Origin of the sequence: Polyangium sp. 6x1 (assembly GCF_029946515.1) — a bacterium.
In the GTDB taxonomy this organism is placed as follows: Bacteria; Myxococcota_A; Polyangia; order Polyangiales; family Polyangiaceae; genus Polyangium.
The window spans coordinates 1-57671 of record NZ_JARZHH010000051.1; the positions used below are offsets into that span (position 1 = coordinate 1).

Genomic DNA, 57671 nt, shown 5'->3' on the forward strand with positions numbered 1-57671 from the left:
GGCAAGTCTTCCGGAGGACCACCGGGCTCCGTCACCATCAGCCGCGGGCTCGAACGACTGGCACCCGCAGCAGAGATGCTACGGGTGCTCAGGGAGGATGGGCTCGCGAGATGAGACCAATGCTCAGGCCCTGGTTCGGGTCGAGGGGCGAACAGCCCCCGCGGGGTCCGGGGCAGCGCCCCGGCGCGACGCCTCCCTGATGCATCACGCGAGGAGATGCGCGAGGACGTACGCGGGGACGAGGACGAAATACGCGATGTCCAGAACGATCTCGGCGATGCGGCGCAGGCCCTTCGCGCGGCGTGGGATCAGGTACGTCGCGCCGAGCGCGAGCACCTCCGCGACGATACGCACGAGGCCTGCGTACACGACGAGCGCGCCGAGCACGCCCAGCCATCGCAGGAAAAAGGCTCCGAGATACGGGCCGAGGCCGAAGAGGTGATATTGCCCGAAGGGCCCGCCATACATGATGTACTGGTGCAGGCGGAAAAGGACGATCGCGAGGCCGAGCGGGATCAGCCCGTATTTCACCACGAAATAAGGCCACCGCCGCCCGAGCGCGCGCCGCGCCTCGGCGAAACGAATGGCGGGGTGATCGAGCGCGGATCGGGCCGCGGGGAGCTTTTCGCCGAGGGCAGAGAGCAGGGCTGCGGCATCCTCGGGCACGAGGCGGCGCTGGAATGAGCGGTTCGAGCCGAGGACGAGCCGGAGGCCCGGGCCGGGGAGCGGGACGCGCCACGGACGGATGGCCTTCATGGAATCGTTGGGAATCTCGAATCGCTCGCGGCGCAGCGTGAGCGTGAGCCTCTCGGGCCCGATTTCGGCTTTGCCGCGATGGTTCCGGTTGAGGAGGAGCGCGAGGACGAGGGGGCCGCCGGAGAAAAAGGCGATGCCGAGCGCGACGGCGAGCGGCGGCGCGGTCCTCGATCCGGTCACGATATCGGTGGCGATGTGCGCGGCCACGTAGAGGACGTTGAGCAGGGCGGCGAGGCGCAGCGCCACGGAGAGGACCCGCGTGGCCGGACCGTAGGCGTGGACGGTGAATTCAGCTGGCCCGGGGGGGCTCGCCTCCGCCGGGGATTCGGGCGCGTCGGCCATGCGTGCAAGATAGCACGTGATTCAGGCGATATCCTCCAGCTCGCGACCGCGCGTCTCCGGCAATGTGAGGAGGATCAGGGCGAGCGCGATCACCGGGAAGACCGCGGTGGAAGAGACGGCCTTGCCCCATCCCACGGATTCGGCGGCGTACCCGACGAGGATGGGCGTGACGACTTGCGCGGTGCGGCCGAAGAGGTGGTTCGACCACCCGAAAGCGTCGCTGCGGAGCTCCGTGGGAAACAGCTCGGCGTTGTAAGCGGCGAGCACGGAGCCCGTCGCGGTGATGCCGCCCATCGCCAGCACGAGCGAGATCAGGACGAGCGCCGGGGAGCCCGCGAGATAACAGCCCGCCGTTCCTGCCACGACTGACAGATAAATCACGACCGAGGCGCCGCGCCGCCCGAGGACGTCGAGCAGCTTCGCGGACAGGAATGCGAACGGCATTCCGGCGACGGCGGCGATCGAGATGTAAAGGCCCACGCGCCCCTCGGTGTACCCGCGTTCTCCCATCGCGTGCTCTTTCCAGAACATGATCGCGTTCGTGGTGCAGGCGTAGGTGAGCATCCAGATGACCGCGAGCAGGAGCATGCGGTCTCGATGCGGCGGGGAGAGGATCCGCGTGAACGACCTCTTTGCGAGGCTCGTGCCCTCGACCTGCTCGGTGAAGCGGCGCGTCTCGCGTAGCGATCGCCGGGCGACGGCGAGCAGGAAAAGCGGCGCCGTCCCGAGCACGTAGACGCCCCGCCAGCCGAGGGGCGATTGAATCACGGCGGGCGTGATCCCGGCGCAGACGATGGCGCCGACGCCGGTCAGCGCATTCAGGACGCCGATGTACAGGCCGCGGCGATCGGCGGGGAACTCCTCGGCGGCGACGACGAGGGAGAGGGCCCACTCGGCGATGAGGAAAAATCGCGCGGCGATCTGCGCGGCGCCGAACGTGAAGGGCCCGCGGGCGAGCGCGGTGAGCGCGGTGCAGACGGCGTAGCCGAGGATCGTGACGGCGAGGACGCCCCGCCTCCCGGCGCGGTCGGCGTACCGGACGAGGCCGTAGGAGAGGATCGAGCCGGCGCAGATGGCCCCGACGAGCCACCCGGCGTCGCTCGGCGAGAGCCCCATTTCGGCGCGGATCGCGGGAAGGAGCTGGGTGAGGGCGAACGTGTCGAACCCCTCGAAGAAGCTCGCCACGCCGAGGAACACGAAGAGGCGGCGGTGGTATCGGTCGTCGCTCATCCGGAGTCCGCTTTCGTGCGTATCAGGGAAACGAGCCTTTCACAACGGCCGAAAAACGGCGATGATGCGCTCCTCGGCATGGTGGACCTTTCGAAGCTCGGCGAGGGCCTCAACCTCCTCGAAGACATGGCGAATACGGGGCTCGTCCTCGTCACGCTCTCGCTCTGGGGCCTGTTCCTCTGGGGCCTCGGGTCGCCCGAGCGCGGGGAGCGATGGTTTCGTGTCGTCGTGTTCTTCCACCTCCTGCCCCTGCCGCTCGCGCTCTTCGAGAGCAACCACCGCGTGGCTCTGCAGTTTTTCCGCTTCACCCTGCTCGGCGGCGTGGCCTTGATCATCGGCTTGCCCCATTACCAGTTCGAGCCCGGCAAGCGGCTCCGGCCGCGCCTGCTCACGGCCCTCGTCGTCGTGGTCGTGTCCGCCGCGCTCTACGCGTGGATCGAGCGCTCCTTCCGGTAAAACCTCCGCCGCGTCCGGTTCCATGGGGCCAAACCTAGGGTTCTAGGTGGCCAAACCTCTTTTGTTTGTCCGCGGCTTGACGAGTCGCGAGATCTCGGCTACTTGCGGCGTAAGGGGTTCCCGAAAGACAAACATGCGATACCACGCGGACCTCCACGTCCATTCGAGGTACTCACGCGCCACGAGCTCGGACTGTGACCTGTTTCACCTCGCCTGGTGGGCGCGGCGGAAGGGGATCTCGGTCGTCGGCACCGGGGATTTCACGCATCCGGCGTGGATGGCGGAGCTCAAGCAGAGGCTCGTGCCGGCCGAGCCGGGGCTCTTTCGGCTGCAAAGCGATCTCGAGCAGGCCGTCGATGCGCGGCTCGAAGGGCCCTGCCGAGGGCCCGTGCGCTTCATGCTCTCGGTCGAGATCTCGACCATTTACAAGAAAGGCGAGCGCGTCCGGAAGGTGCACCACCTCGTGTACGTGCCCGATTTCGAGGCGGCCGAGCGGTTCGTCGCGGCGCTCGCGCGCGTGGGAAACCTGAGCGCCGACGGCCGGCCCATCCTCGGCCTCGACTCGCGGCACCTGCTCGAGATGGTGCTCGCGTCGAGCCCGGGGAGTTACCTCGTGCCCGCGCACATCTGGACGCCCTGGTTCTCCGTGCTCGGCTCGAAGGCCGGCTTCGACGCGGTGGAGGAGTGTTATGGGGATCTCGCGCCGCACGTGTTCGCCCTGGAGACGGGGTTGTCCTCGGATCCTGCGATGAACTGGCGGCTCTCCCGGCTCGACCGCTACCGCCTCGTGTCGAGCTCGGACGCGCACTCGCCGCCGAAGCTCGGGCGCGAGACCACCGTCTTCGACGGTCCGATCGATTATTTCTCGCTGCGCCGCGCCCTGGAGACGGGCGAAGGTTTCGTCGGGACCATGGAGTTTTTCCCCGAAGAAGGAAAATACCACCTCGACGGGCACCGGGCTTGCGGCGTGCGCCTCGAACCCTCGGAGACGCTCGCGCGCGGCGAGGTTTGTCCGACCTGCGGGCGCCCCGTCACGGTGGGCGTCCTGCATCGTGTCGAAAAGCTCGCCGACCGCGACGAGGGATACAGGCCGGAGAATGCCCCCGATTTTCGCAGCGTCGTGCCGCTGCCGGAGGTCCTCGCCGAGCTCTCGAGCGTGGGACCGTCGAGCCAGGTGGTGGAGCAGAGCTATCGGGGGCTGCTCTCGCGGCTCGGGCCGGAGCTCTTTATTTTGGAAGAGGCGCCGCTCGAAGACATCACGCGGGCGGGGTCGTCGCTCCTGTCGGAGGGGATCGCGCGAATGCGCGCGGGGCGTGTGATCCGCGACGCGGGATACGACGGGGAATACGGGACGATCCGGCTGTTCACGCCGGACGAGATCAGGCGTCGCCCCGTGGTCGCGCTCCTCTTCGAGGACGAGCCGAGCCCCACGCCTCCTTCGAAAAAGACCACGCGCGCCGCCGCGGACAAACCCGGCCGCAAGAAAAAAAGCACGGACGAGGAGCCTCCGGTATCGCTGTTCGCGCCGCGGTCCGAGCCGAGCGCGCCGGAGAGCCCGCCCGCGCTGCTCGACGGCCTCGATGCCGAGCAACGCGCGGCGGCCGAGGTCGTGCGGGGGCCGCTCCTCGTGGTCGCGGGGCCGGGCACGGGAAAGACGCGCACGCTCACGCATCGCATCGCGCATCTCGTCCACGAGCAGGGCGTCCCGCCCGAGCGGATCCTGGCGATCACGTTCACGCGGCGCGCGGCCGAGGAAATGCGCGAGCGGCTCGTCTTGCTGCTCGGCGAGGCGGGGGAGCGCGTGCCGGCGATGACGTTCCACGCGCTCGGGCTCCTGATTCTGCGTGAATACGGCGACCACGCGGAGATTGGCATTGCGGGGGAGCGCGAGCGGGTTCAGCTCGTGGCGGCGGCGCTCTCCGTGACGGAACGCAAAGCGACGCAGCTCTGCGCGGCGATCTCGCGGTGGAAGCGGCGCGTGTCGAGGCGCGCGGAGGCCTTGCTGCGTCCTTCCGAGGAATATCTCCCGGGCAGCGAGCTCGATCGTGCCTGGGCCGCCTACGAGGAGGGGCTCGCCGCGCGGAAGCTCGTCGATTTCGACGACCTCGTCACGCTCGCGGTCGAGCTCTTGGAATCGCGCTCCGACGTGCTCGCGGCCTTGCGCGAGCGCTTCGTGCACCTCTCGGTCGACGAGTTCCAGGACGTGGACGAACGGCAATACCGCCTCTTGCTCCTGCTCGCCGGCGAGGCGCAGAATGTCTGCGCGATCGGCGATCCGGACCAGGCCATTTACGGGTTTCGCGGCTCGGACGTCTCGTTCTTCTTTCGATTCCGCGAGGATTACCCCGCCGCGAGCGTGGTGCGCCTCGGCAAGAACTATCGTTCGACGCGCACGATCGTGGACGCGGCCCTCGGCGTCATTGCGCCCTCGCCGACGGTCGGCGAGCGTGTGCTCCGCCCGCTCATCGAGGATCGGAGCCGCATCGTGACGCACGAGGCGCGGACCGAGCGCGCCGAGGCCGAGTGGGTCGTGCACGTGATCGAGCGCCTCGTCGGCGGCACCTCGCTCTTTTCGATGGATACGGGCCGCGTCGGGCCCGAGGAAGGGGAGGGGAGCCACGCGTTCGGCGACGTGGCCATTCTGTATCGGACCGACGCGCAGGCCCACGCGCTCGTCGAGGCGCTGCGCCGCTCGGGCATGCCATTCCAGCGGCGCACGCACGATCGGGTGCTGGAGCGGGCGGCCGCGATGGCGATCGTGCGGTCGTTCGTCGCGACCTACGAGCCTGGCGCGCCGCTCGGCCCTTCGCTCCAGGCCGCCGCGGCGCGCGTGCGCGAGGAGATCGCGGCGCCGCAAGGGCCCGAGGACGCGACGCCGAGCGCGGCGGGGGAGGGGGAGGAGGCGCCGTCGTTCGGGGAAGCCGACGTCGACGCGGCGCTCGTGGTGCTGGTCGCGATTGCGGCGCGATCGGGCGAGGATGCGGAGCGGTTCCGCCTGGAGGTCGCGCTGGAGGTGGAGGTCGACACGTGGGATCCGCGGGCGGATCGGATCGCGCTGCTCACGCTGCACGCCTCGAAGGGCCTCGAATTTCGGGTGGTGTTGATCGTGGGCTGCGAGGACGGCCTCTTGCCATTACGATTCAAAGGCCGCGAGGACGAGGCCGACGTGGCCGAGGAGCGCAGGCTCTTCTACGTGGGAATGACGCGCGCGAGAGAGCGCCTGTTCCTCTCCTATGCGCGGGAACGGGTGCGTCACGGCAAACCGGTTGCGACGGAGGCCTCGCCGTTCCTGCGCGAGATCGAGGAGCGGCTCGTCACGGAGGAGACGGCCGATTTGCCGAAGAAGGGGCCGGATCCGCGGAGGAAGCAGCTCACGTTGTTTTGACGTGGCGCGCGGGAGAATTCAGGGCGAACCGTCGTTTGCTTTGGCTGATGCGCCTTTGGCCGCCTCCTCGTTCTTGCGGCGGGTGGCTGCGGCCTTCACGCCGACCTGCGCGACGTACTTGAGGAGTTTTTCGAATGCCGCCTCGACGGAAGGGTCCTTCCGGGCCGCGGTGCGCTTGATGGTTTCGGCGAGCTGCGAGAATTCGGCTTCGCGCTGATCCTCGTGGTAAGCAATGCTCTCTTCGAGGACCTCGACCAGCTTGCGTGCGTCCCCGAGCAGCTCCTCGAGCAGCTCGAGGTTCGCGGTGGAGGTCGCGATGCGTGTGACGATGTCGACCGAGATGCCGAGCGTCGCGGCGTGCTTGGGCAGGGCGCTGGGCAGCTCGGCGAGGACGTCCTTGAGCCCCTCCTGCGCGTGCTTGAGCATCCGGCCGGCCCCCGGCGCCAGGTCGAAGAGGATGTCCTTCGCCGCGGTGGCATCAATGAGAAGTTTCCCTGTAAAAAGTGATGCGGGAACGTGCGCCACGATTCCTCCTTGGGTGGTGGTACCTCGGGTGTGTACGTCGGCACTGTACGTATCCGTGCGGGCCATGGCAACAGGAAGTGGAGAGGCGGGGCCGATGGGGGAGCGGCGACCTGCTGCCGAGCGTTGGTGATCTTCGCGTGGAGGCGGGCGATGTCCGTTTGGGGATCCACGATCTCTTGCCGTAGGCAGGCGAGGACCTGGCGGAAGCGGGGGAGTTCCTCTCGGAGATGAAGGAACTTCCGGCGGAGGTGGGCGATTTCCTCCGGGGGTTGAATCATCCACAGGCGGAGGTGGACGACCTCGGGGCGGAAGCGGGCGATTTCCGGGCAGAGGTAAACGCGCTCCTGGCGGAGGTGGATGGCTCCCTGCCGGAGGTCGAGGGACCTCCTACCGAAGGTCGAACACGTCCTGTCGGAGGTCGAGGGACCTCCGGTAGGAGGTGATTCGTTCGACATCCTCGAAGGGTCGCCCCGGGGCGTGCTCGGTCCTGCTTTGCGTGTGCGCGGGGCGGGGTGGCCTCGGCTTTGGTTTGGTTCGCATTCCTTTGGGTCGCAATGGCGTTCGCCGTGGGTTGTACGCCGCCGCGATCCTCGTATCGGGAGATCCACGTCTGCGCGCGCCCGCCGGTCATGCCGCGGAGCGTCGCTACCTGGTCCATTTCAGGCTCCGGCACGCTCCTGTGGGAGCCGCGGGAGCTCGCCATGGGGAGGGCCCATGACAGCCCCCTGTATGTCTACGATCCGGATGCGCCCGCGGACAGCGTGAAGCTGTTGCCCATTCCCTACAACAACCTGAAGTGCGCCCGGAGGCTTTCGCCGCCCCGGCCTCCGGCGCCGAAGAAAATCGCGGCGGCGCGCGCGGTCGAGGCGAAGGAGGCCAAGAAGTCAACCGTGACGGTGAAGGCGCGGCCGGAGCCGATTCGAAGGGCGCCTGAATCGGAGGAGCCGCATCGGACGCGGACGCGGGTCGTGGTGCGACAAACGCGGACGGGGGAGGCTCCGGCGACGGTCTCTGTGGTGGCGCGCCGTGAGGCGAGGTGTCCAAACGATCCGGGGCAGGTCCGGCGGACGCGGAGCACAGGGGAGGCGTGTCGTGGTGCGGAGAAGTCGACGTCGGTTCGGCCGCGGCCGGCGGTGCGTGCGGCGCGCGTCGTGGGTGGCGAGGGGACGGACGAGCCAGCGCCGATCGAGCCGCCTCGCCCTGCCGGTGAGCAGCTCCAGGATTGGAACGTGCGGGAGCCGGAGGTCACGGGGCTGCCGGTGGAGCGGGCGAAGGAGTGTCTTGCCAATCTGTGTCACGCACGGCACCCTAACTTCGTCCCGAAGGAGAAGGAGGGAAGCGGAAAGGCGGCGGGGCCGCGGGAGGGGCAGGCGTGGTCGAAAGGGGGGAAGGCTGGGGCCGGAGGGAGCGAGCCGCCGAAGCCGAAGAGCCCGGGGGATGGAGGGGTTGGTCCGAAGCCGGAGCGCGCCTTGCCCAGCGCGGGCCCGACGACGCGGGCTGAAGCGCTCGCCCGAAAACTGAAGTTGAACGCGGACAGCCCGACGACCCAGCAGGTATTGAACAGTCTCGACGCCAAGGTCGGTGATTTCGTAGCGAAATATCGGCGCGGAAGTATTCAACGAGAGCTGCCTTGGGACGAGATCAAAGACATGACGCTCGAAAAGGCGTTGCAACACAGTCATAAGGTTCGGAAGCTATTGACGGACGGAAGGTTCGCCAAATGATGAGCAAAGACGCCTCGATTCTCGATCTCATCGCGCGGTTGGACCTTCCGCGACGCGGCTGGGTCGTGGTGGACCACTGGGATGCGGATTGCATGGCCATCGGAATCGCGATGCCGGCTAACCCTCGGCGGCTCGTATACGTGTCCACGTACGACGAGGAGCCCAATCGGTACTACTACGAGTGTGAGATCCCGGCGGGCGTGGCCAGAGATGAGTATGTTACGGCTGAACGTGGTCAATCCGTAGATTTTGAGGAACTGGAGCGGGTCATCGAGCGCCACCTGGAGCCTGCGGTCGTAGAATGATGGAGGGGACCTGGTTCCTTCCGAACACGTGCGACCGCCTCGGCTGAACATGCTCGATGCTATTGCGGCCCCTCGACAGGCCTCAGGATGGTCTGCGTGGAGCCGGCGGCGCTTGCGGCGCTCCCGCTTCCACCCCCTCGCCCTCCTGATCCAGGATGCGCGCCCCCCCTGACGACCGAAGGGTGATAGACTGCGGCGTGACCTGCCATTGTCCCTGGCGTATCGCCGTTCCCCTCGTCCTTGTGGCCGCTTGCGGGACGCCCCCTGCTCCGACGGCGCCCCTCCCGGTCGACGCTCCACGCACGGCGACCACGGCCGATGCGGCGCCACCCGATGCCTCGCAGGAGCGCGAGCCTGAGGACCGCCCGTTGCCCGAGCCCGCGCCGCCCGAGCCCGCGCCCATCCTCACCGAGGAGCGTGTGAAGGCATGCGAACAGGAATGCTCGCAGGAAAGCACGCGATGCGACGCCGGCTGTGGGCACGGAAAGGAAAGCCGGGGATGCCTGCGCCGATGTGGTTGCGCGAGGATCACTTGCCAGAGCGCATGCGCTTCCCGGGGCGAGGCGGATTTTCGCTGTCATTGACCCGTCGTGCCGTGCTCGCTGTTTGCCGGCGGCGTGCCCCCGATGCAATGACCGAAAAAGCACGCCGCCCCGGGCATCCGAAGCCCGTCGCCCGACGACGCGCGGCGCCGGTTACACGAGCGCGAGCGTTCCGAGGTGCCGTCGTGCGAGGTGCAGGCGGGCGTGGACGGTCTTCGTCTTGAGTCCGAGCGATTCGGCGATCTCCCGGATCGAACGGCCTTCCAGGTAAGGCATCACCACGGCCCGGATGCGCGGGCCGATCTTTCCCAAGAAGCGCTTGAGCCGGAACAGGCCGTACGTCGCGTGCACCAGCTCGTCCGGCGACGATGGGTCTTCCTGCTCGGCGAAGTCCTCCGCGAGTCCCGTGAAGACCTCTCGTGCGTGGCGCAAGAGCTTTCGATAATTGCAAGCACGGTTGAGCCCGATCACCAGGAGCCACGGGCGAGCCTGCTCCGGCGTGATGAGGCATTCGAGGCGCCGCCAGGCCGTGAGGAAGACCTCCTGCACGAGGTCGTCCACGTCGCGGGATGGGATGGCCTGACCGAGGAGGAGGCGGCGCAGGAAATCGCGGTGTTCGAGGTAAAGGCGCCCGAGGAGGGCGTGCGCCGCCGTAAAGTTTGCCGGCGGCGGATGGAGCGGTATCGTTGCCATACTCATGACTCCGGGTGTTGCACGGGGTTGTGGGGAGACGCCGGTCGGTGTTGCTAGCGCCGGCTGGCGTCGCTTGTTTTGTCTCATGAATTGCGGTCGAAGGCAATTGTAAAAGATCGGATTGGTTTGGCGCGGGAAAGCCCACGATCCGGCCTGAATGGTGCGAGGGTGTTGGAATGGGAGCCGTGATCCTGCGCGCGCTGAAACACCCTCACCCCCGACCCCTCTCCCGTCCCGGGAGAGGGGCCGGGAGGCTTGTCCCTACGATGCGCGGCGGTAGACGAGGCGTCCCAGGGTGGCGATGACGTGGTCCATGCGGTCCAGCGCCCGGGCATCGACCGTGCCGATGTAGCGCATGGCCTGGGCGACGTGGACGCAGGCCAGGACCTCCCGTGCCGAGCCGAGGGCGGAGGCGTAGCGCTGGCGTTTGTGTCCGGCGTGGTTGCCCATGCCCTCGGCCAGATTCAGCGCGACGCTATGCATTGCCCTGCGCAGTTGCCGAGCCAGGTCCGAGTCTCTCCGTTCGATTTGCTCCGCAATGCCTGCCGCGTCCCCAGCCATGGTCAAAACGACCTCATAGATCCTCAGCATGACGAAACCCTCCGCCCGACGACCCTTTCGCCGGGACCCTCGTCCCGGACCGTCGCGCGGAGTGCTCTTCAAGGCTGCGCAGCACCGCGCGGACCCGCGCGGAGCAGCACGCAGTGCTGCGAGCACGGGGAGCACGGCATGGCCTTGAAGAGCACGAGCACGACGGTACGATCGCCGTCCCCGAGCGGGATCTTCTGCACCCCCGTTCCGCACGCGCTTCCGCTTCCGCTTCCGCTCCCGCTCCCGCTTCCGCTCCCGCTTCCGCTCCCGCTTCCGCTTCCGCTTCCGTGTCTGGTCGCCTCAGTGATTCCGCGGGGTTGCGAGCGCTTCGGAACAGAACCCGGCGCAGAATCCTGGAAAAGTGAGGCGGGCAACGGCGGGAAGACGTCCCCCACGTGCGCGCCGAGGAGCTGCGCGTCGTCGACATAGCGATCCGTGGTCGCCTGATTGCCATGGCCGAGGACGCGGCGAAGGTGGTGCGGGTTATCCCCTCGCCGTGCTCTCCACGTCGCAAACGTCGCGCGGAGCCCGTGCGCCGTCAAAGCGATATGCGTCGGGGAATCGTTCCGAAGCTCGTATCGCGTGAGCCCTGCACGGTCGAGGTACTTCGAGAATTGACGCCGGAACGTGTAGGCGTCCACCTCGAAGACGAACCCCTTCCCGCCCGCCTTGTCGCGGAGGTACCGCAAAAGCGGCATGATGTTGTCCGCCTCGGCGAATACGAGCGCCCGCTGCGTCCCGTTCTTCGGCGCTTTCTCACGCTTCCGCGCAGCGTCCCACCCTCGCCGGATCGTCACGACGTTATGCTCGAGGTCGCAGTCTTCCCAGCGCAACCGATACGCCTCGCCGAGGCGCAGCCCCAGGTACACGAAAAGCGCGATCGTGCGGCGCGCGCGGGCGGGGATCCTCTCGCACGTAATGAGGGCGAGGAATTCGGACGGGTACAAACAAGCCCGGCTCTTTTTCTTGATCTTCGCAGGCGCCTTTACGACCTTCGCGGGATTGTCCGGCCGGACGTAGAGATCGGGGAGGTCCGGATCGCTCGCGTCCCTCAACATCGATTGCAGGACCCCCCAATATCGGACGGCCGTGGTCTCGGCGAGCGTTTTCGCGCGGACCTTCTCGCGGAGGTAGTGCGAGAACGCGCGGACATCCTCGACCGTCAGAGCAACGATCGGTTTCTCCCCAAGCTGGGGGATGATGTACCGGGTAACGGCCGTCGTGTACGCGTCGATCCCGCTGTATTCGCGCTTGTCGATGTCGTCGAGCCACCTCGCGGCGTAGTTCTCGACCGTCTCGACAAGGGAGCCGGGCGCGAGCGCCGCCGCTGGATTGGCTTGCGCGCCCTTCTGCAGGGCTTCACGGGGGACAAGCTCGATCGGCACCCACGGGGGGAGCTTCCCCAATTCGGCGAGCCGCTTGATCGCCTCGCCGGGGTTTTGCGTGTAATGCGTAGCGATCCGATCGAGCTCGGCCTCGGTCACTTTGCGCCCGCCGATCGTGGCGGGGACGGGGATCCCAGGGAGGCGCCGATCGGCGCGGCCTGGAACCATCGAGGCCGGGAGGGTGACGTATATTTGGAAACCTTGGCCCGAGGTTTTCCACGTACCAGTGCGAGCGCGTCCCATTACCGGACCTCCGCGCTGGCGTGGATGGAATCCGGCTTGGATCGCGAACAAAAAGGCGCTACAAGGCCCATAGGCTTAACCTCGTCGATAGCGGGGTTTTGCTCAGGGCCCCCGTGCATGTTGGCTTCATGCATGGAGGCCCGCTTTTTTGTGCTGCGCGGGAAGCGGATCACGGATCCCGCCCGCGGTCAAGGGACGTGCTCGGCCGCCCGGATCGCTCGTGGTGGCGCGCAGCGGGCCCGGGAAGCGATCGGCGAGGGGGGAGCGGTCCGGCGTCGCATCGCGCACGCTGCGCCCGTCCTCGCGCCCGTGGGGGTGCGTGGCAGAGCAGCGCCGGTCGGTCTCGGCGCGGAGGGACCTCGGCGAGCTCGCGGGGTCTCTCGAGGTCCGCCTCGTGCTCGCGTTCGGCCTCGGCCTCGGCGCGCCGGTCCGATCGGCTCGCGGCGGCGCGTAGGCGCCTCGTGCTCGCGCCCGCGTCGCGGTAGCGGCCGAAGCCTGCTTCTCCCCCCTCGCCGATCTTCTCGCGCCCGCTGCGCGCCCGCGTCGGGGTGCTCTCGAGGTTCGGCCGGTCGGGCGATCGTCTCCAGCGTGATCGCGGCGGCGCTCGTGCTCCTTGCGCGGGGTGTCCTGGGAGGGCGCATGTCCGGCCGGCGCAGCAACGGCGCGGCGGCGCGGCGGCACGCTCGAAAGCACGGCGAGCTCGGGGCCGTCCTCGGCCTCGATGGCTCGCCGGGCGAAGGGCGGATCGGTCCGTTCGGGCGGCGCGCATCGAGGTGCCGCTCGTGTGTGGTTCGTCATGGCGTATCAGCGGCGGCGCTCGCGTGCGCCTCGCCGCTCCGTTCGAGTGTTGAGCCCAGCGCCCGCCCCCCACGGGCGCACACAATGGCCGAGGACGCGCGAGCACGAGGCCGATCGATGTCTCGACCGTCCGGAACTCGCGCTAGGCGCCTCGGCGGTATCAGCGACGGCGCGGGCGCGGCGCGGGTTTCCCCTGCTCTGCTTCCTCGCGGCGCTCTATCTCGAGTAGTTCCTCGGCGCTCCGTTCCGTTGCGGGTGCGGCATCTTCACGGCCGGCCGGCGCACGTGTTGCCGTGGCATGCTGCGCGCGCCATTCATCGAAGCTCGCTCGCGGCACGTGCCAGGATCGTCCGATGATCTTGGCCCCCTTCAACGTTCCATCCCGGCAGAGACGTCGGAATGTCGTGGGAGGGATGCCGCACGTTTCCGCGGTGTAATATGCGGGCGCTCCGTTGTCGTTCGTCGCGACCTTCGCCGCCTCGTTCCGAACGATGCTCACGAAGTAGCCGAGCAGCGTCAACGCGGCGGCGCGTACGTCAGGCGGGATATCATCGGGACTCATGCTCCACGCCTCCCGTCTGCGCGCGCCGGGGGTGACACCTTCGGACCGGGGAATCTTTGAACGTTTCGCGTGCATGACCCTTCTCGTAGTCATGCAAGATGAATTTGTCTGTAGAGTCCAACTGTTAGCGTCCCGCTAACAGTTCGCGACCCGCTAACGCGCTCGGGGCGGCTTGTGTCGACCCGCAGACGTGTCGGGGTGCTCTGATGCCGCGGAGCTGAATCTGCGGGCCATCGTTTTTGCCTTTGCGGCCGGATCGCCCGCGACTTTTTCACTGCTAAACGCTCCCACGTGTACGGCCAGCCAAGCGGCAGCCATAGGTACGCCCTCCTTCGCTGTACCGCCTTTGCCGGTAAGGTCGACGTCGCGGAGCTGCCCGATCAGCATAGGCAGCGCGAGTCGGGCGAATGCGGCATCGTGCCACTGCATGAGAATCGCGCGCAGACTCGCCGCCCACTGCATGCGACCTGCTTCGGGCGTCTTTCGCAGACGTTCCGCACCGCGCCGAATTTGGTGGACATACCGCGCGTAGCGCTCCACGTCCCGCTTGGGACGGCCTGTAATGGCATCGAGGGCATCGCGAAGCCGGGCGCGATCCCAAAACGTGCCACCCTCTAATCTCATGCCGACGTGTAGGAGAAGCATGTACGCATTCGCTAAGTCCTCCTCGGCAATCGTCGGCCGAATGCGACTGCGGAGCTCGTCCCAGCGACGCTCAAGAACCATCGCGACGCGTTGCTTGGTCGCGGTGTGATGGATTTCGTAGGGGTCATCTAGGAACGGGTGGGTCTGCTTCGGCTGGCTCGTGGCTCGCGCCTGTTGGCTAGCGGCGTGAGGGACCGGAGGGCTACTGCGCGGTTTCTCGTTTGCGGCGATGCTCTCGATGTCCGTCTCGGCGGGCGCGGGCGGCGCGCTCGCTTGAGGCTCGACGCGCGCCTTGGCTGGCGCAGCGGGCGGCGTGCTCGCTTGGGGCTCGACGCGCGCCTTGGCTGGCGCAGCGGGCGGCGTGCTCGCTTGGGGCTCGACGCGCGCCTTGGCTGGCGCAGCGGGCGGCGTGCTCGCTTGGGGCTCGACGCGCGCCTTGGCTGGCGCAGCGGGCGGCGTGCTCGCTTGGGGCTCGACGCGCGCCTCGACGCGCTTGCGCTGCGCCTTGGAAGGCTTGCGAGGCGCCTCGGTCCGCGCAGCCGGCCGATGGCGCTTGCTCGCCTGCCTCTTGCTCGTCTTCGTGGCCGTGCGGTTCGCGGGGCTCTTCGTCGCGTGGTTCTTCTTCGCTGCGGCGCTCTTCTTCGCTGCCGTGCGGCTCGTGCTCGTCCTCGCGTTGCCCTTGCTCGCCTTCCTCGTGCTCGCCTTCCGCTGCGCCATGCGCGGGATCGTGCGATCCGTCCTCGAGATGCCCAAATTTCCGGCGACGGGGCCGAGGCCCGGCCGGGCGTAGCTTCCTCGCGGCCCCGGCGGGCGCATGCGTGCGGCTCGACGTGCACGAGCTCGCGCGGAGGGGATCGCGACGCACGCGGGCGCGGGCGAGCTGGCCAGCGGGCCGCGAGGACGAGCGCCGCCTCGGCGGGCGCATGCGTGCGGCTCGACGTGCACGAGCTCGCGCGGAGGGGATCGCGACGCACGCGGGCGCGGGCGAGCTGGCCAGCGGGCCGCGAGGACGAGCGCCGCCTCGGCGGGCGCATGCGTGCGGCTCGACGTGCACGAGCTCGCCGCGAGGCGCGCGGTAGCGGTCTGTTTTGAGGATCCGACCTGTACCAGGCGCGCCGATCGGCTCGCGCCGAGGCCGAGAAGCGCGAAGCGGGCTCGATGCTCTCACCCTCGATCGGCGGGCGGGCGGCCCGCTCGGGCAAGGCTCGACGTGCAAGGCCGGGCGGACCTTCCTCGGCGGGCGCGTCGAGCTCGCGGCCTCCTGCTTCCGACGGTACCCCGGGCGGCCGTGCTGCGCGGGGGTAGCTCGGTATCGACGGGAATCGAGCGGTATCCGTGCGGTCTGCCGTCACGAATACCGGGCCAAACCCGCCGATATTTCGATATGCAGCGCGTGCACGAAATGCCTTGCACGAGGCGCGTCCGTCGTGGATAGATTGCCGAGCTATGGCAGACCTCGATAGACTGAACGATAGACAGCGCGTTCTGCTCGTCGCGGGCGCGGCGGATCTTCACCCGATCACCGCAGGGCACGTGCTCGGCGGAAAACCCGTCTCGAGGAAAACGCGGATCGCTCTCGAGCGCGCACGGGCGAACCTGGACGCGATCCGGGAAGAGCTCGGCGCGGCGCTCGATCGGCTCGCGGCGAACGACACCGCGAACACGGCCGGCGCAGCGTCGTCGGCGGGCGCGGCGGCGCTCGCCTGAACGAACGCGAGGCGCGCGCGTCCTCGGCCTCGATGCCGGGCGATGCTCGCGGCCTCGCAACCACAATGCAGGGGGGCGCGTCGAAAGGAGGGCGGCGCGGCGAGACAGGTGCGCGCTGCGATGGCTCGCGCGAGCGGCGATCGTGCGCGCTGGGATTGTGTACCAAGAAAAACGGCCGCCCCGGGGGGGACACCCGGACGGCCGCGGATGGTCGAGAGAACATGAAGCTAGCAAAATCAGGGCTCGAATGCAATGGGCGGCGCGAGGACGAGCATTCCCTCGATGCTCTCGAGGTCCGGACGGCCGACGCTGGGGAGCTTTCGCGCGAGGCCGAGGCGGGCGCGCCGATCGGGACGGCCGAGGCTCGCGGCGAGCCGTGCGAGGCCGAGGCGCGCGAGGAGGGGGGCGCGCCGAGCGGGAAGGCCGAGGACAACCCGCACGAGCCGAACGAGGCGCACGTCGAGCCGGGCGGGATCCAGCCCCGCGAGGCCGAGGGGCACGCGGAACAATTCGCGCAGAACGAGCCGCGCGAGGCCGAGGCGGGCGCGCCGAGCGGGAAGGCCGAGGACACCACGCGCCACCCGAACGAGGCGCCCCCCAAGCCAAACGAGGCGCGCGGGCGCGGAGCGCGCAGACCGCAGCACAAGCCCGACCGGGGGCGGCGCGGGCGCGGCCGTCGGCACGACGTCCCCCCACCGTTGGAGCCTCACGAAGCCGAGGCCGAGGCCGTAGCGGCAGAAGGGCGCGGCGAGCTAGGCACGATGACCCCTGAATTGACGATCGGAAGCCACGCGGAGCTGGCAAAAGCGCTGCTCGCAATGCTCATGCCCGTGGGGCCCGTGCCGCTCTTCGATGAAGGCACGATCCACTGCTATGTGGACACGCGCGGCACATGGGAAAGTGTAACGCAGGAACGAGCGAGCCGTGAGCTACAGCGGCTCGACGGCACGGAATACGGGAAAAATGAAACGCTGCGCCTTCGGGCGTCCGACGTGACCGGGGCGATCAAGCTCGCGCAGGATCGCGTTGCCCGTCCGGGCTGGTTCGTCAATCGCGATCCGGACGGCCGACCGTATGGGCCCGATCCCCCTCGCGGCATTGCATTTTCTGATGGGTTCGTGGTTGTCGGTGTCAACGAATGCCGCCTCGTTCGTCACGATCCAGCGCACCGCGCCCGTCATGGCTACGCGTTCCCATACCAGGCCGAGGCGTGCGCGCCGAGATGGCTTGCCTTTCTGGCCGACATCTGGCGAGACGATGAGGATCGGGAGGCGAAGATCCGATTTCTACAAGAATTCATGGGCGCGTGTCTGCTCGGCCTCGCGACCCAGTTTCGGACCGCGCTTTTCCTGCTGGGGGACGGAAAGAACGGGAAAAGCACGCTGCTTCGGATCATCGAAGCGATGATGCCGCCGCGCTCGCTCTCGACCGTCGCGCCGCACCTTTGGGGCCATGAGTATTATCGGGCCAACCTTGCGGGCAAGCGGCTGAACGTCGTCGCAGAGTTGCCAGAGCGGGAGTTGGTGTCGAGTGAGGCATTTAAGGCGATCATCGCAGGTGACCCTATCGCTGCACGTCACCCGACGTGCCGACCGTTTACCTTGAACCCTGCCGCGGGGCATATCTTCGCGGCAAACACGTTGCCGCCCGTCAACGATATGACCGATGGGTTTTGGGATCGCGTGGTCCTCGTCGAATTCAACCGGCGGTTTCAACCGGACGAGGCGATTCCAGACTTTCACCGGGGGATCATCGAGGCTGAGTTGCCTGGCATCGTGTCGTGGGCCATCGAGGGAGCGCGCCGTCTGCTCGCGCGAGGGCGCTACGAGGTCCCCCCGAGCGCCGACAAGTGCCGCGCTCGCTGGCGCATCGATGCAGATCCCGTCGCGCTCTTTCTCGAGGAGCGTACGCGTCCGGCCAAGGACGGCGAAAAGGGCACGGCTGCGGCGCAGCTATTCGACGAATTCGACGCTTGGCGGAAGCGCAATCAGTATCAACCGATGTCGTCGAGAAAGTTCTACAGGCGCACGGGCATGAGGTCCGCCTCGAACGGGACGGCTCGCATGTACCCGGTCACGGTGATGCGTACCGTCCCCGGGCCCTATGGCGCGAGCGATTACGACCACGAGGGGGGCGACGAATGACGCGCTACAGCTACCCCCTGCGCCGCCCGTCGTCGCCGTGGGGCTCGACGTCCGGGAGACGGCCGGCCGGGCGTTCGTCGCCTGCTTCCGCCTCGCCGCGCGTGCGCCTCGATGATGCTCCCTTCGCTCGCGTGCTGGATACCCTCGCGCGGCTCGGATCCCTCAAGAGCGACCACGCTGCGCCCGTTGCGCGCGCTCTCGACCGTGCTCGATTGCTCGACCATGCGCGCCGCGAGGGGTGGACGGCGCTTCCTGCCTTCGATGTCCTCGCGCGGGCGCTCCCCACGGCCGAGCTCGTCGGCGCTGGGCTCGCGCGTCTCGACGCGGGCGGCATGCGCCCGCAATGGCCCGCGCATCGCCTGCTGATCCCCTGGACGGCCGAGGCCGGCGCGGAGCATGAGCACGGGCGCACCTTCGCCCGGCGCTCGCTCCTCCCCCCGGACGAACGCTTCCCGGTCACGATATGGCCCCCCGGGCGGCGCGCCCGTGGCCTGCTTCGGATCGGCGCGGAGGGCGCGACGAACGAGGCGCGGCGCGTGCTCGTGCCCGATGCTCTCGACGGGATCGCCCTGCTCGCGTACGCCGAGGCGCGCGGGCGGGCGGTCGTCGCATACGTCGTGCCGTGGCTCGAATGGCTCCCCCTCGATGATCCGCCCTTCGCCGCGGGCGAGCGTGTGTACGTGTCGATCCCGCGCCCGCACGGGTACGAGCTCGCGCGCCGCCTCGCCGCTCGCGGGGTCAAGGTGCACGAGCTCGCGCCGCCCGTGGGCGGATCGTGGGCGGAAACGTGGGAAGCGTACCGGGCGGAGCACGAGGCCGAGGCGGGCGGTGAGGGCGGCGAGCACGAGGACGATCTCGGCGCTCCCGCGTGACGTCGGGCACGTGCCGTAGCGAGTTTATCTCGATATGTCAATGCGAGCTCGTCGCTATGCACCGCCGCGTGCCTCTTCGGAATTTTAAAAGTCTAACGCAACACAAGGAGTTTGCACAATCGCTCGGCGACAGTTCGAACGACAATGGTGTCCAGCCCGGCTCGCGGCCATACGGTAGTTCCTGAAGGGTTAGTAAGCTGCTCACGCTCCAACAAACCGAATAGGCGTAGTGGATCCGATAAGATGTTATGAAAGAGTCTGGTTCCTCCACCGTCCCCGTTAACGCTGAGCATATAGCGGTCGCCTGAACCGGCCAAGTCCGGCAGATTCGCTCGGATTATGATTTGAGGGCGTTGCGACGTCTCCAGTGCGCAATTCAGCATTGTGGCCAACTCTTCCATTTCCAGTCGGTCCAGCTCCTGGAGCAATCGAACGGTGCCTCGAAAAAACGCATCGGGCCTCTTCTCTTGACGCAAGTAGTCTTGTGCGAGAACCGCAAGGGGCATTGTGGCCGCCTCGTCGGCCGCTTCCATTAGGCTACGAATCGAGCGCCATATCGTCTCGTTGATGTGTGGCTCGTCCTTTCTTGCCTCTAAGAGGCCGGCGATTTCTTCGGGCGTCTTATCCTCGCTCTCTGCCCACTTCTTCGTTATTGTGTCCCAGAACTTTTGTGCGGACCTGCGTTTTCGTGTTACGAATGCTTCGCTCGATGCCGCAAGGACGCCAGGCATCAGCGCAACAAACCCGGCAATCAGTGCGACCTGCCACGGCGCCATCGTTGGGTTGGTCCCCAAAGCGGCGCCTACGGCACCCACTGTACCCGTGAGCGCCGCAGTGGTGTCCTTGGCATTTATGATGCTGGAGTCTTCGGCTTTTTCACTCATCGCACGGTCTCCTCGGAGCCCTCGGGCTTCTCGAGGCGCACGAATCCCACAAGATCGCGGGCGGATCAAGGGCGTTGCTCTGGCCCCTCGTTCCGGCCGTGGGGGATCGTGGGGCGCGACGTGGGAGCCCCACCGCGCCGAGAACGAGGACAAGAAGCGCGGCGGGCGCGGTGCAAATGAGGACGATCCCAGCGCTCGCGCGTGACGAACCGGAGGACGAGCGGGTCCCGAGGGGGGCGCGCCGAGGCTGGCGGGCGCGATGGGTTCACGTCCGGCCGTGGTTCGTCGCGACGAACAAGGCGGGAACGATGGGCAAGGCCGAGGAGCGGCGGCGCGCGCGGGGTTGTAGCTGCTCGCGCGGGATGCTCTCGAGGTCCGCGCTCGCGTCGTGTAGCTTCTCGACCGGCGCACATGGGGAGCGACGTGCGGACGGCAGACGGACCGGCGCGTCCCGATTGGGATATGGTCCGCAGCTTCGGGAGGCTTGCTACAGATCTTTTATCGCTTTCTTGATGTCGCTCAGCTCGCTTTCGATGTTCAGCGGTGATGCGCCAATAGTCGCGCCGCAGGCGCTGCAATAGATCACCTCGATCGACCGCCAGGGTTGCGGGTCTTTGGGGGCGTCGGAGTGAATCACCGCCTTGATACGCTTGAGCTTAAATTCGGTGCTTTTACAGCGGGGACAATTCGGTTCGATCATGCCTTAAGCATCGCGCTTCTCGGCGCAGCGGTGAAGTTTTTGGCATGCATCCGTGTTGGGGTGCGCGCCGTGCGATGTCCGGCGCAGCGGGCCCGGCTCGACGTTCTCGAGCTCGTCCGCGCTCGTTCCACTCGCGGCCGTGCACGAGCGTGAGGCCGCCCACGGGTACGCGCAGCGGGGGCAAGGCGACGTCGTGACCGGGCGGGCGCGGTAGAGGCGCCTCGGCCTCGCGGGGCGGGCGCTGGGGGCCGCCCGTGGCGATCCGTGCCCATGGCGTCGACGCCAGCCTCGTGCTCGTGCTCGCGGCGGCGCGGGGTGTCCTCGGCGCGGGATGCGACGGGCGGCGCTCGCCGATCGGCTCACGGTCGCCTGCTACCGGGCCGAGGACGCATCGACGGGGGACGGGGGACCTCGCGCCCGCGTCGAGCCGCTGTAGCTCGTCCTGGGGACCGCTCCGCGCCGCCGCCGCTGGCGTTCGGGGTGCTCGTGCTCGTCGGGGGGACCTCGCGCCCGTGGGGAGCTGCTACCGGGCGTCCTCGCGGCGCTGGGGGCCCGCTGGCGTTCGGCGAGGTACGGGCGCGCTGGGGGGGGACCATGCACGCGCCGAGGCGCCGCTCGTGCTCCGCGCCGCCGCTCCGCGGACGGGGGAGAGCGGCGAAGGGGGTGCGTTCGGCAGGGTGCTCGCTGTGCTCGTGCTCGTCCCCCTCGATGCTCTCCGGCTCCTATGTGGCGCCGCTCGTGCTGACGGTTCTGACGGATCGCTGACGCATCGACCCCCCTATCCGTCAGTCTTTTTGCCAAGCGTTCCGCGCCCTTGGCGGACACCCTGACGGAACTGACACATCTTTGCAGGGGGGGACCTATACGCGTGCGCGCACGCGCGCCTATGGCGCCATAGGGGCCGTTATCCGTCAGATCCGTCAGCACGGCCGCAAGCATGCGAAACCGCTGCAAAAAATGCTGACGGTTCCTCCCCGCGATGCGTCAGTGATCCGTCAAGGATGCGTCAGGGCGCGCCATTCCCGCGCCACCGCTCGCGCTCCTCGCGCGACGGCCGAGGAGCTTTGCACAGATTGGCGAGGCTGTGCATTCTGTCCGCATACCCCATGAAACAGTGTACGGGGATGTGCAGGCAAGTGGGAGGCGACTTTCCCGCGAGCCTCCCTACGCGTCGAAATCGTTGGTGACGCTGGGAACACGGCGAACCCTGCGATCTCGTGCGTATCGTGCACGTGAATGTCGCTGCCGGTTCCCCTTGCCGCTCGCGTTTCGTGCACGCTATTCGCGAAAAACTCGCCTCGATGCTCCTCGCCCCTGGCCGCAATGGCGCCGCGTTGCTATGCTCCGCGTGCACAATGGGCCGCCCCCGACGATGTTTCAGTGAGCCGGCCTCCGAATTCGTGTCCTTTCGGCTCACGCGGGCCGAGGCCGAGGCGCTGCAATCAGCGGCCGAGGAGGCCGGGATCGCGAGGAACGAATACGCCCGGCGCACGATGCTCGGCCATCTGTCCAGCCGAGGCTACGCGCCGCCCGCGACGCCTCGCGCCCTTCGCCGCGTCTCTCCCGTCGATGCCGGTCCGCGCGAGCCAGTCCCGCTGCGCGCATCCTCCGCGCCCGCGCTCGCCGAGGCGCCTGCGGGCCGCAACGTCGTGAGCCTCGATGCGCGCCCCCCTCCGCGCTCGCCGAGGCGCCCGTCCTCGGCCGCTGCGCGCCGATCGAACGGGACGAGCGCACCCCATGCCGCTCCTCTCGCCGATCCGCCTCTCGACGCCGCGCCCGTGCTCGCCGAGGCGCGCCCGCTGCGCCCGTCTGTCGAGACGAACGGAGCCGCGCCGCCCGCCGCTCCCGTCGATGCCGGTCCGGCCGATCGTCCCCCGTCCGCGCCCGCCGAGGCCGATGAAGCTCTCGACGCCCGGCCGGCGCTGCCGACGCTCGCCGCGAGCGCGACGCGCGAGGCTCACGAGGCCGGCCTCGATGCGCCCGCCGAGGCCGAACCCGATCACGCTCTCGACGCGCCGCCCGCGTCCGTGCACGAGCTCGCCGAGGTCCCTGCGAACGAGGCGCGCCTCGATGATGCCCCGGAGCTCTCCGAAGCAGGGGCGGCCGTCCTCGCGGCGGCGCGGTCCCTCGCGACGCTCGATCCCTCCGCGCCGATCCCCGCGCCTGTGCTCGTCCTCGAGGCGCACGTCGGCGGGATGTCCCTCGAGGAAGCGCGGGCGGCCGTGCTCGTGCTCGTCACGCGCGGCGAGCTCGCGGCCGAGGCGGGCGACGACGCAAGCGGCCTCGCGCCCGTCGATGCGTCCGGACGAACCATCGCAGCGGTCCGCCTCGTGACCGGAAGGCAGGGTTGACCGTGCTCCCGAACCTCGCGGCCGAGGTGGCATTCTGGCAAAAGGCGTTCGGCCTCGATGATTGGACGATCGACGCGCGCCACGTCGAGGATCTTCGCTATCCGTGCAATGACGCGGGCGCGGGATACCCGGCGAAGGGCACGCGCATGGCGGGATTGTGCGACGCCGATCGCGTTGCGCGGACCGCACGGATCCGGATCTGCACGCCGCGCACGTTTCGCCAGCTACGGCAATGGCCCGAGGCCGTCTGTCACGAGGTCATGCACGTCCTCGGCGCGGCGTACCGCACGCCCGGATGGACCATTCAAAAGGAGCATCAGACGATCAACGTCGTTGCCCCTATGCTGGTCAAGGCGAGGCGCAAGGATCCAGCGCTCGCCGCTCGCGCGGCCGGGGTTTTCGCGGAAGCATGCCGCCGCTGCGCCGCGGCTCTTTCTCCGCCCACGAAATCGCCGATCATCGCGGAAGCCGAACGAGCCGCCGCAATGAGTGTTTCGCCGCCCGCGTGCGGCGCTCGATGAAAGGAAGCGTTCACCATGAAAAACCCTCTCGGCCGTCTGTTCTCCGCTCTCGGGGGGACCTCCGCGCCCGCGCCCGCTGCGCCCCCGTCTCGCCCGGCATTGCCGCCCGCTCCCCTCTCATCGCCGTCTGTCGAGGTCCAGCGCGCCGAGGCGGCCGTCCTCGAATGCGAGCGCGCCGAGGCCGACGCGCAAGCGGCGCTCACGGCGGCGCGTCTGCCCTACGAGGACGCGCAGCGTGCGCATCAAGCGGCCCGTCGAGCGTTGCACGAGGCCGAGGACGCGGCGGCCTCGGCTCCCGACGACGGTCATGCAGCGTCCACCCTCGCGGCGGCGCAGCAAGCCGAGGCGCGCGCCGCTGGGATCCTCGCGTCCTTTTCGCGGCGGCATGACGCGGCCGGCGCGTCCCTCGAAAAGGCCCGCGCGGCACTCGCGGCGGCGCGGACGCGTCTCGAGGGGGCTCGCGCGGACGCCGATCGGACCGAGGCCGAGGCGCGCATCGTGCGGGCCGGAGAGGACGCGCAAAAGGCAAGCGCAGCCTACGTCGCGACGCACCCCGGGCCGAAGCTCGCGGCGATCCTCGACATGTCGCGTAAGGCGTTCGGCGAGGCGCGGGCCCGCGCCGGCGCGCTGCGCGCCGAGGTATTCGCCGCTCTCGACGCGGGGGAGGCGGGCGATCGGCGAGCGCTCGCGGCGGAGCCGCATCGGGCCCGGGAGATCAAGGCCGAGGCCGAGGAGCGCCGCGCCGCCGCTCGCGCCGTCCTGGAATCCCTCGCCGATGTCGAGCGCTGGTATGCGCACGCTGCGCCGGCCGTTGCCATGCTCGCGCTTGCGGGCGAGCTCGAACGCGAGGCGCGCGGGATGCTCGCCGAGCTCGCGGCCGAGGCGCACGAGGCCGGCGTCGATGCGCGCAAGCTGGGAAGCGAATTCGAGCCGGTGACTCCGAAGCTCGCCGAGGCGGCCGTGATGCTCGGTCGGTTCCTGGGAAGACCCGCCGAGGAGCGGACCGAAGCCGAGCGGCAATCGTACACGATCGATGTCGCGATCATGCGAGCACTCTCGACGCAATGGAGCCTGTCGGATCGATTGCACGAGGGAAACTTCGGGCAGGCCCTTTCGAGCGAGGAGCGGGCGCGCCTGCTTCTACGCGATCCGGCCGGGAAGCCGCGGGCCATGCTGCGCGCCGATCATGCGCGGCTGGTCGAGCAGGGCGATCAGAAGGCGCTCGAATACGAGGAGAAGCAGGGTCGGGGGACGGATCCGAGGCTCACGGCAATGCGGGCCGAGGACGAACGCCAGGCGACCGAGGCGCGCGCCCGCGTGCAAGGTCGAGGCGGGCGCGGGACGTTCGTCACGAATTGAGCGCCGCATTACTGGGCCTGGATCAGGGGTCTATCTCTATCGTGCCAGCCACGAAAGCCGAGGGGGGGACCTCTGCGCCAAGGCTGTAATAGTCATACTGCGGGCTGGCGGGTGAACCCACGCATGTTCCGTTAGCTCCTTTCGCATACACGGTATCGATTTGCAACTTTGACACCACGGGGTAAAGCACGTATTGTAATCCCGTGTTGCAATCAATCAGCGTTGTCGTTACGGCGTATTTGGGAGTGGCGCATCCTGCCACGGCATAGACTGATCCGATAAGCGTAGCGCATGCTGCGTCGCTGTAGTAGTTTGCTGTCATGCCACCCCCAATCGGCATACACCGCCGCGTTCCGTCGCTAGCTAGCTGAAAGTAGCAGTCTTCTTGCCGCTGAGAGTCATACCACGTCCCAATGATTGGAGCTCTCGCCCCATCGGTAGCCTTCCAATACTTCGCCTTCAGGCGCGATCCGCTCGTAGGCTCCGCGGCTGCATCGGGGACGGGATCGGTCAGGGCATCGAAGATTCCGCCGTCATCATCGACGCCGCCCATCCCGCTCGCGCCGCCCATCCCGCTCGCGCCGCCCATCCCGCTCGCGCCTCCCATACCACTCGTGCCGCCCGCGCCCGTTGTCGTGACACCGCTGCTCGACAACTCGAGACGATCGGACGCGGAGCATGCAGCCATTGCGACGTAAACCACGCACGTGCCGAAAAGCATTCCTGATACGCTCTTAATCCTCATAACTACGCCTCCCATGTCGGCTGTGATCGCCGGGTGATCGAGCGTACAGAAGGGAACCTCCGAAGGAAAAGGAAAGGGCGCGGTCCCGACACGCGAGGACGGCCGCGAGCGCCGCGAGGACGGCCGCGAGCTCGTGCTCGTGCTCTTCACCCGGGCGGCGCGGCTCGACGCGCGAGGACAGCCGCGAGCGCGCAGCACGAGGCGCCCTGGTCCTCGGCCTCGTTCGGCTCGACCATGACCTCGGCGAGCGCCGCGAGCGCAGCGAGGACGGCCGCGAGCTCGTGCTCGTGCTCTTCACCCGGGCGGCGCGGCTCGCCGCGCGAGTGACGGCCGCGAGCGCCCGAATATGCGGGCACGACGAACGCGATACCGTTCGGGCGCGGCACGCTATTCGCCCGCCGCCCTTGTCGATCGACGCTTGATCTCGGCCTCGTGTATTACGCTTCCGCTTCACTTCTCGCATACCGGAATCGTGGAAAAGCCGCTCGTCGTGCTCTATCCGTGAACTCGGGCCGCCCGATGCGGCCCGGGAGCGATGCACAATGCAGCGCAAGGGACCCGAGCGCCCGAGAGGCGCGAGCGGGGCGGGATACCTCTACGCCGAACAGCGGGAACGCGTAATCGCGCTTCTGCTCCGCCTCGGCGTGCACGAGGACGACGCGCCCGACGTGCTGCACGAGGTTTTTGCGACGTACGCGCGGCGGGAGGCCGAGGGCGCGTCTATCAAGAGCCCCGCCGATTATCTGCGGCAGATCGCCCGTAGGCACGCCGCGAATTATCGCAGGCTCCACCGCTGGCGGATCGAGGTGGCTACGAGCCCCGGGCGCATCGAGGAAGCCCCGGATCCGTCTCCTTCGCCAGAGGCGCGCGCCGCGCTTGCGCAATGGTGTGACCGAGCCGAACGGCTGCCGCCCGTCGAGCGGGCCGCGTTGCGGCTCCACCTCGAAGGCTATTCGATCGACGAGATAGCGCGGAGGCTCGAAACCTCGCGCGCTACCGCTTGGAAACGATTGACCAGCGCCCGCAAGGCGCTTGCATCGAGGAAGGTGCGACATGAAAACCCAAGAAAGCCCCACCGCTAGACTTCATTACTACCCCGACGGCCGGATCATGGTCGAGGTTCCGCACGAGATCGACGGGCAAACCGCATTCCTCGTGTTTTTGCAGGAGCGGCCGGAACTGCAATTCGCGGGAGTCTTCCGCGACGTTCCGACCGACCGACCGAGCCTCTTTCGACGCGAGAAGATCCCGCCCGGTGATGTCCCCAGCTACGACAACGTGCGAAGCCGGGCGCGGACGATTGCGGGCCGCGCGATTGCACAAGGCCCGTTACAGCGGCTCATTCGTGCCGTGGTCCGATGCTTCTACGGGGGCGCGGACTACTGGCATTGCCTGAACGACTGCCACGAGTTGCGCGACGTAGAGATCAAGGCCGACGATCCGCCGCCGCCGTCGTCGGGGCCCGCTTCTGCTCGCCCCTCGTCCCGGGTAGTCCCCTCGTCCACACGCCGCCCGCCGCGGTGATCGAGCTGCCCCCACCTTCACCTGCTACACGTGCCCCGCGCGGCGCTACTCGTGCCGCTGCTACGCCCTGAACTCGTGCCGCTCGGCATGGGGCTCGCGTGGTTCGGTCTGCCGATCGGGAAGGGGTGAGACCCCGGGCGACCTCTCGACGGGCCGCCCGGGGGCATGGGACCGGCCTATGCGCGGCGCTTGCGCGATGCCTTCACCTTGGACGCGGGCGCGCTCCTCGGCGAGCTCTCGACGGTCGGGGCGGGCGCACCCTTGACGCCGGCCGGCGCATCCTGGAGAAGCGCCGCGAGCGCACGCGCGAGGCGCGCCGCGTCCTCGTATCGGCCCGCTCGCCGCGCCTCGCTCATGTCCCCCTCGATGCGCGCCGCGAGCTCGTCCAGGGTGCTCGGCGCGTGCGCATTGCGGGGCGCCTCGATGCTGGGCGCGGGCGCGCTCGTGCTTTCTGCGCCGCCCGCCCGGACCGTGCTCGGCGCGCCGCCCGGAAGTGTGCCGGAATCGTGCCGAACCCCCTCGCGAAGGGGGGTGTCAGGGGGCATCGCGGGGGGGGTCGGGACCGGGGGAGCCTGGAAAACCACGGGATTTAGCGCTAGAGGCGCGCTTGCCATTCTGCTTCCGCTTCCGCTCCCGCTCCCGCTTCCGCTCCCGCTTCCGCTCCCGCTTCCGCTCCCGCTTCCGCTCCCGCTTCCGCTCCCGCTTCCGCTCCCGCTTCCGCTCCCGCTTCCGCTCCCGCACCCGCTTCCTTTAACGAGGTCGACCCAAGGGGCGACGGCCTGCGCAAGCTCGCACGGACGCGGCGCAGAGGAGGCTCGACCGCGTCTTGACGATCAACCTCATCAATCTGCGAAAAAGGCCTCTCCAAGGGGGAGCTCGCCAGCGTCGCGCGCGCCGTGGGCGGGCGGCTCGACTTTGCCGTCCCGGCCGGCTATCTCTTGCCGATGCGATCGTTGTCTCCCCTCATGTTCGTCGGGCTCGCCGTGCTTACGCCCCTCGTTTGGGTTGCCTGCGCCGAGCCGCCTTCGGGAAACGCCCCCGTGACGCCGTCCGCCGACACAAGGGCAGGCTCCTCGCCGCCGTCCGCTGCGCCGCCCTCCACCGCAGCATGCGATACGCTTCGTGCCGAAGTTCGCGACGCTTTGGGCAAAGCGCAAGCCAAATCCGCCGCTTGCACGACCGAAGCCGATTGCGAGATGCTTTCGGATGGCATTTGCATGGCCGCGAGCTGCGGCGTCAGCATTGCCAAAGCCGCGCGGGCCACGTACGAGGCGGACCGAAAACGTATCACGGAGCCGGCTTGTGAGGCTTGGACCAAGAGCGGCTGCGACAAGCTCGTACCCATCCCGGTCCCCTCGTGCCCTGTGCTCGTGCCCATTTGTAAAGACGGAGTCTGCACTTCGCGGTATTGAGCTCGATTTCGAAAGGAGCTTCGCAGCGGCGAGCGCGCCATGCGCGGGGTGCAGCTCTGCATCCGGCGCATGGCGGCAAACGCCTGAAGGACGCTCGAGAGCAGCGGAGGAGCTCCTCGACCTCGCGCACGACGAATCGCGGCAACCTCCCGATCGCCTCCACGCGCTCCCACCCGCGCTCCCACCCGCGCTCCCGCCCGCGCTCCCGCTCCTGCTCCCGCTCCTGCTTCTGCTTCCGCTCCCGCTCCCGCTCCCGCTTCCGCTTCCGCTCCCGCTTCCGCTTCCGCTCCCGCTTCCGCTTCCGCTTCCGCTCCCGCTTCCGCTCCCGCTACGGGTTCGGCGTAACCCGCTGGATCCGCATCCTACTGACGCCGGATCGGCCCCGCTGGCGCGGGTCGGTGCCACTTCGGACCCCGTGGCCGCCCTTTGGGTCGTCCCCGGCGCCGATCCCCGGACGATGCTGCTTGCCGTGCTCGTGCAAGGCGAGGTCACGGCGGCGGCGGCTGGCGACATCGACGTCGCGACCATCGCGCATGGTGCAGCGGAGAAGCTCCATCGCGTTCCCGGCAGACGACGAGCGGGATCTCATCGCGCACCTGATTTGCAAGCTTCCGGAGGACGAGCGCCACAAGGTGCGGAAAGGTATCGAGGAGTGCATCGCGCAATCGCTGCACGTGCTCTCGGAAGAGCTCACGAGCTTCAACGAAGGCCCGCAGCAGTAGGCTATTCGGAGGGATGCGCCAGCGAAAGCAGACGCGTGGGGCCGACGGGCTCCTCGGTCATCCAAGGGACGATGGCGAGCCTCTGCGCGTGCTGTTCGCGCACCACGTGTATCTGCTCGAGCTCGGCCGCGATGCGCTGCGCGAGGCAGGGGTCCGTCGAGCCGGCGGCTGCGAGGCTGCTGTTGATCACCCAGCCGAAGGGCTCGATCCCGGCGCGCCTGAGATCCGCCTGCAATCGCGCCGCTTCGGAGACGGGCGTCGTCTCCGCGAGCGTCACGACCAGGACCTTCGTGTACTGCGGATCGCGCAGCCTCATGAGGGGGGTCACGATGCGGGACGCATGCTGCGCGTCGACGTCTCCGACGACTGTCTGCCGGTGATACGAGCCCGTGGCGTCGAGCAGGAGCAACGTGTGTCCCGTGGGCGCCGTGTCGAGGACGACGAAGCTCGATCGCGCTTGCGAGACGGTCCTCGTAAAGGCGGCGAAGACGGCGACCTCCTCGTAGCAGGGGGATCGCAGGTCTTCGGCCAGCAATGCTCGTCCCGCTTCGTCGAGCTTGGCCCCGCGCGTCGCCATCACGCGGTCCACATACGCCTTCGTCTCCACGGCGGGATCGATGCGGCTGATCCTTAGGTGCGGAAGTTCGCCCGCGAGCGTCGCGGCGACGTGCGCCGCAGGGTCGGTGGTGCTCAGGTGGACATCGTGACCTCGCGACGCGAGCTCGGCTGCGATCGACGCGGCAATCGTCGTTTTCCCCACGCCGCCTTTGCCCATCACCATCACGAGCCCACGCCCGGGCGCCGCGATCTCGTCGATGAGGGATTGGAGGGGTGGCAACGAAGGCGTCGCGAGCGGAGGGACTGCACGCGCGAGGGCTGCGGACGCGCGATCGTCCAGCAATGCGCGGAGCGCCGGAAGACCGACCATGTTGAAAGCGCGCAAAGGGACGCGCGTCGTGGGCAGTCCTTGCAGCCGAGGAGACATGTCGCGCAGCGCCTCGCGCCCCCGCTCTTCGAGCGCAAGGGCCACCGAATCGGCACGGTTTGTCGCCTCGAATACGGCGTTGACGACGAGTCGCTGGTTCTTCAGGCCCAGCGCTTCGAGCTCGCCTGACGTCCGATCCGCTTCCCGCAGGGCTGCGTGGTCCGCCCGCGTGACGAGCACGATGGTCGTGCGCGCGGCGTCGGCCAGAGCATCCACCGCGGCGACGAAGCGCGCCTCCTGCATTTTCAGCCCTGAATGGGGGCCCAGACACGAGGCCCCGGACGGGGTCGATTGGAGGAAGCCCGACCATGCGCGCGGCAAGCTGAGGAGCCGCAACGTGTGCCCTGTGGGCGCCGTGTCGAAGAGCACGTGATCGAACGGCACGCTCTGTTCGTCCCCGGCGAGGAGCTCGGCGAACTCGTCGAACGCGGCGATCTCCACGGTGCATGCTCCGGCGAGCTGCTCGCGTAGCTCGGCGATTTGCGTCTCCGACCAGATCGCGAGATAGGGCGCGACCACGCGCTTTCGGTAATCATCGGCCGCCTTCTCCGGGTCGATGTTGAGCGCGAAGAGCCGGTCGACGCCGGGGATCGGCGTGGGCCGTTGCGACAGCGGCACGCCGAGCATCTCGTCCAGGTTCGACGCCGGATCGGTGCTGACGAGGAGGATACGTTTCCCGGCGTCCGCGAGTCGGATCGCAGTCGCACACGCGAGCGCGGTCTTGCCGACGCCGCCCTTCCCCGTGAAGAACAGAAAACGGCTCGGCTGTTCCAGGAAGCTCGTCAAGACTCCGTCTCCTTCCGACTTCTCTCGTCGTACGTCTCGGCTGGCCTCGGATACGTGCAGGATGCCGGCTGCTCCGTCAACTGCTTCCAGCCACTCCCGCGCATCTGCGTCAATCCGCTCGCCAGACACGGCAGCGGGATCCCCGACCCGTGGAAATCCAGCCCAGATCCACGGGGTTGGCGACCCCGGGTCAGAAGGACCGGAACCCTATCCCGCTCCCGCTCCCGCCTCCCCCCGAGGAAATCAATCCTCCGACACTTCGATCTCGACCTTCGCCTCCGGACTCGTCGGGAGCTTGATCTCGGGGCCGACCTTTGCGGGCTCGGCGAGAGGCGGCGCGAGCACCACGAGACTTGCCGGCCTGCATTCGATCGCGACGGGGGTCGTGCCTGCTGCCTCGCCGTCGACGAGCAACTGCTGCGCTGGGTCGGCGAGGATGCGCAAGCGGCGACACGAGAAATAACCGACCTCATCGCGCGTCGCGGGCTCCCCGCGCGCGGCTGTGAGAAAAAGGTGAATGCCCGTGGCCACGGCCGAGTTGAGCGTGGTGGCCGCGACGACCGTCACGTCGAGCATCCCATCGTCGCCTACGAGCGCCGAAGGGCCTTGAGCAAGTACCGTGCGGAGCGGCGCCATGTTCGCCACGGTCACGGCCACGGCGCGGCACCGGACGATTTGCTCGTCGGTCTCCAGCTCGACCTCGAACGGCGAGAGCGTGCTGAGCTTGCGCACTGCCGTCGCGACATAGGCGAGCACGCCCCAGCGCTGTTTGTCCTCCCTCGACGTCTCAGCCACCGTGTCGGCGTGGAGACCGACCGACGTGTGCAACACCATGCAGCGATTGTCGACGAGGGCCGTATCGATCACTCGGCGGTGGTCTGCGAGCAGCGTCTCGCATGCGGCGATCGGGTCCCCTGGAATGCCGAGGGCAGCGGCCAGCGAATTCGACGTGCCACATGGCAGGATCCCGAGCGGCACCTGGCTCTGTGCGAGCACACCCGCCACGGACGACACCGTACCGTCGCCCCCCGCCGCGATCAGCAACTCCGCGCCCGCGTCGAGCGCTTCCCGCGCGCATGCGGACGGGTCTCGGTCGGGGCCCGTCCTGAGCACGTTCAGTTCGAAACGGGGCGCGAGAATCGCGTGCACGCGGTCGAGGACGTCATCGGCGGCGCTGCCGGCGGCGGCGTTGTAGATGAGGCAGGCTTTCATTGTCACCGGCTTACCATCTCTCCTCCCTGCTTTGAAAGTGGTGCGCAAAAAGGTGCGCGAAGCACGAGGCCGTCGAGCACGGCATGGCCTTGAAGAGCACGAGCACGACGGTACGATCGCCGTCCCCGAGCGGGATCTTCTGCACCCCCGTCCCGCATGCGCTTCCGCACGCGCTTCCGCTCCCGCTCCCGCTCCCGCTCCCGCCCCCGCTCCCGCTCCCGCTCCCGCTTCCGCTCCCGTCCCCTGGTGGTATCCTCTCCCCCGCCCATGATCCTCGAATGCCGCCACTGCGGTGCGCCGCTCGACGTGAAGCCCGACGTCGCGCTCACGAAGTGCCGCTACTGCGGGACCACCAGCGAACGCCACCTCCTCCGGACCGTCTCCGCCGAGACCCCCCGTGATTTCCGCCCGCCGAAGCAATGGGTCCCGCCCCCGCACCTCCCGGCCCCCTCGAACCTGCCGCTCACGTATCACCCCGCCCCGCCTCGGGCCTCCGTGCTCGTCGCCCTCTCGGCCGGGGCCATGATGCTTGCCCTCGGCGTTGCTGCCGCGGTGAGCCTCCGCGCGCCTGGCTCCTCGAAGAAGGGGGGTGGCCTCTCGGCGGCCGTGCTGCCGGGCAGGACGCCCCAGGAGCTTGCGGCCGTTCGAATCGACCAGCCCCGAGAAAACCTCGCGAAGGCGCTTGGCGGGACCCCCATGGGCTCCATGCTCAGCGTGTTCGTCTCCCACCCGCGCTACCAGAGCATCTCGTTCATGTACGACGACAAGGAGCCTGCGTTTCCCCAGAGCTTCACGCTCGTGCAGCGCTCCGGAACGACCGCGGATCCCAAGGGGATCGAGGCCCTCGGGAGCCGCCTGCACGGTGGGCTCGTGGATGGGAGTTGGAACTGGGCGGGCGGCCTGGCCGTGCACACCGACGCGAAGACCGGCCTCGTCTCCGCCTCCGTGCTGGGGGGACGCGTGGGCGGCACGAGCGCGCAAGCCAAGACGCAGCTCGTCGCCGCGTGGAAGCTCGTCCTCCATGCCGTCTTCGGCGCGGGAAGCGGCCCGACTCCGGAGGAAGCCCGCTGGATCGGCGCGCCGCACCCCTTTGCCGCGCTCGAGACGATCGACCTCGCGACGACCGTCGACAAGGCCGCTGCGACCCTGACCCAGAAGTTTCCCGGCGCAGCCTTGTCCACGTTCATCGAGCTCGGCGTCACCGTCTCCGTGGATCACCCGCTCCTGCGTGACGCCGAGCTCTCCTACCCCAACGAGAAGGGGGGCACGCTCCGGACCGCGGCCCTGCATGGAACCAAGGCGTTTCCGGAGCGCCGCGAGGCCCTCGTCGGCTGCCTCGAGGGCAAGCTCGGGAAGGCCAAGGCCCAGGATCGCGATTACTTGAACAAGAAACGCGATTACGAGTTCACCGTGGGCAAGATCTGGCTCGACATCGGGGAGAAGGACGCCCGCGTGCACTGGTTCCCCGGACGGCTCAATGCGCCGGATTGGAAGCGAATCGTGGGCGCCTTGAACACCTGCCACTGATCTCGGCGCGACGCCCTCGCCGGGCCAACGTCTCCGGAGCGTCCCTTGCAATCGATCGTCAAGGTCTTCGAAAACAACCACATCGACCCGCCTTGGGCGCACCTCCTCGTCTTCGCGCTCGACGCCGTCATGTTCCTCGTGATCGCGTTTTGCGTGCGCGAGATCCGTCGCGCGCGCCGCGCGGCCGTCGAGGCGGATGCCGTGATCAAGCCGAAGGCGCCGCTCTTCGAAGGGGCGCGGTTCGTCGCCGGCACGGTCGAGCTTGCGCAGGGCGAGTCCGAGGCCGTCCGGGTGACGATCACGCAGGACGGCAGCGAGCAGAGCGACAAGAACAACCGCAAGACGCACGCTTGGCAGGAGATCGAGCGCGAGACCCGCGCGCGGCCGTTTTACCTGCGTCACGACACCGGCGCGCGCGTCCGCGTCGAGCCGCCCGACGACGTGCTGCTCGTCGACACGCTCGATCAAAAAGAATGGCTCCATTCGTCGCGCCGAAAGCTGCGCGCCGAGCTCTTGCCAGGCGAGCGCGTCATCGTGGAGGGGCGGCTCCACAAGGCGCCGGATCCCGAGGGGAACGGGGAGACCGCGGGGTATCGCGAGGCCGCCGCGATGGGCTGGACGATGAAGCCCTCGCCGCAGAAAGGCATGCACGTGTCGACGGAGAGCCTCTCCCGACGGCACGAGCTGCGCGCGCGGGCCTTCTACTGGACGAGCGTGTGGGTGGTGTTCCTCGGGTTTGTCATGAATGCCCCGCTCGCCACGTACCGGGCGCGCGTCTTCCTCGGCGAGAGCGTCGTCGCGTCCTACCTCGGCCGGCGGACGTACGAGACGAACAACGGAAAAGGGCACAAGACCCAGCACCGCGCCGTCGACGTTCGTTACGAATCGCCGCCGGGCACCGTGCGTTTCGGCGGGCTCATCGAGGTCGACGAGGACGATTTCATGGAGCTGCCGCTCGAGAAGGGGCAGATCTGGGTCCGCCGTGTCCCGAGCTTTCCCATCGCCTCGGCGATCGGACAAGGAAGCTCGGTGTGGTTCCACCTCTGGTGCGCCGCCGCGGTGATCGCAGGCCTCGCGGTGTACCGCGCTTACCGCACGCACACGTATCGGCGCTGGTACGAAGGTCGCCTCGTGGAGAAAGGCAAAGGGCCGCTGCCCCCGCAGACGAACGAGCGATTCCTCGCGGACGACCCGACCGCGCTGGAAGCGCGGCGAACGCGCGCTCTCCGGCGAGAGAGCGCGGCCAAGCGCATGGAGCCGATTCCGTTCGATTGAAGCTCAGGCTTCGGCCTTGGGCCGCAGCATCACGAGCAGGACGTCCGCGTCGGGGACCTCTTCCGTCGGCACGAGGCGCTTGCCGCGATCGAGCCGCACCTCGATCCATCGCGACGAGAGCTTCGCACGGCGGACCACCTCACGAGGCACGAAGTCGCCTTCGCCGAGGGAGAGACGCAGCCCGTCGAGCTTGCAGCGCCCGAACGACGCGCGCCCTCCCTCCTGGATGCGCCGCTCGGCCTTTTCCAGCCGATGCTCGAACGTGCGCGTCGAGAGCTCGCGGCCGAGCCCGTACGGATCACGGACGGGCGTGGGCAGCCGGATGCGGTCGCCGGCGTGATCGTCGATCCAGAGCGCCGAGACCTCGGGCGGCCTGTCGCCGAGCGTCTCCCAGAACAGGCCGCCGACGGACGTGATGTCGTGGAAGCGCACGTCCCTCGTCTCCTTGCCGCGCCCGATGCGCAGCCCTTCCTCGTGCACCTCCACGCGTTGCCCGCGGGCCCGGACGAAATGGGAGAACGCCCAGAACCCCATGGCGCCGAAGACGAGCGCCGCCCCGCCGAACACGACGAGGCCCGCGAGCTCGGTCCCCTCGGGGTACGGCGAGAAGAACAGCGGCAGGGCCACGCAGTCGAGCGCGATGAGCCAGCAGAAGAGCCCCACGCCGATGCGAATGCCCTGCTGGACGATCGAGACGGGGTGCTCCGAGACGAGCGCGCCCAGCGGATCTGCATCACGATAGGGAGTCTGGGCGCGCACGGTGCTCCTATTTCGCGACGTCGAGCCGCTTGCCTTTCGGCCCGTCGATGTCCGCGAAGAAATCGTTGCCTTTGTCGTCGACCACGATGAACGCCGGGAAATCGACGACCTCGATCTTCCAGACCGCCTCCATCCCGAGCTCGGGGTATTCGAGCACCTCGACCTTCTTGATGCAATCCTTCGCGAGCCGCGCCGCCGGGCCGCCGATCGAGCCGAGATAAAACCCGCCGTGCTTCTTGCACGCCTCGGTCACCGCGCGCGACCGGTTGCCTTTCGCCAGCATGACGTACGAGCCGCCGCTCGCCTGGAAGAGGTCGACGTACGCGTCCATGCGCCCCGCCGTCGTCGGCCCGAACGAGCCCGAGGCGTATCCCTCCGGCGTCTTCGCGGGGCCGGCGTAATACACCATGAAATCCTTCATGTACCCGGGCATGCCGTCGCCGCGATCGAGGCGCTCCTTGATCTTCGCGTGCGCGATGTCCCGCGCGACGACCATCGGCCCCGAGAGCGAGAGGCGCGTCTTGATCGGATAACGCGAGAGCTCGGCCCGGATCTCGCTCATCGGGCGGTTCAGATCGATCTGCACGACCTCGCCGGAGAGCTCCGCGGCCGTCGTCTCGGGCAGGTACTTCGCCGGATCACGCTCCAGCGCCTCCAGGAAGATGCCGTCCTGCGTGATCTTCGCGAGCGCTTGCCGGTCGGCCGAGCACGAGACCGCGATGCCCACGGGGCACGAGGCGCCGTGGCGCGGCAAGCGGATCACGCGGACGTCGTGGCAGAAGTACTTTCCGCCGAACTGCGCGCCGATCCCCGTGCGCTGCGTGATCGCGAGGATCTGCCGCTCGAGCTCCACGTCGCGGAAGCCGCGGCCGAGCTCGTTGCCCTCCGTCGGCAAGCTGTCGAGGTAGCGCGCCGACGCGAGCTTCGCGACCTTGAGCGTCTGCTCCGCGCTCGTGCCGCCCACGACCACGGCGAGGTGGTACGGCGGGCACGCGGCGGTGCCGAGCGCGCGGATCTTCTGCTCGACGAACGCGAGCAGGCTGTCCGGGTTCAGGAGCGCCTTCGTCTCCTGGTAAAGGTAGCTTTTGTTCGCCGAGCCCCCGCCCTTGGCCATGAAGAGGAACTTGTAGGCGTTGCCCTCGGTCGCGAAGATCTCGATCTGCGCCGGCAGGTTCGTCTTCGTGTTGACCTCGCGGTACATGTCGAGCGGCGCGAGCTGCGAGTAGCGCAGGTTCGTCGTGCGGTACGTATCGGCGACGCCGCGCGCGATCGCGGCCTCGTCGTTGCCTTCGGTCAGCACGTACTGGCCCTTCTTGCCCATCACGATCGCGGTGCCCGTGTCCTGGCAGGAGGGCAGGACGAAGCCGGCGGCGATGTTCGCGTTTCGGAGGAGCTCCAGCGCGACGAAGCGGTCGTTCGCCGAGGCCTCCGGATCGTCGAGGATCCGCGTGAGCTGCGCGAGGTGCCCCGGCCGGAGCAGGTGCGCGATGTCGCGCATGGCCTCGCGCGCGAGGAGCGAGAGCCCCTCCGGCTCGACCTTCAAGAACGTCCTGCCCGCCGCCTCGATCGTCGAGACGTGGTCCTTCGTGACGAGCCGGTAGGGCGTCTCGTCCTTGCCGAGGGGGAGCATGTCCTGGAACTGGAAATCGCTCATCGGGCGAAGGTGTACCCGAGGCGGTAGGCGCGTGCCAAGGGCGCCTTCGCGGGCGCCGCGTCGATGGGCAGGGAGCGCCAGCCTGGTTCGGCCCTGTCGCGGAGCGGATTGCCGCGCCGGGCGTCAATGCGCCCACGCTGCAAAGAGACCAGGTGCCTCGAAGGCATCGGAAAGCTGCCTCGCGCGAGACAACGAGCGGTGGGGCACGGTAGCATCGCAGCATGCGCGCTTGGATCTCGGCTTGGAGCCTGCTCGTGGCCTCGTGCGGGGGCGGGAGCGGAAGCGCGTGCGGGAGCGGGAGCGGGAGCGGAAGCGCGTGCGGGAGCGGAAGCGGGAGCGGGAGCGGGAGCGGCTCCGCGGCGTGCGCATTTGGCCGGTATACCAAGCCGATCGACGACTTCGCGCCCCTCATGCATTGCGCCGGGGCCGTGGGCGCAGACGGGTCCAAGCACGATCGAAGGCTGGACCGCCCGGAATGGTTGCAACGCGGAGACCCTCACGACCTACGCGCAGGGCAAGGCGCGTTGCGAGCGCCAAACCGGTGGCGACGCGGGCGCCAACGTCACGCTCTGCACGATCGAAGGCGGGAGCGACAAATGGCCGGCGGACGGCTCCGCCACGGGAATGGGCGGCCTCGCTGCGACGGACTACATCCTCGATTTCTTGGAGGCTCATCCGATGCCTTGACCCCTCGCCCCTTGACGGGGGCGGTCTTGGCTGGATAAAGGAACACGATGCTCCAGGTCCTCGACGCAGACGAAGAGTATCTCGTCGCCACAAGGGGCCACGTCCTCGTGACGGTCTGGGGCAGGATCCACCTCGACCGCGTGCGCCGCGCGTTCGCCGTGCAGCGCTGGCTGATCGAGGCGTCCGATCACGAGGCGAAGTCGTTCGGCGTCATGGCCGTCATCGTCCCGCAGCGGCTCGCCATCCCCGACAGCCTCGACGCCGAGCTCCGCAAGCTCGACGACTTCATGTCGCCGCACACCCTCGCGAGCGCCGTCGTCATCGAGGGCGAAGGCATGCGGTCGAGCCTGCTTCGCGGCTCGGCCAAGACGACGAGCCTGCTCAAGCCCCGAGGCTACCCCGAGAAGCACTTCGGCGACATCGGCGAGGCGACGCGGTGGCTCGTGCCGCAGATCGCGCAGAAGACCGGCGAGAAGCTCAAGGCCGAGGATCTCGCCTGGGACATCGCCGAGGCGCGGGCGCTGCACCATCACCTCGGCTGAGCCGCGAACGATCACTCGACGTCGAGCGGCACGACCTCGACCGAGGGTCTGTCGCCGGAGCGCTTCACGTACACGAGGTGCTGGAGCGGCACCGCGTGCCACGTGTGGTGGTCCCGCGTGAGCGGCTCGGAGGCGACGATGCACGAGCTCGCGTCCTCGTCCGCCGCGAGCATGCGCCATTCGCCATCGTAGTGGCCGTACGATTTTCCGATCGTGTACCAGATCCGGAGCACGCGCTCCTCCGGCGGGTGGAAATTGTCCCCGAGCCCGTCGTATTGCCCGAGGCCATAGGTATAACAGACGGCGACGAGGTCGTTTCCGTCCGAGAGAAAGAGGTTCATCGGGGAAAACGTGCGGATCCCGAGCTCGCGCCGGATCCCCGCCACGATCCGCAGCGCGGAGGTGACCCCGCGGGCGATGTCGAGCGCGCCGAGGTCCGCGTGCGGATCGGGGAGCTGCGACAGGAGGAGCGCGTAGAACCACTCGCTGTCGGTCGTCCCTTTGATCGCGCGCGAGAGCTCGGGCCGGATCTTCGGCAAGAGCGCGAACTTCATCTCGTCGAACCGCGCGAGCTGCCCATTGTGGGCGAGGGCGAGCCTCGCGCCCTCGAACAGGAACGGGTGCAGGTTCTGCTCGTGGATGATGGCGCGTGTGTCGTACGGCACGCCGCGCAGGTGCGCGAGCAGCGCCGTCGCGCCCACCTTCGCCGCGAGCGCGCGCAGGTTCCGATCGTAGATGGCGAGCTGCGTGCTGCGATAGGCGAAGGGCAGCTCCGGGCGCTCCGAGCGCGCGTCCCACGCGAGCAGCCCCGAGCCCGCGAGGTTCAGGCGCGTGTAAAACGCGGCCTGGTGGGTCTGGTTCACGAACGAGACATCGGGCTTGTAGAGCAGATCCTCGAGGGGGATCGGCTCGCCGAGGTAGGCGAGGACGCGGCACATGGGAGCGCTGATGTCGCCCGGGACGCGCGCGCTTGCAAGCGCCAAGCGCGAGGGTTCGCGAGCCCGCATCGCCGGGAAGTGGTATCGTCCCGACGAAGGGGCGAGGCGTGCACGAGGGACGACGATTCATCGGTGGGGCCGCGGGCGCGCTCGCGCTCGTCTGCATTCTCACGGGCACGGAGGACGCGCGGGCCGGGGATCCTTCCCACGTCGCGTTGTGGCGCCTCGAGGTGCACGGCGCCTATCTCCAGGGCGATCAGCGGCTCGGGGCGGGCACGCTCGCGCCTTATAACGGCTGGGGGTTCTGGGGTCGGGTCGGCATCTCGGAGTTTCCCTGGAAATGGCTCGGGTACGACGTGCTCGCGCAAATTGGCATGGTCGGCACGCCGCAGAGCACGTTCGACGTCGTGACCGAGGGCGCGGTCGCGTTCGCGCCGGCGCGGTGGAAGGGGAGCGTGGATGGCTCGATCGTCCTCGGCGTGGGCGGCGGCTTCGGATTCGAGCGCCCCGTGTGGCTCGGCCGCGGGGCCACGGGGTATCCGCTCGTGCTCGCGCGCTTGACGCTCCTGCCGAAAAAGTCGATCCGCTTCTTTGCGTCGTTTCGATTCACGCCCATCACCCCGGAGGACGGCTGGGGGCGCGCGTATGATCTGGAGGTCACGGGAGGGTACAAGTGGTGGTATCTCGGCCTTCGTGGGCGCATCGACGATGTGACGCAAGGCGATCCCGAGCGTTTGTACCGCACGTACTGGCTCGGCCCGACGGCGGGATTGGTGATTCGATGAGACGCACGAGGACCCACGTTTTCCTCCTCGGCGCGCTCATGCTCGCCGGCTGTGGCATCGACCCGGTGCGTGTCTCGGATCGGGTCTCCACGCGGGACATGTTGCTCGGCGTGCAGGCGCTCGACGACGGCGTGGCGGCGGCGATCGACGTGCGGGTCAACAGTCCCATCGGCACCGTGGAGCTCACCGGCGGCGACGCGCTGTTCGTCACGGTGGACGGGTCGCGCCGCCCGATGGTGGAAGGCCAGAGCAATGGCGCGCCGATCTATTCGGTAAAGCTCGACGCGCTGCCGGGTGATTTCCTCCTCGATCTCGAACGCCAGGCCGATCGCGACGTGCACGGCGTCGTCGTCGAGGTCTCGAGCCCGTTTGCCCTCGCCGGAGGCGGCCTCACGCAGGATCTCCCGCTCTCGCTCTCCTGGGACGCCGATCCCGAAGGCGGCGAGGTCGTGATATCGGTCCAGGGCGATTGCGTCGCCCCGCTCACGCGCTCGCTCGACGAGGACACGGGCGCGCTCGTGATCACGCAGGCCGAGCTCCGCCCGCCGCCGGCGGGCCCGCCGAGCGCTCCTTGTGCGCTCGAGGTGTCGGTCTCCCGGACGATCACCACCCGGGACAAACTTCTCTCGACGAACCCCGGTGGTAACGTCACCACGAGCGCCGAGCAACGCCGGACGATCGCGGTCACCTGGACGCCTTGAATCCCTCCGTCTTCAGGGATCGACACCCGCATGCGTATTCGTTCGCATCTGCTCCTCCTCGCATTCGGCGTCATCTTGCCGGTCGCGGCGTTCTCCGGGTACCTGACGGCGCGGCTCGTCGAGCGTGAGCAACTCACCATCGCGCAAGGCTCGATCGAGCGGCTTCGCTCGACGATGGGCGCCATCGACGCGCAGGTGCAAGGTCAGATCATGGTGCTTCGTGCGCTCGCTTCCGCGCGCGCGCTGGAGAGCGGCGACATCGAGGCATTCCAGGCGGAAGCCGCCCGTGTCCTCTCGTCGCAGCCGGCTTGGCGGAACGTCCTTCTCGCCGAGCCCGATGGAAAGGTGGTCGCGAACGTGGCGGCCCCGTGGGCCGTGAAAGCGTTCCCGTATCTGCAGGAACCCGAAGCTGCGGCGCGCGCCGCCCGGACGCGCGCGCCGGCGGTGGGATCGATGATGACGGCCCCGGCCCTGCAGCAGCGGGGCGTCGATGTGGCCGTGCCCGTGCTCCACGACGGCCAGGTCCGGTACGTCCTGCTCGCGTTCATCAAGCCCGATCTCTTTCTCACGTCGATCGAAAAACAGCGAATCGGTCAGGGCTGGGTGAGCGGGCTCGTCGATGCCCGCGGGGCGTTCATCGCGCGCGTCCCGGCCATTCCCGCGGAGAAAGCGGGCGCGCCGTTCCTCGCGGCGATCGCGCGCGGGCCCGAGGGATGGTATCGCGGCAAGACCACGGAGGGGTACGACGCGTACACGGCCCATATCACGTCGGCGTTCACGAACTGGAGCATCGGGCTCGGCATTCCGGCCGAAGAAGTGCTAGCCGGCGCGAGGCGCACGGGGTGGGCGATGGGCGGGGGCATTGCGAGCTCGCTCGGGATCGCGTTCCTGCTCGCGTTGTGGCTCGGCCGGCGCGTCTCGCGGCCCGTCGTCGCGCTCGCCGAGGCGGCGCCTGCCATTGCGACGGGCACGACCATGAACACGCGGGGCCTCGAGCACGTCGCCGAGGTACGAACCGTCGCCCACGCGCTGAACGAGGCGGCGGCGGCCGTGCGCGATCGACAGGAGCTTCTCGAGCGCGAGAAACGCGCGCTCCAGGAGGGCGACCGCGCCAAGGACGAGTTCATCGCGATGATGAGCCACGAGCTCCGAAACCCGCTCGCCGCGCTCACCTCGGCCAGCCAGCTCCTCGATATGGTGGATCCGCAGCACCCCGCGGCGAAGCACGCCCGCGAGGTGATCAAGCGCCAGACCAAGCACACGGCGCGGCTCGTCGAGGATCTGCTCGACGTGAGCCGCATCGTCATGGGCAAGGCCCACTTCCATCCGGAGATCATGAACCTCGCCGACGCGGCGTCCGCGGTCCTTCAAACGTGGCGCGCCTCGGGGCGACTCGAGCATCACGACGTTACGTTGCATTCGACGGCCGTGTGGATCCGGGCCGACCGCGCCCGCGTCGAGCAGATCCTCTCGAACCTCCTCGACAACGCGCTCAAGTTCAGCCCGAAAGGCTCGGCCATCGAGGTGCGGGCGCAAAGCGACGACGGCGGCGCCGTGCTCTCCGTGGCCGACCAGGGACCGGGTCTGCCGGCCGAGATGATGGAGCACGTCTTCGACCTCTTCGTGCAGGGCGAGCAGGGGCTCGCCCGCAAGTCCGGGGGGATGGGGATTGGCCTCGCGCTCGTGAAGAAGCTCGCGGAGCTGCAAGGCGGCAGCGTCTCCGTCGTGAGCGCGGGAGAGGAGCGCGGCGCCGTCTTCACCGTGCGATTCCCCGAGGTCTCGGCGCCTGCGTCGACGGCCGCGCCGCCGCGCGCGCTCCAATCGATCACGCCTCGACGCATTCTCCTGATCGACGACAACGACGACATGCGAAAGACGCTCGCCGCGTCGCTGTCGCTCCAGGGCCACGAGGTGCGCGAGGCGTCGGATGGCCGGGCCGGCGTCGAGCTCGCCGAAAGCGCCGCGTTCGACGTCGCGGTGGTCGACCTCGGTCTCCCCGAGATGGACGGATACGAGGTCGCGAGGCGGCTCCGAGCCAATCCTTTGACGCGCCACATCGGCCTCGTGGCGCTCACCGGTTATGGCCAGCTCGAGGACAAGCGTAAATCGTTCGAGGCGGGGTTCGACGAACACCTGACGAAGCCCGTCGACCCGGAGGCGCTGGAGGAGGCGATTGCGTTTGCGGCCTCGCGCGACGGATCGGAGCCCGCCGAGCGCGGCTGAGCCCGCGGCGCCCGTGCGTCCATGTCGCCATGCGCTGGTCACGTGCGTGACCTGGGCGCGCGCGAGGTCTGGTCAATGGTCCGACCAGGTTCGCATACATTATTTTCGAAATGGAATCGCTTGCAATGCTGCCCGAAGCAGAATAAGTTTCCTGTCACGCGGGCGGCTCCGGTTCCCGAAGGGGTCTCGTCGGATCTGCGTCACAGCCCACCTTGGTGAGCCACTCGCGCGTTGACCCAACCACGGCGTGACGCTGCAATACAGAGTGTCGAGGCGCGCGATGGATACGCGTGGCGCACGGATGCGCGCGCGTGTGGCGCTGCTCGACGCAAGGGTCTTGTCGCCGTCGTATTTCGATCGGCGACGCCCATCATTTCATATCCCGGAAGGAACCGACATGACGCACCATCTTCGTTCTTCCCTCGCGCTCGTGATTGCTTCGCTCGGCCTCGCGGCTTGCGCCATCGGCGCGGACGAAGGCGGGGAGGACGTGGGCGCCGCTCCGGCCGCCCTCTCGGCGGAGGGCCGCTACATCATCAAGTTCAAGGATTACTCGCGGCGTGGCGCGGCGATCGCGGCCGCGGGCGGCAAGGTCGCGCGGGAGCTGCCCGAGCAGGCGGCGAGCGCCGTGTACCTGCCCGACGCGGCGGCCCTGGCCATGGCGAACAACCCGAACGTCGAGTACGTCGAGGTCGATCAGCCCCGCGAGCTCTACGGCCAGACGACGCCGTACGGCATTTCGATGGTGCAGGCGACCGACGCCGCCTTCGCGGGTGCGAGCGGCAGCACCAAGGTCTGCATCATCGATTCGGGCTTCTACGCCGGCCACGCCGATCTCCAGGGCCTGCCCGTCACGGGCCAGAGCGGCACCTCGTGGAACTCGGACTCCTGCGGTCACGGCACGCACGTCGCCGGCACGATCGCCGCGGTGAACAATGCGCAGGGCGTCGTCGGCGTCGCGCCGAACAACGTCTCGCTCCACATCGTGAAGGTCTTCGACGGCGCCGATTGCGCCTGGTCGTACTCCTCGGACCTCGTCGCCGCGCTGAACGAATGCCGGAGCGCGGGCGCGAAGGTCGTGAGCATGAGCCTCGGCGGCAGCTTCTCCAGCACCACGGAGAAGACCGCGTTCGAAAGCGCCAACGCCGCGGGCGTCCTCAGCATCGCGGCGGCGGGCAACGGCGGCAACAACAGGACCTCGTATCCGGCCGGGTATCCGTCCGTCATGTCCGTCGCGGCCGTCGATTCGGCGAAGGCCAAGGCGGACTTCTCGCAATACAATGCCGACGTCGAGATCGCGGCGCCGGGCGTGGGCGTCCTCTCGACCGTGCCGTGGACGACGCCGACCCTCACCGTGGGCTCGGGCGCGTATGGAGGGTCGATCATCGACGGCGCGGCGGCGAAGTCCGTCTCGGGCGCGCTCGTCGACGGCGGCCTGTGTGATTCGGTCGGCTCGTGGGCGGGCAAGGTCGTGCTTTGCCAGCGCGGCGTGGTCAGCTTCGCCGACAAGGTCAACAACGCGCAGGCCGGCGGCGCCGCGGGCGCGGTCATTTACAACAACGTCTCCGGCGCGTTCGCGGGCACGCTCAATGGCACGAGCGCGATCCCGGCCATCAGCATGAGCATGGAGGACGGCCAGGCCCTCGTCGCCGGCTCGCTCGGCGCGAGCGCCACGCTGAACACGATCCAGACGATCCCGGGCACGGGCTACGAGGCGTGGGACGGCACCTCGATGGCGACGCCGCACGTCTCGGCCGTCGCCGCGCTCATCTGGAGCCAGAAGCCGACGGCGACGAATGCCGACGTCCGCAATGCGCTCACCTCGACGGCGGAGGATCTCGGCGCGGCCGGCCGCGACGTGAACTTCGGTTATGGCCTCGTGCGCGCGAAGAACGCGCTCGACGCCCTGCTCAGCGACAGTGGCGGCGGCGGGCCCACCTGCGGCGCGTCCGGCGCGACCTGCTCGACCGGCTCGGAGTGCTGCTCGGGCACCTGCGGCGTCAAGGGCAAGAAGATCTGCAAGTGAGCCTCTGAACAGCGGGGATCCGGCAGGCTTGGATCCCCGCTCGTCCCCTGCCATTTCCCGCCTCTCCTCCCATTTCACAATCCTGCGACCTGGTGCCATTCCCTGGTACATGGTGCTTCCACATGATTTGAATATTTACAAAGGCCGAGCTCTTTGGATAGGGTTTGGCCATGACTTTCGCAAAATCAGGACGTCGAGCTTTTCCTTGGTTGATCCTCGTCTCGTTCGCGGCGTCCGCGGCCGCGTTCGCCTCGGCTTGCTCCGGGACGGGCACGCAGCCCACGTCCGGAACCACGTGCACGCCGGACCTGGCATCCATTCAGGAGACCGTCTTTGCGCGGTCCTGTTCACAACAGGGATGTCATGCCTCCGTCGAGCCCGCGGCCTTCCTCGACCTCGCGTCGCCGGGAGTCGAGACGCGGCTCGTCGGCGTGCCCTCGGGCACGTGCGAAAACAAGGTCCTCGTGGCGCCGGGCAACCCCGAGCAATCGTTCCTGATCGAGAAAATGAAGCTGGCGATGCCCCGCTGCGGTCTCCGCATGCCGCCCACCGGCGCCCTGCCGGCCGAGGAGATCGCGTGCATCGAGTCCTGGATCGCCGGGCTCCCCGAGGGCAGCGAGCCCGACGGCGGCACCGACGCGCCGTCGTGCGAGACGTGCGGCGGCGCGAGCTGCGTCGATCTCGCCGCCGATCCCTCGAACTGCGGGGCCTGCGGGAAGGTTTGTCCGCCCGGGGCCGCGTGCGCCACGGGCGCGTGCGCGTGCAGCGGGGCGCTCACGGCGTGCGGGGACGCCTGCGTGGACACGTCCGTCGACGTTGCGAACTGCGGCGGCTGCGACAAACCCTGTCCGCAAGGCTCGCTCTGCGCGGGAGGGCAATGCGCTTGCCCGGGCGGGCTCGAAGCATGCAATGGGCAATGCGTGGACACGACGTCGGACCCGATGAACTGCGGTACGTGCGGCAATGTCTGCGGCGCGGGGAAGGTCTGCAATGGCGGCGCGTGCCTCGCGAGTTGCGGGATGCTCGAGACGTGCGGCGCATCCTGCGTGGATACGAGCACGAGCGTGACGAACTGCGGCGCGTGCGGGAACGCCTGCGCGGCCGGCGCCTCGTGCGTCGCCGGCATGTGCACGTGCCCGGCAGGGACCTCGGCTTGCAATGGCACCTGCATCAACACGACCACGGATCCGGCGAATTGCGGGGCGTGCGGCAAGGTATGCGCGGCGGGCACGACGTGCCTCGACGGCGCGTGCGCTTGCCCCGGCGGAGGCGCCTCTTGCGGCGGCGTGTGCGTCGATACGCAGACCGATCCGAACAACTGCGGCGCCTGCGGCAACACGTGCGCGGCCGGGCAAACGTGCGCGGGCGGGACCTGCACGTGCGGCAGCGGGAGCGTCTCGTTCGCCGCCGACGTCCAGCCCATCTTCACCGCGAACTGCGCTTCCGCCGGCTGCCACAAGGGGGTGAACGCGCAGGAAGGGCTCGATCTGAGCGTCGGAAAGGCGTATGCCGGGCTCGTCGGCGTCACCGCGACGCAATGCAATGACGGACGCAAGCTCGTCCAGCCCAGCGACCCTGCGCAGAGCTACCTCATCGACAAGATGATGAACGTCGATCTTTGCTCGGGGACGAAGATGCCCAAGCTTGGGATGCTGCCTTCGCCGCAGATCACCACGGTGGCGAACTGGATCTGCGCCGGGGCGCCGAACAACTAGAGCATCGAACAGTTCGATGCTCTGGAAGATCGCGAAGCGATCTTCCCTCGGGGGGTGAATCGGCCGGGCTTCGCCTGGCCGAGAGGGGGACGCGAGGCGTCCCCCTCGGGACGAACGAGCCACGAACATCGAGCGGTTGTCGAACCGATCGATGTTCGTGGCGGCTCAGGTCCCCGCGACCTGCATGCCTTCGAAGACGAGCGTCGGGGCGCGGCCCGACGAATGGACGAAGGGATCATTGCCGACGGCGACGAGGCGCTTCCACACGTCGATGTGGCGGCCGGCGATGTTCATCTCGGCGATCGGCTCGGCGATCTTTCCTCCGCGGATCACGAAGCCCTGCACGCCGAGCGAGAAATCGCCGGTCGCGTCGTTCGAGTTTCCGCCGAGGAACGACGTGACGAGCAAACCCTCTTTCACGTCGAGCGCGAGCGCGGCCTGCGTCTTGCTCCCGAGCTTCCAGGTGAGGTTCGTCGAGCTGCCCGTGGTCGGCGCCATGCCGAGCTTCTTGCCGTAATACGTGTCGATGTAAGGGTTCTTGAGGACGCCCTTTTCAAAAATGGGCATCCGCCGCGCGGCCAGGCCCTCGTTATCGAACGGCCGCGTGCCGAGCCCCTTCGGCAGGAGCGGCTCGTCCGCGAAATCGAGTTTGTCGCTGCCGAACGGTTTGCCCACGAGCCCTTCGAGGAACGAGCGCTTCTGCTGCAGCGCGGCCCCGGTGAGCGGGCGGAGCAAGTAACTCACGAAGCGCCCCGCGGCGCGGTTGTCGATGAGCACCGTCATCACGGCCGACGGGGCCTTCTTGGCGCCCCGCCGTCCGAGCGCCCGCTCCGTCGCGCGGCGCCCCACGGCGGCCGCGTCGGGCAGGTCCGCGTACATCCGTACATAGCCGTAGTCGCCCTCCTCGGGCCGACGCCCGTCGTCGTCCTTGATGCTCACGTCGGCCGAGATCGAGAACTCCGTGCCCGCGAAGCTCGCTTCGAGCCCATTCGAATGCACCTGCGTCGTCTGGTTCCACGAATGGTAGCCGTTCGTGCTGACGCTCAGGATCGCCTCGCTCCCCTTGACGGACCGCGCCGCCTCCTCCGTGGCCTGCGCCGTGCGGCGCAGGTCGAGCGCGGTGATGCTCTCGACCCGCGGATCGGCGATCGAGAGGTCTTCCGGCGCCGTCTTCGCATACAGCGCAGGGTCCGGCAGGCTCCGGTTCGGATCCTTCGCCAGCGTCCGCGTGAGGCCGATGGCGTTGTCCAGGAACGACGCGAGCCCCTCGGGGCGCAGATCACTCGTCGAGCAGACCGAGTACCGCCCGTCGACGAAGAGCCGCACGTCGAGCCCGCGGCTCGTCGCCTCCGTGATCTTCTCCAGCTTGCCGTCGCGCCACGTCACGTCGACCTCGCGCTTCACGCGCGCGAGGGCCGCGACCTCCGCCGCGCCTTTCTGTTTGGCGAGAGAAACGGCGTTCCTGGCAATTTCCAGCATGGCTTCGTTCGTCATGACGCTCCCTCAGCCCTTCGCGCTCGCCTTGTCGCCCTGGCCCTTGGTCGGCGCAGAGGGGGTTCCCCCCTGGCCCCCGACCGTGATCGAGGAGACGCGCACCGTGGGAATGCCCTGCGAAACGGGCACGCTCTGCACGTCCTTGCCGCAGGTCCAGCCGCCCTCGTCGATGACGAGGTCCTTGCCGACCATGTCGATGCGCTCGAGCACCTTGGGGCCGTTGCCGATGATGTTCACGTCCTTGATCGGCCGCGTGAGCTTGCCGTCCTCGATGAGGAAGCCGTTCTTCACGTAAAACGTGAAATCGCCGGCGCCGATCTGCACCTGGCCGTTGGAGAAACTCTGGCAGTAGATGCCGCGCTTGACCGAGGCCACGATCTCGTCGTGCTCGTGCGGCCCGGGCAGCATGTACGTCGCCCGCATGCGCGGCATCGGCGGGTGCTGGTAGCTCTGCCGCCGGCCGTTGCCCGTGGGCTTCAGGCCGTAGTGTTTCGCCGAGATGGAGTCGTGCATGTACGTCGCGAGGACGCCCCGATCGACGAGCGTCGTCGTGCCCGCGGGGTTGCCCTCGTCGTCGACGTTGATCGCGCCGCGCGCATAGGGCTGCGCCGCGTCGTCGACGATGTTCACGAACGGTTTGGCGATGGGCTTGCCGATCTTGTCCGCGTAGATCGAGACGCCCTTGCGATTGAAATCGGCCTCCATGCCGTGGCCGATCGCCTCGTGCAGCAGGATGCCCGACGAGCCGGCCCCGAGCACGACGGGCATCTCCCCGGCAGGCGCGGGGACCGCGTCGAAGAGCACGGTCGTCCGCGCGACCGCCTCGCGCACCACGCGGCCCACGGTCTCGGCCGAATAAAAATCGAACCCCCGCCGGCCCGCCACGTTGTAGCCGTTCGTCTCCTTGCGGCCGCCTTGCTCGGCGACACACGAGACGTAGAGCGTCGTCATCGGCTGGAAATCCTCGACGAGCCTGCCCTGGCTGTCGGCGATGAGGATCGCCCCCGCCTCGTCCATGAACGAGACGCTCACCTTCTTGATGCGGCCATCCGCCTTGAAGACCGCCGCGTTCACGCCGTCGAGGATCGGGAGCTTCTGCGCGGGCTTGATGCCGTCCCAGGGCACGTCGAGCGCGTACCTCTGCGGCAGGGCCGCCCCGACCGCGAGCACCGTCGGCCCGGGCCGCGCCGGCCCGTCCGCGACCGCCGCCGCCGTCTGCGCCGCGCGCTTGATCGCCTCGCGCGTGAGCTCCTCCGTATACGCGTAGCCCGTCTGATCGCCGCGCACCACGCGCACGCCCACGCCGAGCTCGACGCGCGTGTACGCGCGGTTCACCTCGCCGTCCTCGAGCTGCAATCCATTGGTGACGCGGTGCTGGAAGAAGAGGTCCGCGTGATCGGCGCCGCGCGACAGCGCCTCCGCGAGCGCGTCCCGGATCATCCCCTCGTCCACGCCGAACCGGCTGAAATACGAGACCCGCGGCGCGTCGGCCGAGGGCACGACTGCGGCCGTGGTGGGTTTTTCGAGCGCCTGCCCCGCGCAGCCGAGCAAGAACCCGCTCGCCGAGGCGGCCGCGATGCTCGATGCCCCCATCTCGATGAATTGCCGCCGGTTGATGCGAAGATCGTGGCCCATCGTCCGAGCTCCAGGTGAAAGTACGGTCACGACGATACACCCACGTCCACAGCCGAGCACGCGGATTCAACAGGCAGCCGGGTTTCGACGGCTCCGTCCGGGTGGTTCGTCCGGGAACTTCGATTCATGACTTCATGCCGCAGCGCGGCACGGCCTGCCGCTTGCAACCAATGGGTCGCCGTGCTCTACAGCCTCGTACCGTCTAACGAGGTAGACGCTCCGGGACGACGCGTGTGAAGGCCGAGCGCGGATTCATCCTGACCCCGACCTACCGGATCCACGACGATCGGACCGAGGTGCACCTTTATGCCGTCCTCGCGTGCGGCGAGCCCGCGCTGCTCGTGCACGATCAGGAGCGACCGTATTTCTTCGTGCGCGCCCGGGACGAGGCCGTGGCGCGCCGCGTCGCGGGCGAGCGCCTCTCCGAAACGCCCTTCGTCTCGTTCGCCGGAGATCCCGTCTTGCGAATCGACGCCCCGAACCCCGAGCGCCTCGCCTCGCTGCGCGCTTCGCTCGGCGCGAGCGGCGTGATCCCGCTCGAAGCGGACGTGCGCTTCGTGCAGCGTTTCCTCGTCGATCACGGCATCCGCGGCGCCTTCTCCGTCGAGGGCCCCTTCGAGCGCCGCCGCGGCGTGGGGCGCGTCTACGTGAACCCGCGCATCGAGCCGGCCTCGTTCGTCCCGCGCCTCTCCGTGCTCTCGTTCGACATCGAGACGAGCTTCGACGGCGCGCGCCTCTTCTCCATCGCGTCCGCGGGCCAAGGCGGCGAGCGTGTCTTCCTCGTGCACGATCGCGCCACGACGAACTTCGCCACATACGTAGATATTTTCCCCGACGAACGCTCCATGCTCGCCGCGTTTTTCGAGCACGTCCAAAAGGCCGACCCCGACGTGCTCACGGGTTGGAGCTTACCCGATTTCGACCTCCCCCAGCTCGTCACGTTCGCCCGCCGCGCGCGCCTCGCGTGCTCGCTCGGCCGCGCCGCGGGCAACCCCACGATCCGCCGTGATCCCGGCTTCACCCGCGAGGCGCGCGCGTTCGTCCCCGGCCGTGTCGTGCTCGACGGGCTCGCGCTCGTGCGCGGCGCGTTCGTGCGGCTCGACGACTATCGCCTGGAGACCGCGGCGCGCGCGATCCTCGGCCGCGGAAAACTGTTTGGCCCCGAAGGACGTGGCGACGCCATCGAGACGGCCTTTCGCGACGACCCCGCCGCGCTCGCGGCCTACAACCTCGAAGACGCCCGGCTCGTTCTGGAGATCGTGCAAAAGCTCGGCCTCGTCGAGCTCGCCGTCGAGCGCAGCCTGCTCACGGGCATGCCGCCCGATCGGGTCGGCTCGCAGATCGCCGCCGTGGACTCGCTCTACCTCGGCGAGGTCCGGAGCCGCGGCCGCGTCGCGCCCTCGGTCGTCCGTGGCGACGATCTCGAAGCGACCCCACTCGCCGGCGGCCTCGTCCTCGATGGGAAACCCGGGTTTTTCCGGAACGTCCTCGTCTACGACTTCAAGAGCCTGTATCCGAGCCTCATCCGCACCTTCAACATCGACCCGATGACCTTCGCGGGCGAGGGCAACCTCGGGGATCCGAGCGTCATCCAGGTCCCCGGCGGCGCGACGTTCCGGCGGGACGAGCCGGGCATCCTGCCCGATCTCGTGGCGCGGCTCGGCGCGGAGCGACAGGAGGCGCGGCGGAGCGGCGACGAGCGGCGCGCGCAGGCCATCAAGATCCTCATGAACTCGCTCTACGGCGTGCTCGGATCCCCCGCGTCGCGCCTGTTCTCGCCGCCCGTCGCGAGCGCGATCCCGCTCGCGGGGCAATGGGTGATCCGCGTCGCGGCCCGCGCCGCCTCGTCGCGCCCGGGACATCGCGTGCTTTATGGCGACACCGACTCGCTCTTCGTCGACGTGGGCGAGCCCGATCCGGAGAAAGCCGCGGCGTATGCGGACGTGCTCCGCGCGCACATCGCCGCCGAGGTCGATCAGGCGATCGAGCGCTCGTTCTCCGTGCAGAGTCACCTCGACCTCGCATTCGCGAAGATGTACGCGCGGTTTTTCCTGCCCGAGATGCGCGGCCGCGCCGAGGGCAGCAAGAAACGGTACGCGGGGCTCGTGTATCGCCCGAGCGGAGACGGCGAGGTCGAGATCGTCGGCCTCGAAGCGGTCCGTCGCGACACGAGCGCCATCGCGCGCAGGTTCCAGCGCGAGCTTTTGGATCGCGTCTTTCACGATCGCCCCGTGGAGCCGTTCGTCCTCGCGTTCGTCGAGGACCTCCGGGCGGGCCGTTTCGACGCCGAGCTCGTCTACCGCAAAGCGCTGCGCAAGCCGCTCGAAGCGTACACGAAGACCACGCCGCCTCACGTAAAGGCGGCGCGCAGGCTCGGCGCGGACGCCGGCCGCGTCGTCTCCTACGTGGTCACGAAAAACGGCCCCGAGCCCACGAGCGCACGTTCGTCCCCATTGGATCACGAGCATTACGTGGAGCACCAGATCAAGCCGATCGCCGACGCGGTGCTGCGCCTCTCGGGCGGGCGCGATTTCGACGACGTCACGGGCGCTCGCCGCCAGCTCTCTCTCTTCTGAATCGCGCCGGGTGACAGGCGCGGGCGCGGAGAGTATCGTGCCGCGCCATGCAATACACTCGACTCGGCCGCACGGCCCTCAAGGTCAGCCGACTTTGCCTCGGCACGATGAATTTCGGCCCCCAGACGAGCGAGGAGGACTCGTTCCGCATCATGGATCGCGCCCTCGAGCTCGGGATCAACTTCTTCGACACGGCCAACGTGTACGGCTGGAAGAAGGGCGAGGGCTGGACGGAGCAGATCATTGGCCGCTGGTTCGCCCAGGGAGGCGGGCGCCGCGAGAAGACCGTGATCGCGACGAAGGTCTACGGCGGCATGGGCGACTGGCCGAATACGTCGCGCCTCTCGGCGCTGCACATCCGGCAGGCGTGCGAGGAGTCGCTCCAGCGGTTGAAGACCGATCACATCGACCTCTACCAGATGCACCACGTCGATCGCGACGCGCCGTGGGACGAGATCTGGCAAGCGATGGACGTCCTCGTCCAGCAGGGCAAGGTGGTCTACGTGGGCTCGTCGAACTTCGCGGGCTGGCACATCGCGCAGGCGAACGAGGCCGCGAAACGCCGCCATTTCCTGGGGCTCGTCTCCGAGCAGAGCCTCTACAACCTGATCGATCGCACGATCGAGCTCGAAGTGATCCCGGCCTGCCAGAATTACGGCCTCGGCCTCATCCCGTGGAGCCCGCTCAAGGGCGGCATCCTCGGCGGCGCCCTCAAGAAGGAAAAAGAAGGGCGGCTCGCCACCGATTTCGCGCAGAAGAACCTCGCCAAATACCGCGAAAAACTCGAGCGGTTCGAGGCGCTCGCGGCCGATCTCGGCAAGCCCGCTGCCGACGTCGGGCTCGCCTGGCTGCTCGCGCAGCCCGTCGTGACCGGGCCGATCATTGGTCCACGTACGATCGAGCAGCTCGACGGCACGGTGCGCGCGCTCGATCTGAAGCTCGACGAGGCGACCCTGAAGAAGCTCGACGAGATCTTCCCCGGCCCCGGCGGCGCCGCGCCGGAAGCTTATGCGTGGTGACTGACGCTACGGCGGAGCCGGGATCGAGTACGCTCGCCCCGTGACGCTCCGCCGAGCCCTGTCCTTCCTGCTGTTCGTCCTCGCGCTCGTCGTGTGGGCGCCGCGCGCCTTCGCGCACCCATACATGCTCCCCGGCGGGCGCGAGAAGGATGTGCTCGCGCTCTTCGCCCCGTTCACCCTCGGCAAGGAGATCGACGCGGGGTTTGCGCTCTGGAACGTCTCCATCGAGCAGCAACGGATCGTCGTCGGCCTGCGCGAGCCAAAGGGGCGTGAGGCGCGGCTCTCCCTCGTTCATCCGGAAGACACGGCCGCGCGCGCCGAGGCCCCGCGCTCGTCGAGCTTCGTGGCCTTGCGGGATCCCACGGGTGATCCCGCGGCCGAAAAGGCGGTCACGACGCTGCTCGAAGCCCTCGCGCGAAATGATCACGGCGGCCTCTGGATCGAGCCGACCCCGAGCTCGAGCAAGTCCGTACGCCCGACCCAGCGGATCGCCACGGCGTTCGCGTCGGGCCAATGGGGGGATCTCGACGGGATCGCCGTGCTCGCCGCGTTCGTCGTCCTCGCCGCGGTGATCGCGGCGCGGCTCACGCGGGGCGAGCCTCCTTGGATACGCGCGGCGCTCGTCTGCATCATCGTGCTCGGCGCGGCGACGAGGCTCTGGCTCTCGCCGGTCTCGTTCCTCGGCGCCTGGCCCTGGAGTCGTTTGTGGCCCAACGTGCGCGCGGTGGCCGAGGGGCCTCTCCTCGAAGCGGCCGCGGCGCGCGCCGGCGGCCCGTTTTACCTGACCGACGTCATCTCCTGGACGAACTTCGGATACGCCGCCGCGATGCCGCTCGTGCTCTTCGGGCACGCGACGTACCTCCTGCGTGATCCACGCGCCGGCCTCTTCGCCGCGTTCGCCATCGCGTTTTTGCCGCAGCACATCCGCTTTTCGCGCTGCGAGGACGCATTCGTCCCCTCGCTCGTGATCACCTCGCTCTCGTTCGCGCTCATCCACGCGTGGCTCCGCGACTCGTCGCGCGTCTTCCGGATGGTCGCGATCGCTTGCCTGCCGGCCGCGCTGTACACGGGCTACCTGCTCCGGCCGCTGAACATCCTGTTCATCGTCGTCTACATGGCCGCCGTCGTCTCGCTGCACCCGGAGACCGCGCCGAGGTCGCGGCGCGTGATCGGGGGCCTCGCGATCCTTGGCATGGGCATCGTCGTGTTTCCGACGTTCCTTCGAACGAACGACGCTCCCGTGCGCGCGGCCCTCCTCGAGCCTCGCTGGCTCCTCGACGTGGGACAGGCGATCCTCGTGCCGCACCTCTTCGTGCTCACCGACCCGCGCGTGACGCCGCCTTTGCTCTTGGTGCTCGCCGTCGCGGGGGCGATCCTCGGCTATCGGGCGGGCGAACGCAGGCTCGTCGTGTTCCTCCTCGGCTGGCTCGCGATCTTCACGATCGCCCATGCCTTCGTCATGGAGCCGACGATGCGCCCGCGATATCACATGCACCTCGTCGTGCCGTTTCTCCTCCTCGGCGCGATCGCGGTGCCGTGGCTCTGGGAGCGGAGGCGCGCGGGGGTTTTCGTCGCGTGCGGGGCGCTCCTCGCGGCGCCGCTCCTGCATCGCGGTTGGATCGAGGATGTCGGTTTCACCGAAATGCGGGAGCACGCGTTCGTGCAGAACGCCCGCGAGATCGTGCCCGAGGGCTGCACGGTGATCGAGTACGTCGGCGCGGACGCGCAGGCGAAGGACCTCCGGTTCGCCCGCATGGGCGAGCGCGCGGGCGGGCGGGATCGCGGCCAGGATCGTTATCGTGTCGTCCCCGCGTTCGCCCCGGGGGTGAGCCCCGAAGGGAAGGTCGATCGGACGCTCGAAGAGGTGCTGCGTGATCCGCCCGCCTGCCTGTACCTCTACGAGGGCCTGCCGTGTTGGTCCGGAAAAGCAGAGGAGGAGGCTTATGCGGGGACGTGCAGCGATCTCCGGCAAAAGCTCGGCGCGGAGGTCGTGATGCAGGGGGAGGTGCCGCTCGTGATCTACGACCGGCAAAACATGCCGCCCGGTCGCCGCGACAGCCCGAACGTCACGTTCTGGCTATCGCGAGCGCGCGTGGGGGCGAAGGCGAAAGCGCCGTGAGCAATCAGGCCGCGTTCTTGTTTCCCGTGAGGAGCACGGGGTTCGCGGGTGCGGGGAAGCCGAGCTTGCCGATTTCGTCGTTGATGATCTCGTTCGTCGCGAAGTACACGCCCCAGTAATGGTTCGTGTGGCAATACGGCCGCACGGCGAGCACGGGGCCGGCGAGCGTGAACGTGAGCAGCTCGACGTCCGGCGCCGGCGTCTTCGCGACGTTCGGGATCGTCTTGAGCTTCTCCTTCAGCACCGCGATGGCCTTGTGCACGTCGGCCTGGCCCGAGAGCTGCGCGACGAGCTCCACACGGCGGTAGGGGTTCTCCGAGAAGTTCTTGATCGTGTCGCCGAAGATCTTGCCGTTGCCCACGAAGGTCCGGACGTTGTCGGGCGTGTCGATCGCCGTGACGAAGAGGCCAATCGAATGCACCGTGCCCTCGACGCCGCCCGCGATCACGTAATCGCCGACCTTGAAGGGACGGAGCACGATCATGAAGACGCCCGACGCGAGGTTCGAGAGCAGGCCCGACCACGCGACGCCGATCGCGACGCCCGCCGCCGCGAGCAGGCCGGCGAACGTCGTCGTCTCGATGCCGAAGACGCTGAGCACCGAGAGAATGAGCAGGATGTTGAGCAGGACGCCCGCCACCGAGCCCATGTACTTGGTGACCGTGTCGTCGATCTTCCGCGCCCGGAGGCTGCGGTCGAGGATGCCGAGCACCGCGCGGACCACGATCCGGCCGACGATCCAGAGGACGATCGCCCCGAGGATCTTCAAGCCCACGTTCATGCCGATCTGAACGGCCAGATCGATGTACTTTTGAATCGTTTCGTTCATGATGGTTCTCCCCGCCAGCAATCCTTGTGCCGGGAACGTATCCGGGGCGACTTGCCTTCACAAGCGCTCGATTTGGATTTGCGAGTGGCCTCGATCCGAGGCGGCGAGGCATCACCTCGCAACCCGAGGTGATGGCACCTGTCCTCAGGGAACGTCGGCGCGGCTGTCACGTGGTTGGAGCTTGCGCCAAGGGGTTGGAATCTGCTCTGCTTCCGGCCCATGGATGGGGATCGGGATCTCGCGGGCAGGCTCGCGAAGAACGTCAAGCAGCTCCGCGAGGCGCGGGGGCTCACGCAGCAGCAGATGGCCAAGCTCGGCGGGGTGCCGCGCGCGACGTGGGCGCACCTCGAGTCGGGCGAGGCGAACCCGACGCTCGCGGTCCTGAACCGCGCCGCGTCCGCGCTCCAGGTGTCGATCGAAGAGCTTTTGAGCGCTCCGCGCAGCGCCGCACGCCATTACGCCCGCGGGACCTTGCCCGTGCGCACGCCGGGGCAAGCCCTGGTTCGGAAGCTCTTGCCGGACGCCATTCCCGGCATGGAGATCGATCGCATCGAGATCGCCCCCTCGGGCCGGATGACGGGCGTCCCGCACACGCCGGGCACGCGCGAATACCTCACGGTCGAGGCGGGCGAGATGCAGCTCGTCGTCGCGGGCGAGCGGTTCCAGGTCGCCGAGGGCGACGTCGTGGTGTTCCGCGGCGATCAGCGGCACTCGTACCACAACCCGGGCCGTGTCCCGGCGGTCGGCTACTCGGTCGTGGTGCTGGCGCGGGGCGATTGACGTTCGGTTTACCGGCCAAACCTCGTCATTGACAGGCATCCCCCGCGACGCGCCCGCCACCGTCGACCGGCATGCCCATCACGGCCCGGCCTTTGAGCGCGGCCACGACGAATTCCATGCGCCGGTTTTGCCTGCGCCCCTCCTCGGTGCGGTTGTCGGCGATGGGCTTCACCTCGCCGAACCCGACGGCGAGGAGCCGCCTGCAATCGACGCCGCGCGCGGCGAGCGCACGAGCGAGGGAGAGCGCGCGGCGGCCCGAGAGCTCGAGGTTCAGGGGCGCG

The 57671-nt window shown here is 68.5% G+C and carries 48 protein-coding genes (1 of these 48 running past the window's edge); 27 read left to right on the top strand and 21 right to left on the bottom strand.

Annotated elements, in window-relative coordinates; translation table 11 throughout:
* Positions 1-204 precede the first annotated feature (204 nt).
* Positions 205-1098: a hypothetical protein gene (locus QHF85_RS35095; protein ID WP_281331753.1), complete on the bottom strand. Its 894-nt coding sequence runs from the start codon at positions 1096-1098 to the stop codon at positions 205-207.
* A 21-nt stretch (positions 1099-1119) separates the two neighbouring features.
* Positions 1120-2328, bottom strand: coding sequence for an MFS transporter (locus QHF85_RS35100; RefSeq protein WP_281331754.1), 1209 nt, complete (start codon positions 2326-2328; stop codon positions 1120-1122).
* A gap of 78 nt (positions 2329-2406) precedes the next feature.
* On the opposite strand from QHF85_RS35100, the gene QHF85_RS35105 reads away from it, so the two are divergent.
* Both QHF85_RS35105 and QHF85_RS35110 read left to right on the top strand, forming a co-directional pair.
* Positions 2407-2784 (top strand): hypothetical protein, encoded by a 378-nt coding sequence (locus QHF85_RS35105; RefSeq protein WP_281331755.1) that lies wholly within the window; start codon positions 2407-2409, stop codon positions 2782-2784.
* Positions 2785-2917: 133 nt separating this feature from the next.
* Positions 2918-6169 (top strand): UvrD-helicase domain-containing protein, encoded by a 3252-nt coding sequence (locus QHF85_RS35110; protein WP_281331756.1) that lies wholly within the window; start codon positions 2918-2920, stop codon positions 6167-6169.
* A gap of 18 nt (positions 6170-6187) precedes the next feature.
* On the opposite strand, the gene QHF85_RS35115 is transcribed toward QHF85_RS35110, so the two are convergent.
* Entirely contained in the window at positions 6188-6760 is a 573-nt protein-coding gene (locus QHF85_RS35115) for a hypothetical protein (protein WP_281331757.1), read from the bottom strand.
* 488 nt (positions 6761-7248) lie between these two features.
* On the opposite strand from QHF85_RS35115, the gene QHF85_RS35120 reads away from it, so the two are divergent.
* Complete coding sequence (locus tag QHF85_RS35120; RefSeq protein WP_281331758.1) at positions 7249-8418, top strand: hypothetical protein; 1170 nt, start codon at positions 7249-7251, stop codon at positions 8416-8418.
* Entirely contained in the window at positions 8415-8723 is a 309-nt protein-coding gene (locus tag QHF85_RS35125) for a hypothetical protein (protein ID WP_281331759.1), read from the top strand. Before QHF85_RS35120 ends, QHF85_RS35125 begins: the two co-directional genes overlap by 4 nt.
* A 695-nt stretch (positions 8724-9418) precedes the next feature.
* Here the strand turns inward: QHF85_RS35125 and QHF85_RS35130 are convergent.
* The 3 genes from QHF85_RS35130 to QHF85_RS35140 form a co-directional block, all read right to left on the bottom strand.
* Positions 9419-9958 carry an RNA polymerase sigma factor gene (locus tag QHF85_RS35130; protein WP_281331760.1) on the bottom strand — a complete coding sequence of 180 codons (540 nt, stop codon included), beginning with the start codon at positions 9956-9958 and terminating at the stop codon, positions 9419-9421.
* Positions 9959-10219: 261 nt separating this feature from the next.
* A complete protein-coding gene (locus QHF85_RS35135) occupies positions 10220-10549 on the bottom strand; it encodes a four helix bundle protein (protein WP_281331761.1) in 330 nt (109 codons plus the stop codon).
* Positions 10550-10617: 68 nt separating this feature from the next.
* Positions 10618-12102, bottom strand: coding sequence for a site-specific integrase (locus QHF85_RS35140; RefSeq protein ID WP_281331762.1), 1485 nt, complete (start codon positions 12100-12102; stop codon positions 10618-10620).
* A gap of 394 nt (positions 12103-12496) precedes the next feature.
* On the opposite strand from QHF85_RS35140, the gene QHF85_RS35145 reads away from it, so the two are divergent.
* The gene (locus tag QHF85_RS35145) at positions 12497-12631 is read left to right on the top strand and encodes a hypothetical protein (RefSeq protein WP_281331763.1); all 135 of its coding nucleotides are present in this window, start codon (positions 12497-12499) and stop codon (positions 12629-12631) included.
* 504 nt (positions 12632-13135) lie between these two features.
* Here QHF85_RS35145 and QHF85_RS35150 read toward each other — a convergent pair.
* A complete protein-coding gene (locus tag QHF85_RS35150) occupies positions 13136-13612 on the bottom strand; it encodes a helix-turn-helix domain-containing protein (RefSeq protein ID WP_281331764.1) in 477 nt (158 codons plus the stop codon).
* A gap of 862 nt (positions 13613-14474) precedes the next feature.
* Here QHF85_RS35150 and QHF85_RS35155 point away from each other — a divergent pair.
* Both QHF85_RS35155 and QHF85_RS35160 read left to right on the top strand, forming a co-directional pair.
* Positions 14475-14972: a hypothetical protein gene (locus tag QHF85_RS35155; RefSeq protein ID WP_281331765.1), complete on the top strand. Its 498-nt coding sequence runs from the start codon at positions 14475-14477 to the stop codon at positions 14970-14972.
* Between the two features lie 656 nt (positions 14973-15628).
* Positions 15629-15889 carry a hypothetical protein gene (locus QHF85_RS35160; RefSeq protein WP_281331766.1) on the top strand — a complete coding sequence of 87 codons (261 nt, stop codon included), beginning with the start codon at positions 15629-15631 and terminating at the stop codon, positions 15887-15889.
* Between the two features lie 236 nt (positions 15890-16125).
* Here QHF85_RS35160 and QHF85_RS35165 read toward each other — a convergent pair whose 3' ends face one another.
* The gene (locus QHF85_RS35165) at positions 16126-16599 is read right to left on the bottom strand and encodes a hypothetical protein (protein ID WP_281331767.1); all 474 of its coding nucleotides are present in this window, start codon (positions 16597-16599) and stop codon (positions 16126-16128) included.
* A gap of 51 nt (positions 16600-16650) precedes the next feature.
* Between QHF85_RS35165 and QHF85_RS35170 the strand changes: the two genes are divergently transcribed.
* Together QHF85_RS35170 and QHF85_RS35175 are read left to right on the top strand one after the other, a co-directional pair.
* A complete protein-coding gene (locus QHF85_RS35170) occupies positions 16651-18033 on the top strand; it encodes a phage/plasmid primase, P4 family (protein ID WP_281331768.1) in 1383 nt (460 codons plus the stop codon).
* 131 nt (positions 18034-18164) lie between these two features.
* The gene (locus QHF85_RS35175; protein ID WP_281331769.1) at positions 18165-18905 is read left to right on the top strand and encodes a hypothetical protein; all 741 of its coding nucleotides are present in this window, start codon (positions 18165-18167) and stop codon (positions 18903-18905) included.
* A 92-nt stretch (positions 18906-18997) separates the two neighbouring features.
* Here the strand turns inward: QHF85_RS35175 and QHF85_RS35180 are convergent, their stop codons facing one another.
* The gene (locus tag QHF85_RS35180; protein ID WP_281331770.1) at positions 18998-19789 is read right to left on the bottom strand and encodes a hypothetical protein; all 792 of its coding nucleotides are present in this window, start codon (positions 19787-19789) and stop codon (positions 18998-19000) included.
* A gap of 487 nt (positions 19790-20276) precedes the next feature.
* Positions 20277-20489 (bottom strand): hypothetical protein, encoded by a 213-nt coding sequence (locus QHF85_RS35185; RefSeq protein ID WP_281331771.1) that lies wholly within the window; start codon positions 20487-20489, stop codon positions 20277-20279.
* A gap of 1400 nt (positions 20490-21889) precedes the next feature.
* Here QHF85_RS35185 and QHF85_RS35190 point away from each other — a divergent pair.
* The 3 genes from QHF85_RS35190 to QHF85_RS35200 are packed head-to-tail and all read left to right on the top strand — an operon-like array spanning position 21890 to position 24720.
* Complete coding sequence (locus QHF85_RS35190) at positions 21890-22840, top strand: hypothetical protein (RefSeq protein ID WP_281331772.1); 951 nt, start codon at positions 21890-21892, stop codon at positions 22838-22840.
* A 2-nt stretch (positions 22841-22842) separates the two neighbouring features.
* Positions 22843-23361: a hypothetical protein gene (locus tag QHF85_RS35195; protein ID WP_281331773.1), complete on the top strand. Its 519-nt coding sequence runs from the start codon at positions 22843-22845 to the stop codon at positions 23359-23361.
* A 15-nt stretch (positions 23362-23376) separates the two neighbouring features.
* The gene (locus tag QHF85_RS35200; protein WP_281331774.1) at positions 23377-24720 is read left to right on the top strand and encodes a hypothetical protein; all 1344 of its coding nucleotides are present in this window, start codon (positions 23377-23379) and stop codon (positions 24718-24720) included.
* Positions 24721-25611: 891 nt separating this feature from the next.
* Here QHF85_RS35200 and QHF85_RS35205 read toward each other — a convergent pair.
* On the bottom strand, positions 25612-25821 hold the full coding sequence (locus QHF85_RS35205) for a hypothetical protein (protein WP_281331775.1): 210 nt from the start codon (positions 25819-25821) through the stop codon (positions 25612-25614).
* A gap of 186 nt (positions 25822-26007) precedes the next feature.
* On the opposite strand from QHF85_RS35205, the gene QHF85_RS35210 reads away from it, so the two are divergent.
* Together QHF85_RS35210 and QHF85_RS35215 are read left to right on the top strand one after the other, a co-directional pair.
* On the top strand, positions 26008-26547 hold the full coding sequence (locus QHF85_RS35210) for a sigma-70 family RNA polymerase sigma factor (RefSeq protein ID WP_281331776.1): 540 nt from the start codon (positions 26008-26010) through the stop codon (positions 26545-26547).
* A complete protein-coding gene (locus QHF85_RS35215; protein WP_281331777.1) occupies positions 26519-26989 on the top strand; it encodes a hypothetical protein in 471 nt (156 codons plus the stop codon). The genes QHF85_RS35210 and QHF85_RS35215 overlap by 29 nt, the downstream gene beginning before the upstream one ends.
* A 176-nt stretch (positions 26990-27165) precedes the next feature.
* On the opposite strand, the gene QHF85_RS35220 is transcribed toward QHF85_RS35215, so the two are convergent.
* Positions 27166-27534, bottom strand: a complete 369-nt coding sequence (locus QHF85_RS35220) for a hypothetical protein (protein WP_281331778.1) — start codon at positions 27532-27534, stop codon at positions 27166-27168.
* 1400 nt (positions 27535-28934) lie between these two features.
* Here QHF85_RS35220 and QHF85_RS35225 point away from each other — a divergent pair.
* On the top strand, positions 28935-29123 hold the full coding sequence (locus QHF85_RS35225) for a hypothetical protein (RefSeq protein ID WP_281331779.1): 189 nt from the start codon (positions 28935-28937) through the stop codon (positions 29121-29123).
* 1 nt (position 29124) lies between these two features.
* Here QHF85_RS35225 and arsA read toward each other — a convergent pair whose 3' ends face one another.
* The gene (gene arsA / locus QHF85_RS35230) at positions 29125-30894 is read right to left on the bottom strand and encodes an arsenical pump-driving ATPase (protein WP_281331780.1); all 1770 of its coding nucleotides are present in this window, start codon (positions 30892-30894) and stop codon (positions 29125-29127) included.
* 243 nt (positions 30895-31137) lie between these two features.
* On the bottom strand, positions 31138-32106 hold the full coding sequence (locus QHF85_RS35235) for a YegS/Rv2252/BmrU family lipid kinase (protein ID WP_281331781.1): 969 nt from the start codon (positions 32104-32106) through the stop codon (positions 31138-31140).
* Between the two features lie 267 nt (positions 32107-32373).
* Here QHF85_RS35235 and QHF85_RS35240 point away from each other — a divergent pair, with 267 nt between their 5' ends.
* Both QHF85_RS35240 and QHF85_RS35245 read left to right on the top strand, forming a co-directional pair.
* Entirely contained in the window at positions 32374-33633 is a 1260-nt protein-coding gene (locus QHF85_RS35240; protein WP_281331782.1) for a hypothetical protein, read from the top strand.
* A 45-nt stretch (positions 33634-33678) separates the two neighbouring features.
* Complete coding sequence (locus tag QHF85_RS35245; RefSeq protein WP_281331783.1) at positions 33679-34908, top strand: hypothetical protein; 1230 nt, start codon at positions 33679-33681, stop codon at positions 34906-34908.
* 3 nt (positions 34909-34911) lie between these two features.
* Here QHF85_RS35245 and QHF85_RS35250 read toward each other — a convergent pair whose 3' ends face one another.
* A complete protein-coding gene (locus QHF85_RS35250) occupies positions 34912-35667 on the bottom strand; it encodes a hypothetical protein (RefSeq protein WP_281331784.1) in 756 nt (251 codons plus the stop codon).
* A 7-nt stretch (positions 35668-35674) separates the two neighbouring features.
* Positions 35675-37321 (bottom strand): fumarate hydratase, encoded by a 1647-nt coding sequence (locus QHF85_RS35255; RefSeq protein ID WP_281331785.1) that lies wholly within the window; start codon positions 37319-37321, stop codon positions 35675-35677.
* 734 nt (positions 37322-38055) lie between these two features.
* On the opposite strand from QHF85_RS35255, the gene QHF85_RS35260 reads away from it, so the two are divergent.
* Complete coding sequence (locus QHF85_RS35260; RefSeq protein WP_281331786.1) at positions 38056-38550, top strand: hypothetical protein; 495 nt, start codon at positions 38056-38058, stop codon at positions 38548-38550.
* 11 nt (positions 38551-38561) lie between these two features.
* On the opposite strand, the gene QHF85_RS35265 is transcribed toward QHF85_RS35260, so the two are convergent.
* The gene (locus QHF85_RS35265) at positions 38562-39533 is read right to left on the bottom strand and encodes a class II glutamine amidotransferase (RefSeq protein WP_281331787.1); all 972 of its coding nucleotides are present in this window, start codon (positions 39531-39533) and stop codon (positions 38562-38564) included.
* Positions 39534-39595: 62 nt separating this feature from the next.
* On the opposite strand from QHF85_RS35265, the gene QHF85_RS35270 reads away from it, so the two are divergent.
* From QHF85_RS35270 to QHF85_RS35290, 5 genes are all read left to right on the top strand, one after another.
* Entirely contained in the window at positions 39596-40273 is a 678-nt protein-coding gene (locus QHF85_RS35270; protein WP_281331788.1) for a hypothetical protein, read from the top strand.
* Positions 40270-40974: a hypothetical protein gene (locus QHF85_RS35275; protein ID WP_281331789.1), complete on the top strand. Its 705-nt coding sequence runs from the start codon at positions 40270-40272 to the stop codon at positions 40972-40974. The genes QHF85_RS35270 and QHF85_RS35275 overlap by 4 nt, the downstream gene beginning before the upstream one ends.
* A 30-nt stretch (positions 40975-41004) precedes the next feature.
* On the top strand, positions 41005-43197 hold the full coding sequence (locus tag QHF85_RS35280) for an ATP-binding protein (RefSeq protein WP_281331790.1): 2193 nt from the start codon (positions 41005-41007) through the stop codon (positions 43195-43197).
* A 397-nt stretch (positions 43198-43594) separates the two neighbouring features.
* Positions 43595-45223 (top strand): S8 family serine peptidase, encoded by a 1629-nt coding sequence (locus QHF85_RS35285; protein WP_281331791.1) that lies wholly within the window; start codon positions 43595-43597, stop codon positions 45221-45223.
* A gap of 209 nt (positions 45224-45432) precedes the next feature.
* The gene (locus QHF85_RS35290; protein ID WP_281331792.1) at positions 45433-46938 is read left to right on the top strand and encodes an MXAN_6577-like cysteine-rich protein; all 1506 of its coding nucleotides are present in this window, start codon (positions 45433-45435) and stop codon (positions 46936-46938) included.
* A 165-nt stretch (positions 46939-47103) separates the two neighbouring features.
* On the opposite strand, the gene QHF85_RS35295 is transcribed toward QHF85_RS35290, so the two are convergent.
* Together QHF85_RS35295 and QHF85_RS35300 are read right to left on the bottom strand one after the other, a co-directional pair.
* Positions 47104-48432, bottom strand: a complete 1329-nt coding sequence (locus QHF85_RS35295) for a TldD/PmbA family protein (RefSeq protein ID WP_281331793.1) — start codon at positions 48430-48432, stop codon at positions 47104-47106.
* 9 nt (positions 48433-48441) lie between these two features.
* On the bottom strand, positions 48442-50067 hold the full coding sequence (locus tag QHF85_RS35300) for a TldD/PmbA family protein (protein ID WP_281331794.1): 1626 nt from the start codon (positions 50065-50067) through the stop codon (positions 48442-48444).
* Between the two features lie 233 nt (positions 50068-50300).
* Here QHF85_RS35300 and QHF85_RS35305 point away from each other — a divergent pair, with 233 nt between their 5' ends.
* From QHF85_RS35305 to QHF85_RS35315, 3 genes are read left to right on the top strand one after another with little or no spacing between them, the layout of a single operon-like run.
* Entirely contained in the window at positions 50301-52643 is a 2343-nt protein-coding gene (locus QHF85_RS35305; protein WP_281331795.1) for a DNA polymerase II, read from the top strand.
* Between the two features lie 47 nt (positions 52644-52690).
* Entirely contained in the window at positions 52691-53662 is a 972-nt protein-coding gene (locus QHF85_RS35310) for an aldo/keto reductase (protein WP_281331796.1), read from the top strand.
* A 40-nt stretch (positions 53663-53702) separates the two neighbouring features.
* Complete coding sequence (locus QHF85_RS35315; protein WP_281331797.1) at positions 53703-55781, top strand: hypothetical protein; 2079 nt, start codon at positions 53703-53705, stop codon at positions 55779-55781.
* Between the two features lie 4 nt (positions 55782-55785).
* Here QHF85_RS35315 and QHF85_RS35320 read toward each other — a convergent pair whose 3' ends face one another.
* Positions 55786-56610 carry a mechanosensitive ion channel family protein gene (locus QHF85_RS35320; protein ID WP_281331798.1) on the bottom strand — a complete coding sequence of 275 codons (825 nt, stop codon included), beginning with the start codon at positions 56608-56610 and terminating at the stop codon, positions 55786-55788.
* 219 nt (positions 56611-56829) lie between these two features.
* On the opposite strand from QHF85_RS35320, the gene QHF85_RS35325 reads away from it, so the two are divergent.
* Positions 56830-57390, top strand: coding sequence for an XRE family transcriptional regulator (locus tag QHF85_RS35325; RefSeq protein ID WP_281331799.1), 561 nt, complete (start codon positions 56830-56832; stop codon positions 57388-57390).
* A gap of 25 nt (positions 57391-57415) precedes the next feature.
* On the opposite strand, the gene QHF85_RS35330 is transcribed toward QHF85_RS35325, so the two are convergent.
* A protein-coding gene (locus QHF85_RS35330; RefSeq protein WP_281331800.1) for an OmpA family protein crosses the window boundary here: on the bottom strand, positions 57416-57671 show its end. The gene runs 440 nt beyond the window's last position; the window shows 256 of its 696 coding nt (coding positions 441-696); the start codon falls outside the window, past its right edge; it ends in the stop codon at positions 57416-57418.

Bases quoted from the DNA above. Each gene is read 5' to 3' on its own strand.
- QHF85_RS35095 (WP_281331753.1), bottom strand. From the start codon at position 1,098: ATGGCCGACGCGCCCGAATCCCCGGCGGAGGCGAGCCCCCCCGGGCCA.
- QHF85_RS35100 (WP_281331754.1), bottom strand. From the start codon at position 2,328: ATGAGCGACGACCGATACCACCGCCGCCTCTTCGTGTTCCTCGGCGTG.
- QHF85_RS35105 (WP_281331755.1), top strand. From the start codon at position 2,407: ATGGTGGACCTTTCGAAGCTCGGCGAGGGCCTCAACCTCCTCGAAGAC.
- QHF85_RS35110 (WP_281331756.1), top strand. From the start codon at position 2,918: ATGCGATACCACGCGGACCTCCACGTCCATTCGAGGTACTCACGCGCC.
- QHF85_RS35115 (WP_281331757.1), bottom strand. From the start codon at position 6,760: ATGGCCCGCACGGATACGTACAGTGCCGACGTACACACCCGAGGTACC.
- QHF85_RS35120 (WP_281331758.1), top strand. From the start codon at position 7,249: ATGGCGTTCGCCGTGGGTTGTACGCCGCCGCGATCCTCGTATCGGGAG.
- QHF85_RS35125 (WP_281331759.1), top strand. From the start codon at position 8,415: ATGATGAGCAAAGACGCCTCGATTCTCGATCTCATCGCGCGGTTGGAC.
- QHF85_RS35130 (WP_281331760.1), bottom strand. From the start codon at position 9,958: ATGGCAACGATACCGCTCCATCCGCCGCCGGCAAACTTTACGGCGGCG.
- QHF85_RS35135 (WP_281331761.1), bottom strand. From the start codon at position 10,549: ATGCTGAGGATCTATGAGGTCGTTTTGACCATGGCTGGGGACGCGGCA.
- QHF85_RS35140 (WP_281331762.1), bottom strand. From the start codon at position 12,102: ATGGTTCCAGGCCGCGCCGATCGGCGCCTCCCTGGGATCCCCGTCCCC.
- QHF85_RS35150 (WP_281331764.1), bottom strand. From the start codon at position 13,612: ATGCACGCGAAACGTTCAAAGATTCCCCGGTCCGAAGGTGTCACCCCC.
- QHF85_RS35160 (WP_281331766.1), top strand. From the start codon at position 15,629: ATGGCAGACCTCGATAGACTGAACGATAGACAGCGCGTTCTGCTCGTC.
- QHF85_RS35170 (WP_281331768.1), top strand. From the start codon at position 16,651: ATGACCCCTGAATTGACGATCGGAAGCCACGCGGAGCTGGCAAAAGCG.
- QHF85_RS35180 (WP_281331770.1), bottom strand. From the start codon at position 19,789: ATGAGTGAAAAAGCCGAAGACTCCAGCATCATAAATGCCAAGGACACC.
- QHF85_RS35185 (WP_281331771.1), bottom strand. From the start codon at position 20,489: ATGATCGAACCGAATTGTCCCCGCTGTAAAAGCACCGAATTTAAGCTC.
- QHF85_RS35200 (WP_281331774.1), top strand. From the start codon at position 23,377: ATGAAAAACCCTCTCGGCCGTCTGTTCTCCGCTCTCGGGGGGACCTCC.
- QHF85_RS35210 (WP_281331776.1), top strand. From the start codon at position 26,008: ATGCAGCGCAAGGGACCCGAGCGCCCGAGAGGCGCGAGCGGGGCGGGA.
- QHF85_RS35215 (WP_281331777.1), top strand. From the start codon at position 26,519: ATGAAAACCCAAGAAAGCCCCACCGCTAGACTTCATTACTACCCCGAC.
- QHF85_RS35220 (WP_281331778.1), bottom strand. From the start codon at position 27,534: ATGCCCCCTGACACCCCCCTTCGCGAGGGGGTTCGGCACGATTCCGGC.
- QHF85_RS35225 (WP_281331779.1), top strand. From the start codon at position 28,935: ATGGTGCAGCGGAGAAGCTCCATCGCGTTCCCGGCAGACGACGAGCGG.
- QHF85_RS35235 (WP_281331781.1), bottom strand. From the start codon at position 32,106: ATGAAAGCCTGCCTCATCTACAACGCCGCCGCCGGCAGCGCCGCCGAT.
- QHF85_RS35240 (WP_281331782.1), top strand. From the start codon at position 32,374: ATGATCCTCGAATGCCGCCACTGCGGTGCGCCGCTCGACGTGAAGCCC.
- QHF85_RS35255 (WP_281331785.1), bottom strand. From the start codon at position 37,321: ATGAGCGATTTCCAGTTCCAGGACATGCTCCCCCTCGGCAAGGACGAG.
- QHF85_RS35260 (WP_281331786.1), top strand. From the start codon at position 38,056: ATGCTCCAGGTCCTCGACGCAGACGAAGAGTATCTCGTCGCCACAAGG.
- QHF85_RS35275 (WP_281331789.1), top strand. From the start codon at position 40,270: ATGAGACGCACGAGGACCCACGTTTTCCTCCTCGGCGCGCTCATGCTC.
- QHF85_RS35280 (WP_281331790.1), top strand. From the start codon at position 41,005: ATGCGTATTCGTTCGCATCTGCTCCTCCTCGCATTCGGCGTCATCTTG.
- QHF85_RS35285 (WP_281331791.1), top strand. From the start codon at position 43,595: ATGACGCACCATCTTCGTTCTTCCCTCGCGCTCGTGATTGCTTCGCTC.
- QHF85_RS35295 (WP_281331793.1), bottom strand. From the start codon at position 48,432: ATGACGAACGAAGCCATGCTGGAAATTGCCAGGAACGCCGTTTCTCTC.
- QHF85_RS35300 (WP_281331794.1), bottom strand. From the start codon at position 50,067: ATGGGCCACGATCTTCGCATCAACCGGCGGCAATTCATCGAGATGGGG.
- QHF85_RS35310 (WP_281331796.1), top strand. From the start codon at position 52,691: ATGCAATACACTCGACTCGGCCGCACGGCCCTCAAGGTCAGCCGACTT.
- QHF85_RS35320 (WP_281331798.1), bottom strand. From the start codon at position 56,610: ATGAACGAAACGATTCAAAAGTACATCGATCTGGCCGTTCAGATCGGC.
- QHF85_RS35325 (WP_281331799.1), top strand. From the start codon at position 56,830: ATGGATGGGGATCGGGATCTCGCGGGCAGGCTCGCGAAGAACGTCAAG.